Annotated in this window: 50 protein-coding genes (1 of these 50 running past the window's edge); 20 read left to right on the top strand and 30 right to left on the bottom strand. The window is 70.7% G+C overall.

Translation table 11 applies throughout. The features are described 5' to 3' along the window. Together V1633_RS20390 and V1633_RS20385 are read left to right on the top strand one after the other, a co-directional pair. Nucleotides 1-756, top strand: partial view of an FAD:protein FMN transferase gene (locus V1633_RS20390; RefSeq protein ID WP_331215967.1) — the 3' portion only. Its footprint begins 108 nt before the window's first position; the window shows 756 of its 864 coding nt (coding positions 109-864); the start codon falls outside the window, past its left edge; its stop codon occupies nt 754-756. Nucleotides 757-1,279: 523 nt separating this feature from the next. Next, nucleotides 1,280-1,633, top strand: coding sequence for a hypothetical protein (locus V1633_RS20385; RefSeq protein WP_331215966.1), 354 nt, complete (start codon nt 1,280-1,282; stop codon nt 1,631-1,633). A gap of 153 nt (nt 1,634-1,786) precedes the next feature. On the opposite strand, the gene serA is transcribed toward V1633_RS20385, so the two are convergent. From serA to V1633_RS20355, 6 genes are all read right to left on the bottom strand, one after another. Continuing rightward, the gene (gene serA / locus V1633_RS20380; protein ID WP_331215965.1) at nt 1,787-3,388 is read right to left on the bottom strand and encodes a phosphoglycerate dehydrogenase; all 1,602 of its coding nucleotides are present in this window, start codon (nt 3,386-3,388) and stop codon (nt 1,787-1,789) included. Nucleotides 3,389-3,666: 278 nt separating this feature from the next. Next, nucleotides 3,667-4,911, bottom strand: coding sequence for a mannosyl-3-phosphoglycerate synthase (gene mpgS, locus V1633_RS20375; RefSeq protein ID WP_331215964.1), 1,245 nt, complete (start codon nt 4,909-4,911; stop codon nt 3,667-3,669). Between the two features lie 504 nt (nt 4,912-5,415). Next, nucleotides 5,416-6,429, bottom strand: coding sequence for a ketol-acid reductoisomerase (gene ilvC, locus V1633_RS20370; RefSeq protein ID WP_331215963.1), 1,014 nt, complete (start codon nt 6,427-6,429; stop codon nt 5,416-5,418). Nucleotides 6,430-6,510: 81 nt separating this feature from the next. Continuing rightward, the gene (gene ilvN, locus V1633_RS20365; RefSeq protein ID WP_331215962.1) at nt 6,511-7,026 is read right to left on the bottom strand and encodes an acetolactate synthase small subunit; all 516 of its coding nucleotides are present in this window, start codon (nt 7,024-7,026) and stop codon (nt 6,511-6,513) included. A gap of 13 nt (nt 7,027-7,039) precedes the next feature. Continuing rightward, complete coding sequence (locus tag V1633_RS20360; RefSeq protein WP_331215961.1) at nt 7,040-8,980, bottom strand: acetolactate synthase large subunit; 1,941 nt, start codon at nt 8,978-8,980, stop codon at nt 7,040-7,042. 271 nt (nt 8,981-9,251) lie between these two features. Continuing rightward, complete coding sequence (locus V1633_RS20355; RefSeq protein WP_331215960.1) at nt 9,252-11,795, bottom strand: putative bifunctional diguanylate cyclase/phosphodiesterase; 2,544 nt, start codon at nt 11,793-11,795, stop codon at nt 9,252-9,254. Nucleotides 11,796-11,997: 202 nt separating this feature from the next. Between V1633_RS20355 and ilvD the strand changes: the two genes are divergently transcribed. Further along, a complete protein-coding gene (ilvD, locus tag V1633_RS20350; RefSeq protein WP_331215959.1) occupies nt 11,998-13,845 on the top strand; it encodes a dihydroxy-acid dehydratase in 1,848 nt (615 codons plus the stop codon). Nucleotides 13,846-13,918: 73 nt separating this feature from the next. Here ilvD and V1633_RS20345 read toward each other — a convergent pair whose 3' ends face one another. From V1633_RS20345 to V1633_RS20335, 3 genes are all read right to left on the bottom strand, one after another. Continuing rightward, a complete protein-coding gene (locus V1633_RS20345) occupies nt 13,919-14,842 on the bottom strand; it encodes an alpha/beta fold hydrolase (protein WP_331215958.1) in 924 nt (307 codons plus the stop codon). Continuing rightward, nucleotides 14,835-15,305 (bottom strand): hypothetical protein, encoded by a 471-nt coding sequence (locus V1633_RS20340; RefSeq protein ID WP_331215957.1) that lies wholly within the window; start codon nt 15,303-15,305, stop codon nt 14,835-14,837. The genes V1633_RS20345 and V1633_RS20340 overlap by 8 nt, the downstream gene beginning before the upstream one ends. A 111-nt stretch (nt 15,306-15,416) precedes the next feature. After that, on the bottom strand, nt 15,417-16,088 hold the full coding sequence (locus tag V1633_RS20335; protein WP_331215956.1) for a TetR/AcrR family transcriptional regulator: 672 nt from the start codon (nt 16,086-16,088) through the stop codon (nt 15,417-15,419). A 153-nt stretch (nt 16,089-16,241) separates the two neighbouring features. Here V1633_RS20335 and V1633_RS20330 point away from each other — a divergent pair, with 153 nt between their 5' ends. Then, nucleotides 16,242-16,964 (top strand): siderophore-interacting protein, encoded by a 723-nt coding sequence (locus V1633_RS20330; protein ID WP_331215955.1) that lies wholly within the window; start codon nt 16,242-16,244, stop codon nt 16,962-16,964. Nucleotides 16,965-17,105: 141 nt separating this feature from the next. Here V1633_RS20330 and V1633_RS20325 read toward each other — a convergent pair whose 3' ends face one another. The 4 genes from V1633_RS20325 to nudC form a co-directional block, all read right to left on the bottom strand. Then, on the bottom strand, nt 17,106-17,849 hold the full coding sequence (locus V1633_RS20325) for a leucine-rich repeat domain-containing protein (protein ID WP_331215954.1): 744 nt from the start codon (nt 17,847-17,849) through the stop codon (nt 17,106-17,108). A gap of 277 nt (nt 17,850-18,126) precedes the next feature. Next, on the bottom strand, nt 18,127-18,918 hold the full coding sequence (locus tag V1633_RS20320) for a maleylpyruvate isomerase family mycothiol-dependent enzyme (protein WP_331215953.1): 792 nt from the start codon (nt 18,916-18,918) through the stop codon (nt 18,127-18,129). Nucleotides 18,919-19,113: 195 nt separating this feature from the next. Then, entirely contained in the window at nt 19,114-19,710 is a 597-nt protein-coding gene (locus V1633_RS20315) for a YbhB/YbcL family Raf kinase inhibitor-like protein (RefSeq protein ID WP_331215952.1), read from the bottom strand. A 243-nt stretch (nt 19,711-19,953) separates the two neighbouring features. After that, nucleotides 19,954-20,916 (bottom strand): NAD(+) diphosphatase, encoded by a 963-nt coding sequence (gene nudC / locus V1633_RS20310; protein ID WP_331215951.1) that lies wholly within the window; start codon nt 20,914-20,916, stop codon nt 19,954-19,956. A 207-nt stretch (nt 20,917-21,123) separates the two neighbouring features. Between nudC and V1633_RS20305 the strand changes: the two genes are divergently transcribed. After that, nucleotides 21,124-21,672 (top strand): GNAT family N-acetyltransferase, encoded by a 549-nt coding sequence (locus V1633_RS20305; protein WP_331215950.1) that lies wholly within the window; start codon nt 21,124-21,126, stop codon nt 21,670-21,672. A 215-nt stretch (nt 21,673-21,887) separates the two neighbouring features. Then, entirely contained in the window at nt 21,888-22,949 is a 1,062-nt protein-coding gene (locus V1633_RS20300) for a hypothetical protein (protein WP_331215949.1), read from the top strand. Between the two features lie 318 nt (nt 22,950-23,267). Here the strand turns inward: V1633_RS20300 and V1633_RS20295 are convergent, their stop codons facing one another. From V1633_RS20295 to V1633_RS20280, 4 genes are all read right to left on the bottom strand, one after another. Further along, the gene (locus V1633_RS20295; RefSeq protein ID WP_331215948.1) at nt 23,268-23,984 is read right to left on the bottom strand and encodes a carbonic anhydrase; all 717 of its coding nucleotides are present in this window, start codon (nt 23,982-23,984) and stop codon (nt 23,268-23,270) included. Between the two features lie 104 nt (nt 23,985-24,088). After that, nucleotides 24,089-26,578 (bottom strand): SulP family inorganic anion transporter, encoded by a 2,490-nt coding sequence (locus tag V1633_RS20290; protein ID WP_331215947.1) that lies wholly within the window; start codon nt 26,576-26,578, stop codon nt 24,089-24,091. A gap of 416 nt (nt 26,579-26,994) precedes the next feature. Then, the gene (locus tag V1633_RS20285) at nt 26,995-27,738 is read right to left on the bottom strand and encodes a CPBP family intramembrane glutamic endopeptidase (RefSeq protein WP_331215946.1); all 744 of its coding nucleotides are present in this window, start codon (nt 27,736-27,738) and stop codon (nt 26,995-26,997) included. A 558-nt stretch (nt 27,739-28,296) separates the two neighbouring features. Beyond that, nucleotides 28,297-29,568 (bottom strand): saccharopine dehydrogenase family protein, encoded by a 1,272-nt coding sequence (locus V1633_RS20280; RefSeq protein WP_331215945.1) that lies wholly within the window; start codon nt 29,566-29,568, stop codon nt 28,297-28,299. Here V1633_RS20280 and V1633_RS20275 point away from each other — a divergent pair. Then, nucleotides 29,537-30,496, top strand: coding sequence for an AraC family transcriptional regulator (locus V1633_RS20275; protein ID WP_456238640.1), 960 nt, complete (start codon nt 29,537-29,539; stop codon nt 30,494-30,496). The two genes, V1633_RS20280 and V1633_RS20275, sit on opposite strands and share 32 nt — an antisense overlap. 54 nt (nt 30,497-30,550) lie before the next feature. Here V1633_RS20275 and V1633_RS20270 read toward each other — a convergent pair whose 3' ends face one another. Both V1633_RS20270 and V1633_RS20265 read right to left on the bottom strand, forming a co-directional pair. After that, on the bottom strand, nt 30,551-30,898 hold the full coding sequence (locus tag V1633_RS20270) for a hypothetical protein (protein ID WP_331215944.1): 348 nt from the start codon (nt 30,896-30,898) through the stop codon (nt 30,551-30,553). A gap of 38 nt (nt 30,899-30,936) precedes the next feature. Beyond that, entirely contained in the window at nt 30,937-32,151 is a 1,215-nt protein-coding gene (locus V1633_RS20265; RefSeq protein ID WP_331215943.1) for a type 2 periplasmic-binding domain-containing protein, read from the bottom strand. Between the two features lie 478 nt (nt 32,152-32,629). On the opposite strand from V1633_RS20265, the gene V1633_RS20260 reads away from it, so the two are divergent. Together V1633_RS20260 and V1633_RS20255 are read left to right on the top strand one after the other, a co-directional pair. Next, the gene (locus tag V1633_RS20260; RefSeq protein ID WP_331215942.1) at nt 32,630-33,514 is read left to right on the top strand and encodes an alpha/beta hydrolase family esterase; all 885 of its coding nucleotides are present in this window, start codon (nt 32,630-32,632) and stop codon (nt 33,512-33,514) included. Nucleotides 33,515-33,710: 196 nt separating this feature from the next. After that, nucleotides 33,711-35,015, top strand: a complete 1,305-nt coding sequence (locus V1633_RS20255; protein WP_331215941.1) for a low temperature requirement protein A — start codon at nt 33,711-33,713, stop codon at nt 35,013-35,015. Nucleotides 35,016-35,084: 69 nt separating this feature from the next. Here the strand turns inward: V1633_RS20255 and V1633_RS20250 are convergent, their stop codons facing one another. From V1633_RS20250 to V1633_RS20240, 3 genes are read right to left on the bottom strand one after another with little or no spacing between them, the layout of a single operon-like run. After that, on the bottom strand, nt 35,085-37,259 hold the full coding sequence (locus tag V1633_RS20250; protein ID WP_331215940.1) for a hypothetical protein: 2,175 nt from the start codon (nt 37,257-37,259) through the stop codon (nt 35,085-35,087). Further along, on the bottom strand, nt 37,256-37,510 hold the full coding sequence (locus V1633_RS20245) for a hypothetical protein (RefSeq protein ID WP_331215939.1): 255 nt from the start codon (nt 37,508-37,510) through the stop codon (nt 37,256-37,258). The genes V1633_RS20250 and V1633_RS20245 overlap by 4 nt, the downstream gene beginning before the upstream one ends. Next, the gene (locus V1633_RS20240) at nt 37,510-37,845 is read right to left on the bottom strand and encodes a DivIVA domain-containing protein (protein WP_407952066.1); all 336 of its coding nucleotides are present in this window, start codon (nt 37,843-37,845) and stop codon (nt 37,510-37,512) included. The genes V1633_RS20245 and V1633_RS20240 overlap by 1 nt, the downstream gene beginning before the upstream one ends. Before the next feature lie 359 nt (nt 37,846-38,204). Here V1633_RS20240 and V1633_RS20235 point away from each other — a divergent pair, with 359 nt between their 5' ends. The 7 genes from V1633_RS20235 (at nt 38,205) to V1633_RS20205 (ending at nt 40,876) form a co-directional block, all read left to right on the top strand. Beyond that, nucleotides 38,205-38,423, top strand: coding sequence for a winged helix-turn-helix domain-containing protein (locus V1633_RS20235; RefSeq protein ID WP_331215938.1), 219 nt, complete (start codon nt 38,205-38,207; stop codon nt 38,421-38,423). A 155-nt stretch (nt 38,424-38,578) separates the two neighbouring features. Continuing rightward, on the top strand, nt 38,579-38,842 hold the full coding sequence (locus tag V1633_RS20230) for a hypothetical protein (RefSeq protein ID WP_331215937.1): 264 nt from the start codon (nt 38,579-38,581) through the stop codon (nt 38,840-38,842). Nucleotides 38,843-38,855: 13 nt separating this feature from the next. Beyond that, complete coding sequence (locus V1633_RS20225) at nt 38,856-39,116, top strand: hypothetical protein (RefSeq protein ID WP_331215936.1); 261 nt, start codon at nt 38,856-38,858, stop codon at nt 39,114-39,116. Nucleotides 39,117-39,124: 8 nt separating this feature from the next. Further along, complete coding sequence (locus V1633_RS20220; RefSeq protein ID WP_331215935.1) at nt 39,125-39,820, top strand: hypothetical protein; 696 nt, start codon at nt 39,125-39,127, stop codon at nt 39,818-39,820. Beyond that, nucleotides 39,768-40,196: a hypothetical protein gene (locus V1633_RS20215; protein ID WP_331215934.1), complete on the top strand. Its 429-nt coding sequence runs from the start codon at nt 39,768-39,770 to the stop codon at nt 40,194-40,196. The genes V1633_RS20220 and V1633_RS20215 overlap by 53 nt, the downstream gene beginning before the upstream one ends. A gap of 60 nt (nt 40,197-40,256) precedes the next feature. Further along, the gene (locus V1633_RS20210) at nt 40,257-40,523 is read left to right on the top strand and encodes a winged helix-turn-helix domain-containing protein (RefSeq protein ID WP_331215933.1); all 267 of its coding nucleotides are present in this window, start codon (nt 40,257-40,259) and stop codon (nt 40,521-40,523) included. 134 nt (nt 40,524-40,657) lie between these two features. After that, nucleotides 40,658-40,876: a winged helix-turn-helix domain-containing protein gene (locus tag V1633_RS20205; RefSeq protein WP_331215932.1), complete on the top strand. Its 219-nt coding sequence runs from the start codon at nt 40,658-40,660 to the stop codon at nt 40,874-40,876. A gap of 225 nt (nt 40,877-41,101) precedes the next feature. Here V1633_RS20205 and V1633_RS20200 read toward each other — a convergent pair whose 3' ends face one another. Continuing rightward, the gene (locus tag V1633_RS20200; protein WP_331215931.1) at nt 41,102-43,003 is read right to left on the bottom strand and encodes a DUF2075 domain-containing protein; all 1,902 of its coding nucleotides are present in this window, start codon (nt 43,001-43,003) and stop codon (nt 41,102-41,104) included. A 320-nt stretch (nt 43,004-43,323) separates the two neighbouring features. Here V1633_RS20200 and V1633_RS20195 point away from each other — a divergent pair, with 320 nt between their 5' ends. Continuing rightward, nucleotides 43,324-43,821 carry a nuclear transport factor 2 family protein gene (locus tag V1633_RS20195; RefSeq protein WP_331215930.1) on the top strand — a complete coding sequence of 166 codons (498 nt, stop codon included), beginning with the start codon at nt 43,324-43,326 and terminating at the stop codon, nt 43,819-43,821. 61 nt (nt 43,822-43,882) lie between these two features. Here the strand turns inward: V1633_RS20195 and V1633_RS20190 are convergent, their stop codons facing one another. The 4 genes from V1633_RS20190 to V1633_RS20175 all read right to left on the bottom strand — a co-directional run bounded on the left by V1633_RS20190 (nt 43,883) and on the right by V1633_RS20175 (nt 49,629). After that, on the bottom strand, nt 43,883-44,302 hold the full coding sequence (locus V1633_RS20190) for a VOC family protein (protein ID WP_331216202.1): 420 nt from the start codon (nt 44,300-44,302) through the stop codon (nt 43,883-43,885). A gap of 58 nt (nt 44,303-44,360) precedes the next feature. After that, nucleotides 44,361-44,831 (bottom strand): hemerythrin domain-containing protein, encoded by a 471-nt coding sequence (locus V1633_RS20185; protein ID WP_331215929.1) that lies wholly within the window; start codon nt 44,829-44,831, stop codon nt 44,361-44,363. A 192-nt stretch (nt 44,832-45,023) separates the two neighbouring features. Then, entirely contained in the window at nt 45,024-47,018 is a 1,995-nt protein-coding gene (locus V1633_RS20180; RefSeq protein WP_331215928.1) for a cellulase family glycosylhydrolase, read from the bottom strand. Between the two features lie 85 nt (nt 47,019-47,103). Next, complete coding sequence (locus tag V1633_RS20175; protein WP_331216201.1) at nt 47,104-49,629, bottom strand: glycoside hydrolase family 2 protein; 2,526 nt, start codon at nt 49,627-49,629, stop codon at nt 47,104-47,106. A 350-nt stretch (nt 49,630-49,979) separates the two neighbouring features. Between V1633_RS20175 and V1633_RS20170 the strand changes: the two genes are divergently transcribed. Continuing rightward, nucleotides 49,980-50,999, top strand: coding sequence for a LacI family DNA-binding transcriptional regulator (locus V1633_RS20170; RefSeq protein WP_331215927.1), 1,020 nt, complete (start codon nt 49,980-49,982; stop codon nt 50,997-50,999). A gap of 141 nt (nt 51,000-51,140) precedes the next feature. Further along, nucleotides 51,141-52,409, top strand: a complete 1,269-nt coding sequence (locus tag V1633_RS20165; protein WP_331215926.1) for a serine hydroxymethyltransferase — start codon at nt 51,141-51,143, stop codon at nt 52,407-52,409. 42 nt (nt 52,410-52,451) lie between these two features. Here the strand turns inward: V1633_RS20165 and V1633_RS20160 are convergent, their stop codons facing one another. After that, nucleotides 52,452-55,079, bottom strand: a complete 2,628-nt coding sequence (locus V1633_RS20160; protein WP_331215925.1) for a putative bifunctional diguanylate cyclase/phosphodiesterase — start codon at nt 55,077-55,079, stop codon at nt 52,452-52,454. Nucleotides 55,080-55,414: 335 nt separating this feature from the next. Here V1633_RS20160 and V1633_RS20155 point away from each other — a divergent pair, with 335 nt between their 5' ends. Beyond that, nucleotides 55,415-55,819, top strand: a complete 405-nt coding sequence (locus tag V1633_RS20155) for a PH domain-containing protein (protein ID WP_331215924.1) — start codon at nt 55,415-55,417, stop codon at nt 55,817-55,819. Between the two features lie 38 nt (nt 55,820-55,857). Here the strand turns inward: V1633_RS20155 and V1633_RS20150 are convergent, their stop codons facing one another. Continuing rightward, the gene (locus V1633_RS20150; protein WP_331215923.1) at nt 55,858-56,784 is read right to left on the bottom strand and encodes a 2-hydroxyacid dehydrogenase; all 927 of its coding nucleotides are present in this window, start codon (nt 56,782-56,784) and stop codon (nt 55,858-55,860) included. Between the two features lie 62 nt (nt 56,785-56,846). After that, a partial coding sequence (locus V1633_RS20145) for an IS5 family transposase (protein ID WP_331215922.1) occupies nt 56,847-57,671 on the bottom strand: 825 nt, incomplete at its 5' end.

Genomic DNA, 57,671 nt, shown 5'->3' with positions numbered 1-57,671 from the left:
CGGCGCAACGAACGTCCGGGCACGACGCTGACCGACCGGGTGGTGGCTCGACACACCGTGCAGACCTCGATCGGCGAGTACACGATGATCCTGAACGGCGCCGGTGTGATCGGCCGCCGGGAGATCGGCGACGCGCTCCGGGACGCGGTCGCGGAGTTGCGGGCGATCGACCTCACCTACAGTCCGGCCCGGCCCGCCAGCCTGGTCGCCCGGCTCCGCCGGGGTGAGATCTCCGCCGAGGCGTACCCGCCGCTGGCCGACATCGTGGCGCGTTGCGCGGCGATGCGGGCCGCGACCGACGGCTGGTTCGACGCATGGGCGGTGCCCGGCGGCTTCGATCCGGGCGGCCTGCTCTGCGGCTGGGCGGTCGAACGGGCGGCGGCCCGGTTGCGGGCCGGCGGCGTCGGAAACTACGCCGTGGTCAGCGGAGCCGACCTCACGGTACGCGGATACGCGCCGCACGGTGGGCCGTGGCGGATCGCGGTGCACCATCCGACCGACGGCGCCCGCCCACCGGTGATGCTGGAAATGACCTCGGGTGCGGTCGGCACCTCCGGGGTCGCCGGCCGACGTGACCACGTGGTGGACCCGCACACCGGCGAGCCGGCGAACCGGTTGGTCGCGGCGACCGTGACCGGCCCTGACCTGACCGTCGCGGACGGGTACGCCACCGCGCTCTACGCCGCCGGTCGGGCCGGACTCGACTGGTTCCCCACCCGCGACGGCTACCGGGCGCTCTTCGCCGCTCCCCGCTGACCGGACACCAGCACAGCCGGTTCACCGTTGTACACAGTGGCCGGCCAAGGTTCGGTGGCCGGCCGGGGCACGGCCGGCAGGCGCGACCCGACGGCCGGCGGCGAGTCGGTGGCCGGCCCGGCGGTGGCCGGCGGCGAGTCGGTGGCCGGCAGGCGGGACAGGTATAGCCGGCCCGGACGTGGCCGGCAGGCGGAGTGTGCCGGCCGGCGGTGGCGGTGACCAGGTAGGACGGCCGGGGCGCCGATCCTCGGCCGGGGCGCCGACGCGATCGGCCCCCGCGGTCTCGGCAACGATCGCGGGGGCCGATCAGCGACGAGTGCGCGTGGCTCGCGCACACGGGGGTGCTGGCTACCCGGCCGGCGCGACGCCTCATCACCCGAAGACGAGTCCACGCCCAGGAACTCGCCGGGTATCCGCGTCAATACGCTATCCACCGGACGCGAGTCCCCGCAAGAGCCGCCGTCCCGCGTGTCGGCCGGGTATGCGGCAACGACCCGACACCGGGATGGCACGCTGTACCACCGTGACTTTTGATCTGAGCGTTTGGGCCCTCGGGCACGGCGTGTCGGCGGCGGACGTCCGGGCGGCCCACAACCGGTGCCGGCAGGGCGTCCATGTCGCGGGCGCCCCGGAGCCAAGGATCTTGTCGTTCTACCGCGCGGTGACCGCCGGCTATCCGGACCGGCCGGGCACCCGGACGCCGTGGGCGGTGACGCCGCTGCACGTCGCCGCGGACCATGTGGAGATGAACCTCGACGAGTCCTGCCCGGACCAGGTCCTGCTCGACATCGAGCGGCTGGCCGGTGAGCACGGCCTGCTGCTGCTCGACCCGCAGGACGGTTCCGTCTACCCGCCGCCGACCCCGGTCACCGGTTGAGGGGGGGGGGGGGGGGGGGCCCGGGCGGGGGGGGGGGGGCGCCCCCCCCCCGGTGCCGGAGCCCCCCCCCCCCCCCCGTGCACGGGTGGGGGTCGGACGCCGACGGCCGCGGTGCGGCCGTCGGCGTCCGACGATCTCCGGGATTTCCGCCCGTCAGACCTCTTCGCGCAGGTCGGCGGCGCTCGCCGCGACCGCGCCGATCGAACCGGCGGCCGAGCCGAGCAGGTCCGCGCCGACCGCCGAGTCCACGGTGATCGTCATCAGCGCCTCGCCACCGGCCTCCCGACGGGCCACCTGCATCGCGGCGATGTTGACACCCGCCTCACCGAGGATCGAGCCGACGGTGCCGACCACGCCCGGGCGGTCGGCGTAGCGGAAGAAGAGCAGGATGCCCTCGGCACCCAGCTCCAGGTCGAAACCGTCCACCTCGGTCAGCTTGATGGCGTCGCGGTTGCCGCTGTGCACCACGGTGCCGGAGACCCGGACCGTCCGGCCGTCCGGCAGCGCGCCGTGCACCGTCACCAGGTTGCTGTGCTCGGTGGTCTCCGGGTGGGTGGTCAGTTCCACCGTGACGCCACGGTCGGCGGCCAGCAGCGGGGCGTTGACGTACGTCACCTGCTCCTCGACCACCGAGGTGAAGAGCCCCTTGGTCGCGGCGAGCTTGAGCACCGAGACGTCGTTGGCGATGATCTCGCCGCGTACCTCGACGGTCACGCTCGCGGCGATCCCGCCGGCCACCGCGGTGAACACCTTGCCCAGCTTCTCGGCCAGCGGCAGCAGCGGCCGGACGTCCTCGGCGACAACCCCGCCGGCCTGCACGTTCACCGCGTCCGGGACGAACTCGCCCTGCAGCGCGAGCTTCACGCTCTTCGCCACCGCGAGGCCGGCCTTGTCCTGCGCCTCGGCGGTGGAGGCGCCCAGGTGCGGGGTCGCCACCACGTTGTCGAAGGCGAACAGCGGCGAGGCGGTGCACGGCTCCTTGGCGTAGACGTCGATACCCGCGCCGGCGACCCGGCCCTCGGCGATCGCGTCCGCGAGCGCCTGCTCGTCGACCAGGCCGCCGCGCGCGGCGTTGACGATCCGCACCTCGGGCTTGACCAGCGTCAGCTCCTTCTCGCCGATCAGCCCGACGGTCTCCGGGGTCTTCGGCAGGTGGATCGAGATGAAGTCGCTCTCGCGAAGCAGTTCCTCCAGCCCGACCAGCCGGACGCCGAGCTGCGCCGCGCGGGCCGGCTGCACGTAGGGGTCGTACGCGATCAGCCGGGTGCCGAACGCGGCCATCCGCTGTGCGAAGAGCACGCCGATCCGGCCGAGGCCGACCACGCCGACGGTCTTGCCCTGGATCTCCACCCCGGTGTACTTGGACCGCTTCCACTCCCCCGCCTTGAGCGCGGCGCTGGCGCTGGCGGTGTTCCGGGCGACCGCGAGCACCAGCGCGACGGCCTGCTCGGCGGCGGAGACGATGTTGGAGGTCGGCGCGTTGACCACCATCACCCCGCGGGCGGTGGCCGCCGCGACCTCGACGTTGTCCAGCCCCACCCCGGCCCGGGCGACCACCTTGAGTCGGGGCGCGGCGGCGATCGCCTCGGCGTCGATCTGGGTGGCGCTGCGCACGATGACCGCGTCGGCCTCGGCGAGCGCGGAGAGCAGGGCCGGTCGGTCGGTGCCGTCGACGTGACGTACGTCGAAGTCGTGCGCGAGCACGTCCAGGGCGGCGGGAGCGAGCTCTTCAGCGATCAGTACGACAGGAGTCATTGGTCCTCGTATTTGTCGTCCGGGCGAGGTGAACGTGCAGACCGGCGGGGTGGGCGCCGCACTGCGTCCCGAACTCCGCCAAAACGGGTCGTCCCTACGGTACGGACGCACCTACCGCCCGATGGTAGGCGTCCTGCTGCGCACCGTGCTCCGTGGACCCGCGTGAGTGCCCTCACAGCCCGGTGACGTCGATCGGCCGGCCCGGCACCCCGTCGTCGACCCTCGGGCGGCGGGACCGGCCGTGGCGCCCGGCGGGCGGCGCTGCCCGCCGAGGCGACTCAGGCCGAGGGGACGACCTCCGGTTCCGGCAGCGCCGGGCGTGGCAGCGGCCGGGCCCCGAGCGGCGCGACACCGAGCTGGCGGAACGTCTCGGCCTCGGTCTCCAGCACGTCGCGCAGCAGGTCGAAGGCGAGCGAGCCGACCGGCGGGTAGATCCGCTCCCGGGGCGGTTCCTCGCCGGGCGCGAGCACGTTCTGCGAGATCATGAAATCGAGGATCGCCTGCCGGACCGGCGGCAACGACACCGGCGAGTGGTAGAGCACGTTGAGCGCCTGCATCCGCATGCCCTGGACGTGGTCCTCGCCCTTGTTGTCGTGGAAGTGGGGATTGCGGGTCTCGATCTGCAGCACCGGCACCGAACTCGCCATCACCTCCGGATGGGCGATGTCGAGTACCCCGCCGAACTGTTCGAACAGCTCCACGAACTCGAACGGTTCGACCGCGAATCCGCCGGCCAGCCGCATCCGCAGTCCCAGGTCGAGACTGAGCGCGTGCTCGCCGGCGTTGCCGGTCGCGATCACCTCGGTGCCGAAGCCGGAGTACTCGGCCACCAGCCGGTTGAGGAACTCGTTGGTGATCTCGGAGCTGCGGCCGCGCCGGCTGAAGAAGAGCCGCCCGTCGCGCAGCTTCGGTTTGGAGTGCCAGGAGATCCGGACCATCGCGTACGGGTTGGCGGCGAGGTGCAGGCCGGCGGCGTACACCTTGACGTACTCGTGCACGGCACCCGGCACGTAGTTGTCCGCGTCGATGTATCCCAGGTAGGCGCGACCGGTCAGCGCGGCGACCGCCATGCCGATCAGCATCGCCTCGCCCTTGCCGGTCCGGACCAGCCCGTCGTCGTCGATCAGGTCCGGCATGCCGGCCGCCTTGAACGCCGCGGCGACCCCCGGGTCGCGCTGGTGCACGATGATCGCCGGACGCTCGGTCGCCCGACAGTACTGCTCCAGGGTCTGCGCCTCGATCTCGTAGCGGTCGACGGGATGTCGGGCGCTGTTCGAGACGAGCACGATCAGGCAGTCGTGCGGTATCCCCGAGAGCACGCCTTCGATTACTCTGCGTGTCTCGTTCATACAGGGAATGACGATCACCATTTGCCGCTCGATCGCGCGCAGCGCCTCCTGGGAGACGATGCCGTCACCGGCTGTCCCCCTGGCATCTCCCGAGTCCAACTGTATGACGCGCTGAAGTTCGTGGATGCGAACGGCGCCGAAACGCTCGGTACGGTGCGATTGCTCCAGTCGCATGCGGCGACAGTACCCGAGCGGACGCATTTACGGCCCGTAACCGCCGGCCATTTCCTGCGCCGACATCCGTGACGATGATCGGACTTCTGATGGCAATGATCCGGTAACGCGATTGCCAATGCCCCGGTAACAAGATCCCGACCACGCCACCGCGCGGCCCCGCCAGCGCCCCGGGCTCCTCGCGGCCGAAGCGGCAACGCCGACGGGGGCTTTCTCGGCTCACCCAACCCGACCGGCAACACCGACGGCGGCTTTCTCGGCCGGCGCGGCAACACAGACGGCGGCGCTACCCGCTCTTCCGGCCGGGGAGGCAACGCCGACGGCGGCGCTCCCGGCGGGGTGACCGCCGGTGGAACGCCGCCGTCGAATGGCTGGCAACGGCGGGATGACCGCCGTGGAGGGTCGCCGTCGGATGGCTGAGGCCGGCGGGGTGACCGCCGGGAGAGCCGCCGTCGGCCCGGCGCGGACGAGCGGGGTGACCGCCGCGCGACGCCGTCGGTGGACTCAGGCCGTCTCGGTGATCGGCCGGTCGACCCAGCTCATCATGCCGCGCAGCTTCTTGCCGGTCTCCTCGATCGGGTGCGCCGCACCCTCGGCCCGCCACTTGGTGAAGTTGGGCCGGCCGGCGTCGTCCTCCGCGATCCACTCACGGGCGAACTCGCCCGACTGGACCTCTGCGAGGATCTTCCGCATCTCGTCCTTGACCCGGGCGTCGACGACCCGCGGGCCACGCGAGTAGTCGCCGTACTCGGCGGTGTCGGAGACGCTGTAGCGCATCCGGGCGATGCCGCCCTCGTACATCAGGTCGACGATGAGCTTCAGCTCGTGCAGGCACTCGAAGTAGGCGATCTCCGGGGCGTAGCCGGCCTCGGTGAGCACCTCGAAACCGGTCTGCACCAGTGCGGCGGCGCCGCCGCAGAGCACCGCCTGCTCACCGAAGAGGTCGGTCTCGGTCTCCTCCTTGAAGGTGGTCCGGATCGCCCCGGCGCGGGTACCACCGATCGCCTTGGTGTACGCCAGCGCCAGGGGGAACGCCGTACCGGTGGCGTCCTGCTCGACGGCGACCAGACAGGGCACGCCCTTGCCGTCGACGTACTGGCGACGGACCAGGTGACCGGGGCCCTTCGGCGCGACCATCGCCACGTCCACGTCGGCCGGGGGCGTGATGAAGCCGTACCGGATGTTGAGGCCGTGGCCGAAGAAGAGCGCCTTGCCGGCGGTCAGGTTCGGCGCGATCGCCTCGGCGTAGAGCGAGCGCTGCGCGGTGTCCGGCGCCAGCACCATGATCACGTCGGCCTCGGCCGACGCCTCGGCCGGGGTGGCCACCCGCAGCCCCTGCTCCTGGGCCTTGGCCCGGCTCTTTGATCCCTCAGGCAGGCCGATCACCACGTCGACGCCCGAGTCGCGCAGCGACAGCGCGTGGGCGTGGCCCTGGCTGCCGTAGCCGAGCACCGCGACCTTCTTGCTCTGGATGAGCGCCAGGTCGGCGTCGTCGTCGTAGAACACCTCAGCGGTCATGACTTTCCTTTCGTGCGGCGGCCGACCCGGCCGCCGTTGTTGATGTCGGTGCGGAGCTGGTTGTTGTCAGTGGAGGGCCGGTCAGGCGGCCCGCAGCGCCGCGCCGGTGGTGATCGACCGGGAACCCCGCCCGATGGCCACCAGACCCGACTGCACCATTTCCTTGATTCCGAACGGTTCGAGATCACGCAGCAGCGCGTCCAGCTTGTCAGCGGTGCCGGTCGCCTCGATGGTGAGGGTGTCCGGTGCGACGTCGACCACGCGGGCCCGGAACAGGTTCACCGTCTCCAGCACCTGCGCCCGTTGTACCCGGTCCGCCCGGACCTTGACCAGCAGCAACTCCCGGGCGACCGAGACGTCCGGGTCAAGTTCCACGATCTTGAGTACGTTCACCAGCTTGTTGAGCTGCTTGGTGACCTGCTCCAGCGGCGAGGTCTCGGCGTTGACCACGATGGTGATCCGGGAGACCTCCGGGTTCTCGGTCTCCCCGACCGCGAGCGAGTCGATGTTGAACCCGCGGCGGGAGAACAGGCCACTCACCCGGGCCAGCACCCCGGGCTTGTTCTCCACCAGCACGGATAGCGTGTGCTTGCTCATCTCTACGCAGCCCTCACAGCTCGTCGTCGTCGAAGGCCGGGCGGACTCCCCGGGCGAACATGATCTCGTCGTTGCTGGTACCGGCGGCGACCATCGGCCACACCATCGCGTCCTTGCCGACCACGAAGTCGATGACCACCGGCGCGTCGTTGATCTCCATGGCGGCCCGGATCGTCCTGTCCACGTCGGCCTTGCTCTCGCAGCGCAGTCCGACGCAGCCGAGCGCCTCGGCGAGCTTGACGAAGTCCGGGATCCGGTGCTTGTGGGTGCCGAGCTCGGTGTTGGAGTACCGCTCGCCGTAGAAGAGGGTCTGCCACTGCCGGACCATGCCCAGGTTGCCGTTGTTGATCAGGGCGACCTTGATCGGGATCCCCTCCAGGGCACAGGTCGCCAGTTCCTGGTTGGTCATCTGGAAGCAGCCGTCGCCGTCGATCGCCCAGACCGTGGTGTCCGGCTTGCCGACCTTGGCGCCCATCGCCGCCGGCACCGCGTACCCCATGGTGCCGAGGCCACCGGAGTTCAGCCAGGTGTACGGCTTCTCGTAGGAGATGAACTGGGACGCCCACATCTGGTGCTGACCGACCCCGGCGGTGTAGACCGCGTCCGGGCCGACGATCGCGCCGAGCCGCTCGATCACGTACTGCGGGGCGAGGGTGCCGTCGGTCGGCTCGTCGTAGCCGAGCGGGTAGCGGTCCCGCAGGTCGTCGAGCTGGGCCCACCAGTCGCTCCGGTCGACAGCTCCGCCGGGCTGGCCGGCGGTGACCGCCCGGACCGCCTCGATCAGCTCGTCGATGACGTGCCGCGCGTCGCCGACGATCGGCACGTCCGCCGCCCGGTTCTTGCCGATCTCGGCCGGGTCGATGTCGGCGTGCACGATCGCCGCCCCCGGGGCGAACGAGTCCAGCCGGCCGGTGACCCGGTCGTCGAACCGGGCGCCGAGCGCCACGATCAGGTCCGCCTTCTGCAGCGCGTAGACCGCCGCCACCGTGCCGTGCATGCCCGGCATGCCCAGGTGCTGCGGGTGCGAGTCCGGGAAGGCACCCCGGGCCATCAGCGTGGTGAGCACCGGGATCCCGGTCAGCTCGGCGAGTGTGCGCAGCCCCTCGGTCGCGCCGGCCTTGAGCACCCCGCCGCCGACGTACAGCACGGGACGCCGGGCGGTGGTCATCAGCCGGGCCGCCTCCCGGATCTGCTTGCCGTGCGGGTGCAGGGTCGGCCGGTAGCCGGGCAGCTCCAGGGTGGGCGGCCAACTGAAGGTCGTCTGCTCCTGCTGCACGTCCTTGGGGATGTCGACCAGCACCGGGCCGGGCCGGCCGGTGGAGGCCAGGTGGAACGCCTCAGCCAGGATCCGCGGGATCTCGTCGGCGCTCTGGACCAGGAAGTTGTGCTTGGTGATCGGCAGGGTGATGCCCTGGATGTCGGCTTCCTGGAAGGCGTCCGAACCGATCGACGGCCGGGCGACCTGACCGGTGATCGCCACGATCGGCACCGAGTCCATGTACGCGTCGGCGATCGGCGTCACCAGGTTCGTGGCGCCCGGTCCGGAGGTGGCGATGCAGACGCCGACCTTGCCGGTCGCCTGCGCGTAGCCGGTCGCGGCGTGCCCGGCCCCCTGCTCGTGCCGGACCAGGATGTGCCGCACCTTCGAGTCGTAGAGCGGGTCGTAGGCGGGCAGGATCGTGCCGCCGGGGATGCCGAAGGCGACCTCGACCCCGAGCGCCTCCAGCGACTTGACCAGCGAAAGCGCCCCGGAGACCGGTACCGGCGCGACCACCTGCGTACCCGTGGCGGCGGCCCGGACCGGCGCCTCGGCGACCGGCCCGGCCTGGTCGACGACGGGCGCCCCGCCGCTGCGGAGTCGGCGCGGGTGCTGCTCGGCGGCGTCGCCCTCGACCACCGCGGGGCGGTGTCGGCGCGCGCTGTTGGCCAGGGTCTCTGGTGTGGGTCTCGTCATGGCTATTCAGGCCTTCGGCTCGGAGCAGTGGAACTTTCGAGGTCTGGAGGTGGGGCGGGCGGTCGCGTTGCGCGGGCGGAGATGCCGCCGGGGCGGGACCGTCGGCCACCCGGGGCGGCAGGACCGGTACGCCGGGCGGGGGACCCGTCCTGCCAACGAAGAACGTGGCCAATAAAAACGGCCCACGTGCTGATGCACGGGGCCTGCGCACTCTCGGGAGGGAGAGTGCGCTCAGATAAGTACTCGGAAGGACCTGGTCGGCGACATGGGGCTAAGCCTGACGGATCTCACGCGCTGAGTCAACTGATCCCGCATTCTGGACAGAAGGCGAATCGGGCTCGGCTGTCCGGTCGGCGGTCGGCCCGGCCGTCGGGCCGGTGTCGTCGCCCGCCGGACGGGACCCGGATCCCTCCCTCCCGGTCACGGGCCGGGGCAGGTCGGCCGGGCCGGCATCCGGCCGCGACACCTCCTCGGCGGCACCGGTCCGCAGCATCTCCTCGGCACCAGCACCAGCGACCGTTCGCAGCATCTCCTCGGGGCCGGCGGCCGGCCGGGGCAGGTCGTCGGCGGGTGGACGCGGCGCCGGGATCAACCGGGCGCCCGGCGAGGTCGCCGCCTCCAGCATCGCCTCCAGGTGCTCGGCGGGCACCCCCCAGCCGAAGAGCTGCCCCTGGCCCAACCCGCAACCGGACTCCACCACGGCGGCCAGTTCGGTCGGGTTGGTCACCCCCTCGGCGATCACCTGCAGGCCCAGCTGGTGACCGAGCCGGACGACCACGTCGACCATCGGCGCGAAGACCCGACCGCGCCGGTTCACCGCCCGGACCGGATCCGGACCGGCGACCAGACTGTGGTCGATCTTGAGGATGTCGATCGGCAGCCGGCGGAGCTGCCCCAGCGACGAGTAGCCGGCGCCGAAGTCGTCCAGCGCGATCCGTACGCCGGTCGACCGGAGCGCCTTCAGCCGGCGGATCAACTCGTCCAGGTCGGTCGCCACGGCATGCTCGGTGATCTCCAGCACCAGCCGCTGCGGTGGCACCCGGTGCGCCCGCAGTGCCTCGGCGACCTGGTTGACGTACTCCGGGGCGTGCAGTTCGCGGGGCGAGACGTTGACGGAGGCCCACACGTCGTGGCCGTCGGCGAGCCAGCGGGAGAGCTGGTGGCAGGCCTGGTGCAACACCCAGGAACCGAGCTTGGCGATCATCCCGCACTCCTCGGCCAGCGGGATGAACTCGTCCGGGCGGACGTTGCCCAACTCGGGATGGTGCCAGCGCAGCAGCGCCTCCGCGCCGACCGGACGCACCGAGGGGATCGCCACCACCGGCTGGAACGCCAGGCGCAGCTCGTCGCGCTCGATCGCGCCCCGCAGCTCGTGCTCCAGGGTGGTACGCCGGCGCAGCAGCCGGTCGTAGGCCACGTCGTACCGCTCGACCCGGTTCTTGCCCCGCTGCTTGGCGTAGCGCAGCGCCAGGTCGGCGTTGCGGAGCAGGGTCTCCACGTCCGCCGCGTCGGCGTTGTCCGCCACCCCGATGCTGACCGACAGGAACACCTCGCCGGTCGGGTGCCCGTACGGCGAGCCGATCACCCCGAGCAGCCGTTCGGCGACCCGCTCCGCCTCGGCTGGGCGGGCCCGCATCAGCACCGCGAACTCGTCCCCGCCCAGCCGGGCCGCCAGGTCACCGGGCCGGAGGTTGGTCCGCAGCCGCCGGCCGACCTCGGCCAGCACGGCGTCGCCGACGTCGTGGCCCCGCATGTCGTTGACGTTCTTGAAGCCGTCCAGATCCATCCCGAGCAGTACGAACGGCGTGTCGGCCCGCTCGTGCCGCTGTTGCAGGGCGCGCAGCAGGCCACGACGGTTGGCCAGTTCGGTCAGCGGGTCGGTGTGCGCCAGTTCGCGGAAGTGCGCCTCCCGTTCGGCGAGCCGACCGGCGTAGCCGCGTACGTCGTTGAGTGCCAGGTACTGCCGGGCCACCAGGCCGAAGCCCTCGACGATGCCGGCCAGCACCGCGAAGATGCTGAACGTGCCGCCGACCACGAGGTGGTAGACGGCGGAGACGGCCATCGCGACCATCGGCAGGAAGGCGTACGCCGTCCCCCGGCGGATCACGTCGCCGTCCGGACCGCCCGACGGGTCCGGCGCCCGGCTGGTGAACGCCACCACCAGCAGGCCGAACGGCAGCAACGCCGCACCGAAGACCGCGAGGCCCGGCTCGGCCCGGCAGACCCCGGCGGCGATGGCCAGGCCGCATCCGGCCACCAGGGTCACGCCCCCGCCGGCCAGGACCAGGCCGTGCCGGGGCGACCGGGACCGCACCGCGACGATGAAGGTGAGCCCGGCCGCCACCGCGGCGGTCGCGGTGGCCAGGACGAGGGCCAGGCAACCCTTCGGGGTGTACCCGCCGAGCAGCCGGGTCGGCTCGGCGAGCAGCACCCAGCCGACGAACCAGAGCGCGGCGGCGATCACCAACCCGTCCAGGACGAGTCGCAGCGCGGCGGCCGCGTCGTGCGCGGCACCCGGCAGCCGCAGCAGTCCGGCGCAGAGCAGCAGTCCGCCGACCGCCATGCCGACCGCGACCAGCGCGGCCAGGTCCGGTCGCGGGCTGGGCTGGTGGACCGGGTGGTCGACCGGGAAGAGCCCGGCCATTCCGACGACCGCGCTGGCGGCCGCCAGCGCGCCGCCGAGTGCGAGCAGCCACTGGCCCACCCGGCGAGGTCCGGTGTGCCGCCGGGCGGTGATCGCGAGCAGCACGGGACCACAGGCGGAGGCGAGGCCTACCGCCACCGGGAGAACCGGCACACCGAGGGCGCTATGCACGGATTCACTCTGCCGGATCGAGGAGGATCCATGGGGGAGGCGCGAGGTGATCCGCGCCGTGGGGCGAAGAGCACCGATTCGGGCGTCAGTGGGACGATCGGGTCGATCAGCACCGGGCTCCCGCCGCCACCGGCGTCCCGCGTGCTGGACCCCGGTGGGGCGGCGGCCGGCGGACCGGCCCCGGTGGTGCCACACTTGTCGAATGCCTGACCTGCGGTCGAAGACCTCCACGCATGGCCGGACGATGGCCGGCGCCCGGGCCCTGTGGCGGGCCACCGGAATGACGGACGACGACTTCGGCAAGCCGATCGTCGCCATCGCGAACAGCTTCACCCAGTTCGTGCCGGGGCACGTACACCTCAAGGATCTCGGTGGCCTGGTCGCCGACGCGGTGGCGGAGGCCGGCGGGGTCGGCCGGGAGTTCAACACCATCGCCGTCGACGACGGCATCGCGATGGGCCACGGCGGCATGCTCTACTCGCTGCCCAGCCGGGAGCTGATCGCCGACGCGGTGGAGTACATGGTCAACGCGCACTGCGCGGACGCCCTGGTCTGCATCTCCAACTGCGACAAGATCACGCCGGGCATGCTGCTCGCCGCGCTCCGGCTGAACATCCCGACCGTCTTCGTCTCCGGCGGTCCGATGGAGGCCGGCAAGACGGTGGCGATCGAGGGCATCGTGCACGACAAGATCGACCTGATCGACGCGATGATCGCCTCGTCGAACGACGCGGTCACCGACGACCAGCTCGGCGCCATCGAACGGTCCGCCTGCCCGACCTGCGGCTCCTGCTCCGGCATGTTCACGGCGAACTCGATGAACTGTCTGACCGAGGCGATCGGCCTGGCCCTGCCGGGCAACGGGTCGGTGCTGGCCACCCACGCCGCGCGCAAGGCACTCTTCGAGCGGGCCGGCAAGGTGGTCGTCGACATCGCCAACCGCTGGTACGCCGACGACGACAGCTCCGTGCTGCCGCGCTCGATCGCCTCACGGGCCGCCTTCGAGAACGCGGTCGCCCTGGACGTGGCGATGGGCGGCTCCACCAACACCGTGCTGCACCTGCTGGCCGCCGCCCGCGAGGCCGAGCTGGACTTCGGTGTCGCCGACATCGACGAGATCTCCCGCCGGGTGCCCTGCCTGGCCAAGGTCGCCCCGAACTCGCCGAAGTACCACATGGAGGACGTGCACCGGGCCGGCGGCATCCCGGCGATCCTCGGCGAACTCGACCGGGCCGGGCTGCTGCGCCGGGACGTGAACTCGGTGCACTCGGCCGACCTGGACAGCTGGCTGGCCGACTGGGACATCCGGGGCGGCCGGGCGAGCCGGGAGGCGATCGAGCTGTTCCACGCCGCCCCGGGCGGGGTCCGCACCACCGAGCCGTTCTCCACCACCAACCGCTGGTCCACCCTGGACACCGATCCGGCGGAGGGCTGCATCCGGGACCGGGAGCACGCGTACACCGCCGACGGCGGGCTGGCCATCCTGCACGGCAACCTCGCCCCGGAGGGTGCCGTGGTCAAGACCGCCGGGGTGCCCGCCGAGTGCCTCACCTTCCGCGGACCGGCCAAGGTCTTCGAGTCGCAGGAGGCGGCGGTCGACGCCATCCTCGGCAAGCGGGTCGTCGCCGGCGACGTGGTGGTGATCCGCTACGAGGGCCCGAAGGGCGGGCCGGGCATGCAGGAGATGCTCTACCCCACCTCGTTCCTCAAGGGCCGGGGCCTCGGCCGGGAGTGCGCGCTGATCACCGACGGCCGGTTCTCCGGTGGCACCTCCGGGCTCTCCATCGGACACGTCTCCCCCGAGGCGGCCGGCGGCGGACTGATCGCCCTGGTCGCCGACGGCGACGAGATCGTCATCGACATCCAGTCCCGCAGCATGGAGCTGAACGTCCCGGCCGACGTGCTGGAGGCGCGCCGGATCGCCCAGGAGAAGCGGGACCGGCCGTACACCCCGGTGGACCGGGTCCGGCCGGTCTCCGCCGCGCTGCGCGCGTACGCCTCGATGGCGACGTCGGCCAGCGACGGCGCGTACCGCCGCGTCCCCGACTGAGGTGTGAGGAAGGGCCCCTTCCTATCGTTTCCGGTTGTAGAAGGGGCCCTTCCCAACGCCTGGGAAGTCGGCTCTAACGCCTGAGGAAGTCGGTGACGAGTTCGGCGAGTTGCCCGGGGCGCTCGGCCACCATCGCGTGGCTGGCGCCGTCGAGGTGGACGATCCGCAGCCACGGGTTGTCGGCGACCGTGGCCAGCCGGTCCCGCAGGCCGCGCCGGTGTGCCGCGTACAGCTCGGCGAAGGGCTGCTGTTCGGGCAGGTTCTCGGTGGCGAGCACCAGCAGCAGCGGGCTCCGTACGTCGCGGTAGACCGGGATCAGGTCCAGCGTCTCCATCGCGACCCGCAGCTCCTCGGTCAGCCGTGGCCCGGGCCGCAGCCGGTACCCGCCGTCGGCAGGTACGAGGTTGCGCTCGAACGCCTCCACCCAGGGTTCCTCGGCGGAGCCGTACCGCCGGGCCTGGGCACGCTGGCCGGCGAGGGCCGCCTCGACCTGGTCGGCGGTGAGTGGCCGGGCCATCGCGCCGGCCATCGCCGCGAAGACCTGCCGGAGCCGGGCGAGTTCGGCGGCGGCCCGGTCCGGGTCGAGCCCGGCGAGGTCCTCCGGCCGGGCCGGGGGTGGGTTGCCGTCCAGGCTGACCGCGCCGGGGCAGTCCGGGTGTCGGGCCGCCCAGAGCGCCGCGAGCATGCCGCCGAGGGAGAGACCGGCCACGGCGGGTCGGTCCAGGTCCAGCTCGTCGACGACGGTGGCCAGGTCGTCCAGGACCGCGTCCCAGGTCCAGGGGCCGTCGCCGGACCGGCCGTGCCCCCGCAGGTCCAGCGTGACCACTCGGTGCGCGGGGCGCAGCATCCGGGCCAGCTCGGTCACCGTGGCGAGGTTGCCGCCGGCACCGTGCAGGAGCAGCAGCGGGGCACCGGAACCGCCGTGGTCGTGGGCGGTGATCGGCACCGTCCCCGACCTGATCATGATGGTGGCGCTGCCTGTGGGTACGTCAGCCACGGGGAAACCGCCCTTGTTCGAGTAACCGGTCACGTACGGAGGAGGGCCACACCCCGCCGTCGGGGTGGCGGGCCAGTTTGCCGCGGTTGACCAGGTCGTGTACGCCCTGCCGGGTGATCCCGAGCATCGCGCCGGCGACCGCGTACGACACCGAGACGGCGGTGGGGTGCCCGACCCGGCGGGCGACGGTCCGGCCCAGCGGGGTACGCCACCAGTCGAGCGGCGGCTCGAACGGGCCGTCTCCGGGGTAGAGCGTGGAGACGATCCGGAGCACGACGCCGACGGCTTCCCGGTCGTCTCCGTTGACCAGCCGGTGGGCCCAGGCCTCGGCGCGGACCCGGACGACGGTCCGCAGCGCGTCGACGGTGTCGTCGCCGTCGAGCAGGATCTCCAGCGGATCCAGCAGTCGGATGTCGATCGTGCGGAGCAGCTGTTCGACCAGTTCGTCGTGGGTTGGTGGCATGGCGGCTCCCCTCAGGTACTTGACACTCATCGTCAAGTACTTGACGCCGCCCGTCAAGCCCCCGGGGACGCCGAACCGGGTCTGGTCCGCCCCGTCGGCCGGATCACGCCGTCACCCCGCCGGGCGGGTCGGCTTGAGCAGCGCGGTGAGTACGCCGTCGACCCGGGCGAGCACCTGCTCGGCGGCCGCCCCCTCGGCAGCCACCCGCTCGACGGCCGCCCCCTCGGCAGCCACCCGCTCGACGGCCGCCCCCTCGTTGAACAGCCCCTCCAGTACGCCGTGCAGGCCGTGCAGCAGGAACTCGACGGTGAAGGTCGGATCCTCGACCGCCAGCTCCCCGGTCCGTACACCCTCCCGGACCAGTTGCCGCAGGCTCTCCTTGATCGGACCGAGTTCGTCGGGCTCCTCGATGCCGGCCTCGTGGAACAGCAGGGCCACCAACCGTGGATTCGCCACCCAGAACCCGACCATGCCGGTGACGAACCGGCGTACCCGGTCCAGCGCGGCCGTTCCCGGGGCGGCGGCGACGGCGTCGGTGCCGGCGGCGAGGATCCGCTCGTTGCACCGCCGACGCAGCGCGGTGAAAACCTGGGCCTTGGAGCCGAAGTACTCGTACACGGTCCCCTTGCCGAGGCCGGCCTCGGCGGCGATGCCGTCGATGGTGGTCGCGTCGAGCCCGTCCCGGAGCAGAACCCGGGTCGCCGCGTCCAGGATCTGCCCTGGTCGCTCGCCGGGCGCACGGGGCGCACGGGGACGTTTCACGCTCGGTCTGGTGCCACTCATGTCGCCGGAGCCTAATCGCCCCCTTGACAACCGACCAGCGGTCGGTAGGTTCGGAGCCGTTACCGACCGACGGTCGGTCGGTAACTGCCTCCACCGCGACCCGCGACCCGCTACCCGCGACCAGCCGTCACGACGGCCCGGAAGGACCCACCGATGAGAACCGCCGCCGAGCTGCTCTTCCTGTCCGGCACCATCGCGGAGATCGAGCCACTCACCCACCGGATGCGCCGGATCCGGATCACCGGCGAGCGGCTCCGGGGGCTCACCTGGCTGCCCGGCCAGCACGTCCGGGTCAACGTCACCCCGACCCGGGACTGGGTACGCCGTCCCGGCGACGCCCGACGCAGCTACTCGATCTGGCACCTCGACCGCACCGCCGGCAGCCTCGACCTCTGCGTACTCGACCATGGGGCCGGGCCGGGCGCCGAGTGGGGACGTCGGGCCCGCCCGGGGCAGACGATCACGCTGTCCCGGCCGGAGGGACGACTGACCCTGCGGGAGTCGCCGTACCACCTCTTCGTCGGCGACGAGACCGCCGCTGTCGCGTTCGGCGCCATGCTGCGTGCGCTGCCCGCACCCGTTCCGGCGTACGGCGTGCTGGCGACGGATTCGCCCCAGGGGGAACTGCCGCTGCCGGCCGACCGTCCACTGCGCTGGGTGCACCGGGGCGACGCCGACCCGGCCAACCCGGCACCACTGCTCCGGGCGGTACGCGCGCTCGACCTGCCCGACGCCGGGCCCGGCACCGCGTACCTGGCCGGTGAGGCGCGCACCTGCCAGGCTCTCCGGGACCATCTTGTCCGGGAGCGGGGCTGGACCCGCCGACAGGTCGTCGTCAAGCCGTTCTGGGCACCCGGCCGGCGAGGACTCGACTGAGCGGCCGGCCCACGCAACCACCGTGACACCGCCCGCCGGCCGTCACACTGCCGCCCGCCGCGCCCCCAACCGGTACCAGCCGACGGTGAGGGCAACCCGGCAACCGGCGACCGGCGACCGGCCGCGACGGGAGAACAGGAGTCAGAAGGGTGGCGGCTGGCGGAGGTCCGGTCCGCCGGTGTGCGGGTGGTCGACGTGGTTGCCGGCCGGTACCGGCAGTCCCGCGACGCACGCCGCCGAACAGGCGTTCACCAGCAACGGCAGCACGTCCGCACCGACTCCACGGGCGATCCAGACCTGGTGCGGGCCGGACGCGTCGAACGGCCCCCGGCACACGCTGCACTCGTGGACCGCGGTCACCCCCCACACCCCGGGATCGAGTGCTCCACAGTCGACGGTGGCGGCGGACTCCTCCGCCGGGCGCAACCGCGGAAACGGCGCCCGGTACTTGTAGTTGCCGTACAACGCACGGGTGCTGACCGTGCTCCGCCGCAGGTTGCGGCACCGGGTCAGCTCGTACGGGAACCAGTGCAGCCGGTACGAGGTGTACGGGGTGAACTCCTCCAGACTGGTCATCGCCCCGATCTCGGGCGGGATCCGGACCAGGTTGGAGCCGTACAACTGGAGGTGCCGGACCTCGGTGAGCCGGGCGATGGTGGGCGGCAGTTCGACGATCTGCCGGCGTTGCGCCGGCGGCAGATCGGCGAGCGGTCGGAACACCTCGCGGCCGTCGGCGGCCGCCTCGTCGACCAGTTCCAGCAGTCGCCGCCAGCCGGGTGCCGAGGTGTCCTGCCGTTCGGCGTGGAAGCGGACCTCGCGTCCCCGCGCTGGTGCCCTCATCTGGTTGAAGCAGCGACAGCGATCGGTGCCGGACTCTTCGATCATCCCGTGGACCCTACCGACGACCGGCAAGACCCCTCGGAGCCGAGGGCGGCACCGTCGCGGCGGCCCGCACGGCACCGAGCCCCGTCAGAGCCGGCCGATCATCCGCACCGGCCCTACAGCGTTACGGCCAGCCGCCGGCCGCCAGCCCGACACCATCACAACCGGCCGATTGTCCGCACCAGCCGACACCACCACAACCGGCCGCCGTCCGCACCAGCCCCGACACCATCACAGCCGACCGACCGTCCGCACGAGGCCCGGCGGTCGCGGCGTCCGGTCAGTAGCCCGGGAAGACCCGACGCAGGTCGTCGAGGCTGACGGGTCCGGTCACCGTCACCCCGTCCGGGGTGTGCGCCGGCCCGAGGCGACCCGTGGCCAGCCGCAGCCACGCCTCGGCCGGCATCGTCGCCTCCCCGTCCGGCTGGTCCGCCGCCTCGGTCAGCTCGACCCGCTCGCCGAGCCGCAGTCCGAAGGTCTGCTCCGGGTCGTGCACCCGTACCGTCAGCTCGGCTCGCCGGCCGTCGAGCGCGTCCGGCCGGGCGACCCACCCGAGCAGGAAACCGACCTGCTCCAGGAGCAGCGGCACCGCTTCCGGCGCCACCGTCGCGTACGGGTTGAAGCTGACCTCGATGTCCCACTCGTGCAGGGCGAACTCGCTGAGTCGCATCCGCGCCGCGGTCGCCAGGTCGACCGGTTCAGGCAGGAATCCGAGGTCGACCCGGACAGTCTCCCGGGTGGCGGCGTCGAGTGACTCGTACTGCTCGACCAGGCGCCGGTTGGCGTCGAGAAAGCCCTCGGCGTGCCCGGTCGGGTCCATCGCGTCCCAGCGCGCCCACACCGACCGGTTGAAGTCCTGGTCGGGTGCGGGGCCGCCGGTCAACGCGGCGGTCAGGCTGGCCTGGTTGATCTCGGCTCCACTGCCCAGGTGGCTGAGCACCTGCGAGATCTGCCACTCGCTGGCCCCGGAGGGCCGGGTCAGGTCCGTCGGTCCCAGGTCCCGGACCAGCGCGGCGAGTTCGTCGTGCCCCGAGCGGAGCGCGGCGATGACCTGGTCGGCGATCACAGCCATGGCGTTTCCTGTCGTTCGGCGGGCGGAGACCGGTCGTTCGGCCGGCGGGTGGCCACCCCCGTCCGGGGACGGCCACCCGCCATCATGCCCCCACCATCCCGCCAGCCGGGCCCGGGGCCGGCCTGCCTCTCCGGCCGACCCCACACACCGGCGCCGCCCGGGCCGGTCAGCCAGCCGGACAGTGGGCCTGACCAGCTACCCGAACAGGCCGGTCAGGGTCCCGGTGGCCACGGCCAGACCCTCGATCACCTTGCGGGCCTCGTTCCCCTCCGCGTCGGCGGCGAGGCCGCTGCGTGCCTTGAGGGCGTAGACGTGGAACCGGTAGCGGTGCTCGCCGCTCGGCGGGCAGGGCGGCGCCCAGGCCGACCGGCCGGCGGAGTTCTGTCCCTCCAGAACGCCGTCGGGCAGGTCGCCGGCGGGCAGTTCCCGGGTCTGGGCGGGGATGTCGAATACCACCCAGTGCAGGTACGTGAAGCCAGGCGCGTCCGGATCGTCGACCACCACCGCGTACGACTCCACGCCGTCGACCTCGCCCGACCAGGCGAGTGCGGGCCGCTCCCCGGTACCCCGGCAGCTGTACTGGTTCGGAATCCGCTCTCCCTCCTTGAACGCCGGGCTGGTCACCGTCAGACTCGCCCCGGAACCGGCCGCCTGCTCCGGCTCGTCGTCACCGCACGCGGTCAGCGTCGCGGCGAACAGTCCGAGGACGAGGACCGCGGCGGCGCCCCGAGGTCCGGGCCGACGCGTCCCGGACGTCGACCTTCGGGTGTCCACAACAGACAGAGCTGGCATCGTCGTCCCTTTCACCTGGGCACCCCGTGGGAGCGCTGCCAGCCAGCGAAGCACGCTCCCGAACTCCCGGAACAGCCCTGATCGGAGACTCTGCCGGTCCTGCCGGGCCGTACCGGACCAGACAGCCGCAACGAGCCGGACGGACAGCCAAAACCACCATGATCATGGAACCTGTCGGGCCGCGTCCCGGTCACGCCACCATCCTGGTTACGCCACCGATCCGGTCTCCGGGGCGGGCGTGGACTACGACTCCGGCTCCGTCTTCGGCTCCGGCTCCGCGTCGAGCCAGGCTTCCAGCAGCAACCGGTCGATCGAGTCCGGGTTGCCGAGACGTCCGCGCGCCGCGCGTCGGGCCCGCAACTCGGCCCGGCTGAACCAGCGGGTCTCCAGCAGTTCCTCACCGTCGACCTCGGTCACCTCGCTGCTGGCCCGGGCAAAAAAGCCCACCATCAGCCCGGCCGGGAACGGCCACGGTTGGGAGGCGAAGTAGCGCACCGATTCGACCACCACACCGGCCTCCTCGAACGCCTCACGCCGCACGGCGTCCTCCAGACTCTCGCCGACCTCCAGAAACCCGGCCAGCAGGGCGAAGGAGTCCCGGTCCGCCCCCGCGTGCCGGCCGAGCAGGCAACGGGCCGGGCTGCCCGGCGCCTCCACCAACATGATCACCGCCGGACTGATCTGGGGAAACATCTGACGTCGACAACCAGGACACTCCCGGGCCGCACCTCCGTCGGTCGACCGGGTCGGCTGGCCGCAGGTGGCACAGAAACGCTGGTGCCGGTGCCAGTAGCAGAGGCCACGGGCGTACGCCAGCAGTGCGGCCTCGGCCGGCTCCAGCCGCTGGACCAGCTCACGGACGTCTACCGTCCGGTCCGCACCGACCGCCCGGAGCGCCTCGGTTTCCGACAGTCCGCTCAGGTCCACGGCGAAGACGGGTCGGGTGCCGTCGACACCGAGGAAGACCGGCCCTTCGGCGGCGGTGGCCGGCAACCACGGGCCGTCCCTGCCCCCGAGTCGGATCACCGTTCCGGCCGCGACCAGACACCGGTCCCGCCACAGGGGGATGATCTCGGTCTGCCCGCCGGTGAGTGCCGCCTGCAGCCGTTCCGGATCGCGGCGCAGCCGGGCGGCACGATCAAGACCGCCGCCGGCGTACGCGACGAGGGCGGGCGGAGCGCCGTTCACCGCCGGGTGGCCGTTCACCGCCGGGCCTTCCGACCGCGACGGCCGGAGCCGTACGGACGACCGGACGCGCGGAGAAGTGGACGGGGTGGCACGGGTGCGCTGATCACCGGCACCTCCGCATGTTATGCGCCGTACGGGCCTGATCGCCCCGTGCCGCCGGGTCCGCCTCGTCACATCCTCGACGCGGGGTGCACGGATCGTACGGACGGGAGGAATGCTCGACCGGTGAACGTCACCAGACCCGCCACCCTCGACGACGCACCGGCCCTGGCAGAGCTCTTCCAGCTCAACCGCGACTTCCTGGCCCCGTGGGAGCCGATCCGCCCCGACGGGTGGTTCACCGTCGCCGGTCAGCGCGCCGACCTGGCGGCCGCTCTCGACCGACGGGACCAGGGAACCGGACTGGTGCACGTCATCCTCGACGACGCCGGCCGGGTGGTCGGTCGGATCGCCCTCAACAGCATCATCCGGGGGGCCTTGCAGTCCGGCAGCGTGGGCTACTGGGTGAGCGGCAGCCACAACGGCCGCGGGCTGGCCACCGCCGCCGTACGGGAGATCGTCCGGGTCGCCTTCACCGAGCTGGGCCTGCACCGTCTCCAGGCCGAGACGCTGCCCCACAACACCCCGTCGCGACGGGTGCTCGAACGCAACGGATTCGTCCGGATCGGGATGGCGCCGGAATACCTGAACATCGCCGGACGGTGGCAGGACTTCGTCCTCTACCAGCTGGTGAACAGCGCCTGGACCCCGCCCGGGCAGCCGGAGGGCAACTGACGGCGGTTCCGGGCCGCGTCCACCGCAGCGGCTCGGCGAGGTGTTCTCCGCAGACGACGGCCGGTGACTGGGCACGGGCACGCGACGTCGTACCCGTCCGTTAGACATAGACCGGCACGAAAGCGCTGCGGGGAGCGCTGCTTCTTCCCGCGCGGGTTCGTGCGTGCCGGCCGCAGCGTGCGGAACGACCGGCACGACGTCCACGGGAGGCATCGTTGCACCAGACGAAACGGGCAGTCCGGACAGCCGTCCGGCTCGCCCTGACGACCGGCCTGGTCATCACCGGCACCCTGCTCAACCCGTTCAGTCCGGCCGCGCGGGCCGCCGACCCCACGTCGACCGTGCTCCCGGTGGAGCGGGCGGCCGACGTGGTGGCGGTCCGGGACCGGGTGTTCGTCAGCGGCGGGGTCACGTCGACCTCGGTGGTGGTCGCCAGCGCGACCGGTGAGGTCACCGGCGTGCTCGGTGACCTGCCCGGACCCACCGACCTGCTGGTCAGCAACGACCAGAGCACGCTGTACGTGGCACTGCCCAACGCCAACCAGATCGTCGCGTTCGACACCGGCTCGCTGCAGGAGTCGGCGCGTTACTCCACCGGCACGGCGGCCTGCCCGTCGTCGTTGGCGATCTCCGGTCGACGGTTGTACTTCGGGTACGGCTGCGGTCAGTGGGGCGGCAACATCGGACGGGTCGACCTGGGACGGCAGCCGGCGGTGGTCCACACCGGTCTGGCCGCCGAGAACTACTACCAGCATCCGATCCTCGCCACCGCGGTCGGGGCCCCGTCGGTGCTGACCGCGGGTCAGCCGGGGCTCAGCCCGTCGGCGGTCTTCGTCTACGACATCGGTACGAACGGCGCGCTCACCTTCCTGCGCCGCAGCGCCCACAGCGCGACCGGCAGCAATCTCCGGGACGTCGCGCTGAGCCGGGACGGGACGTCGGTCTACCTGGCGCAGGGTGCGCCGTACGGCATCCAGGCGTTCGCCGTGGCCGACCTCAACCAGCAGTCGCAGTTCTTCCCGACGACCCACTACCCGAACGCCGTGGAGGTGTCCCGCGACGGCACCCTCATCGCGGCGGGGTCGGACGCCTCGTCCGAGCCGGACGTGTTCATCCTGCGGCCGGACGGCATCGGGGTCACCTCGTTCGTGCTCGACGAGTCTCTCGTTGCCAGGGCGTTGGCCTGGGCGCCGAACGGTCAGCGGCTGTACGCGGTGACCCAGCACTGGTCGGCCGGCGCGCCGATGCTGCACGTCCTGCCGGTGCCGACGGACTAGGTCAGCCTCGCCCGGGGCGGTCCACGGAGCCGGGCCGCCCCGGGCTCGCCCGCCGCTCGGGCCTCCTCCGCGAGCTCGACAACAGCCGGAGCGCGCGGTGGGGCGCCGCTCACGTCCGCTCGGTCGTGGAGCATGTGATGCATTCCTGACCCCGGCACCGACCCGGCCGGCCCGCCTACGGGCGGACCGGCCGAGGATGCGGAACCGGCCGGAGCGGCGGACCGGCCGGCAGTGTGGAGCCGGCCGGAGCCGCGAAGCGGCCGGCAGTGTGGAGCCGGCCGGAGGCGGACCGGCCGTGGGAACGGCGAGCGGAACGGCCTAGCCTTCGAGCAGGGTGACCCGGCCCTGGTCCAGGTCGTAGCGGGCACCGACGACCGCCATCTCCCCGGAGTGGACCCGCTCCGCGATGATCTCGCTGGCGGCGGTGAGGTGTGCGACCTGGGCAAGGACGTTCGCCCGTACCCCGGCCTCGACGACGTCGCCGGGGCCGCCGATCAGCGGCTCGACCACCGGGCGCAGCGCCTCGACGATCGCGCCGATCGAGCCCGGTGCGTGCCCGCCGCTCTCGATAGTCTCGACGGCGGCCGAGACTGCACCGCACCGCTCGTGGCCGAGGACGACCAGCACCGGCGGAACGAAGTGCTCGACCGCGTACTCGATGCTGCCCATCATGATGGTGTCGACGATGTTGCCGGCGACCCGGTTGTCGAACAGGTCACCGAGACCCTGGTCGAAGAGGACCTCCGGGGAGACCCGGGAGTCGGCGCAACCCACGATGATCGCGTACGGGTCCTGGCCCTCCGCCAGCCTCCGGATGTCCCGGGGTGACTGGCGCGGGTGTCGGCTCCGGCCGTTGACGAAGCGCCGGTTGCCGTCCAGCAGTCGGCGGATGGCCTGGGTCGGTGTGGTCGGCGTCGATTCGGCTGACGGGTTCGCGGCGGCCGGGCCGGCGAGGCCGACCGTGCCGACGGCGGTCATTCCGCCGACGGCCAGCAGGGTCCGCCGGGTGACCGAACTATGTGGAATGTTCTTCACAATCGGCGAACCTAGCGGAGCGCCGCCAACCGCCGTGACAGATGAACGACAGCGGATGAATGTTGAGACCCGAATCACCCTCGGGTCTCATTCACCTCGTCGGGCTATGGCAGCGCCGCCCAGGTCACCCCGATCTCCGGTTCCTGCTCCGACGGTGGACTGAACCGCTGTCGCCGCTCGTCGAGGACTGTCAGCCGGCCGGTCGGGATGTCGAAGAAGAGTCCCTGTACGGACGCCTTCTCGCGGTCCACGCCACGCGCGGCCAGAAACTCGCGCAACGCGGCGACCTGGAGGGCGACGTTGACCATCGCCAACTGGTCGACGTCGGTACGGCCGTCCCCGGCGGCGGCGCGCCCGATCGGGTGGCCGGCCCGCCACGCCTCCAGGGCAGGCCGGCCCCACCGCAACCAACGGCCGAGCGGGCTCTCCTCCGCGCCGAGGCCGAGCCCGCCGAGCAGTCCCTGCATGGCACCGCAACCGGAGTGTCCACATACCAGCAGGGCCCGCACGTCGAGCACCTCGACGGCGTACGAGACGGCGGCGGCGACCGACGAATCCAGTTCCGGGTCCGCCGGGACCAGGTTGCCGATGTTGCGGACCGTGAACAGGTCACCAGGCCCGCTGCTGGTGATCACATTGGGCACGATCCGTGCGTCGGCACAGGTCAGGAAGAGGGTCTGCGGCCGGTGCCGGCCGTCGAGTTCACTGAGGAAGGGCAGCAGGCGCGGGGCCGAGCGCCGGTGGTACTCGCGTACGCCGGCGTGCAGGGGTCGCAGCGCGGCGTGCAGGGAGGCGTGGTGGTCGGCGTCCAGCGTGCCGGCCGGTTCGACATGCCGGGCCTGCCAGCTCGACCAGGGCGAGAACCAGCGGGGTGGCACCAGGGCGTGCACCCGCCGGGCCGGACGGGGCTGGTCGCCGCGCAGGGCCGCGGGGCCGACCTCGTCGAGGCGTACGGTCCCGCCGGTGCCCTCGTGCTGGCGTACCCACCAGTCGAGGTGGTCGAAGGCGGCGTGGTCCAGGAAGTCGGTGGCGAGTTCGAGATCCACCACGCTGCCCGGCGGCACCTTGCCGAGTACGGCGGACAGCCGGGGAATGGCGAGGAAGCTCAGGGTGCCCTCGACGTGCACGAACCAGTGTTCGGGTGCCGGTGGCCGGGTCGGCAGCCGCTCGGCGTGCACCCTGGCCCAGACCACCCGTCGGAGGACCAGGCAGAGCGCGAGAGCGAGCCCGATCAGTACGCCCTCCAGCAGGTTGAAGACCACCACGCCGAGGGCGGTGACGACGTAGACGGCCAGTTCGCGGTGCCGACGTACCCGCTGGATGTCGGAGATCTTGACCAGTTGCAGGCCGACCACGACGAGGAGCCCGGCGAGGGCGGCCATCGGGATCCGCTCGACGAGCACCACGAGCAGGACCGCGAAGAGCAGCACCCAGACGCCGTGCAGTACGGCGGAGGCGCGGGTCCGGGCTCCGGCGTTGACGTTGGTGGAGCTACGCACGATGACGCCGGTGACGGGCAGCCCGCCGCACATCCCGGAGACCGTGTTCGCGAGACCCTGGCCGACGAGTTCCCGGTCCAGGTTGGTCGGCTTTGTCGACCGACCACCAGCCGCGCCGGCCCTGGCGGCACCCGCCCTGGCCACGCTGGTACCGGTTTCGCCGTCCTCGCCAGCACTCGCCTCGGTGGCGCTGGCGCTTACCTCACCGTCGGTGGCGGTACCAGCCTTGGCGGCGTCGGAGCTGGCATTGCCGGCCTTGGCGGTCTCGGCGGCGGCCAGCCGGTCGACGGCGGTTGCCGACAGCAGGCTCTCCACGCTGGCGATCGCGGCCACGGTCAGTACGGCGGCGGCGACCGCCGACCAGTGCCCGTCCGGCAGTGCCGGCAGGTGTACGGCCTCCAGCAGCGACCCCGGCATCTCGACCCGGGCCAGGTCGACGTCGTTCCAGACCACGGCGGCCACCGTGGCGACGGTGATCGCGACGAGCGGGCCGGGTATCCGGCGGACCACCGCCGGCAGCCGGGGCCAGAGCACCAGCAGTCCGATGACCATCAGCCCGATCAGTGTGGCGTGGTCGTGCCGGCCCGCCAGTTGGCCGGGCAGGTCGACAAGGTTCTGCACCGGGGTGGTCCCGGGCTCGCCGCCCAACAGGACGTGCAGTTGCGCGAGGACGATGGTGAGACCGATGCCGGCGAGCATGCCGTGCACGATCGCGGGCGAGAGCGCGAGCGCGGTCCGGGCGATCCGGCTGAGGCCGAATCCGATCTGCACCAGCCCGGCGGCGGCGGTGATGGCACAGGTGGCCGCCCAACCGAACCGGCCGACCAGTTCCGCCACGACCACGGTCAGCCCGGCCGCCGGTCCGGTGACCTGCAGCGTCGAGCCGCCGAACAGGCCGGCCAGCACCCCGCCGACCACGGCGGCGATCAGTCCTGCGGTCACCGGCGCGTCGGACGCGGCGGCGATCCCCAGCGACAGTGGCACCGCGACCAGGAAGACCACCAGGGAGGCGGGCAGGTCGTATCGCAGATCCCTGCGGACCCAGGAGCTGACTCGGGCCGATGCTGTGGCCAGACCGATCGACGTGGGCGACATGCTGCCTCCTCCGGCTCCGCCGCATGTGGTGGCGGCGGAGAGTTGTTGCCGTGCGGTTTCCGCGCCGGATACATCCGGTTACCAGTGATTCGGAAGAAAGAGGGGTGATGATCGCCGTTCGCCGAAATTCTACCGATACACGGCAGGAAATCCCCATAGGGAGGTGTGACTCTTTAGAGCTACTTGTGAGAGGCCCGGTCCGACCGCGCTCGTCGGAGGACGACGTCGCGACGACGACCAGATCGATGCGTCGAACGTGAGCAACGCTCCACCGTGACGGTTCGAATCACCTACGGTGGCGCAGGCAGCCTTTCCCGTGCTGTCCGGCCGGTTCACCATCGCCGGCCGGACGGGCGGTGAGGGGCAGACCGCCTGGTCCGACCCGGTACGCAGGACGAACCTGTCGACGTGGCGGGTCAGGGTAGACCGCTTGCCAACGCTGCGATGGCAAGGCCGTGGGCCAGCACGGCTGAGGTGAGTCCGTGACGTAGGCGCAGGAAGGCGCAGATGAGCCCTTCCCAGGCGGTGAACGCCAGCAGGGGCCAGCCGTGATTGGTGACGGTGGAGGCGAGAAAACTGTGACAGGCCGCGAACAGCAGCCCGGACAACAGCGCGGCGCGGACCGGGCTCGTCATCTGGGCCAGGCGTGTTTGCAGTAGCCCGCGGAAGAGCACCTCTTCGAAGAGGTTGCCCGCGAGACAGAAGAACAAGATCACCGGCACGGCGGACAGCGCGACGGCGCCGCCACGGTCGGCCTGCGGCGAACGGCCGGCGATGGCGATGACGGGACCTGCGGCCACGGCGGCGCCGGCGATGCCGAGGCCGATCGCAGCGAGGTCGGGGCGTTGTCGGGGGACGAGGGTGCGTAGACGCTGGTCGCTGACGAGCACCGTCGCGGTGAGTACGAGGGTGCCGACGCCAAGAGCGGCCAGCAGTGTGGTGTCGGTGGTGAAGCGCAGCCACGGGGCCACACCCTCGACGGTGCCGAGGCGCCACAGCCCTAGGGGGGTCATGGCGTCGCGGATCAGGATGAACCCGAGGATGAGCACGACAATCGGGAGCAGTGGATCACGTTGACGGCGCATCAGGAGCAAGCAGCCGGTGACGAGCGTCAGGCCGGGCGTTATCCGCAGTAGGTAGGTGAACAGTTCGGTCAGCATGCGCGGGTATGTCCTTTCAGCAGGCCGAAGCCGTGTACCGGGGATTTGATGACCGATGAACACCGCCGCACGCCAACCACGACGGGCGGCAGCAACGTCACCCGGCTCGGCTACGACGATCGCGCCCACGCTGACCAACAGGACTGCCAGGAATGCCTTTCACAATGTCCTCCCGGGACAAACACACCGGGCAAGACGCACGCGACGACCTCGACCCGGCACCAACTGCCAGAGTCGAAGGTCTCGCTCACCCCACAGGTGAAGGTCGGATGGCCGGGTCCGCGCAGCGGGCCAGTATGTCGACCATCGCGTTGGGAGCTACTCCCCTTCGCAACCCGGAGAATACCGACCTGACCCGGACCGGAGCGCAAAGGTGATCGACAGCACATGGAAGCAGATCACTGGATGTCGCGGTCCACCGTTCGGGGCTGACCCACCGCGGGCCGGCCATCGACCAACGGCCCCGATCCAAGCGTCTCGGCACCGCCGGGCGCATGAGCACCACGGCCCGAGCTCCTAGCCGTAGCCGGGAAAGGCAGGAACCGTACGCGTCTGTCGTCAGTGACGGGTTGGTGAAGTGCCGGAAACGCTGATGGTCCGACTGATCCCGTACGGGGTGAGGAAGTCTAGGAAGCTTGTCGGATCGTACGCTTGGGCGGGGGCGAGCACGCCTGGTTCGGCGCCGTCCTCGACGAGTCGGCGGGCGGCCTCGACGGCGATCAGTGCGGTGGTGCCGTATGTGTCTGGGCCCTGCACGACCCCACGGGCGGACTGGCCCTCGCGACCGGTGGCGTCGACGAGGTACGTGAACCGTTGGGTACGACGGGCAGCCACCGAGGGCCCTTCGGGCAGACTCTCGATGATCTGGGACGTGAGCGGGGTGCCCAGCCGGGCGCCGAGCGCGGCGTCGACGAGGCCCTCGACGTGCTGGACCCGCACGTGCCGTGGGATGGTGACCACCTCCGACAAGGGGAACTTCACTACGTCGGTCGGCTGTGTGGTGCCGGGGAGAGTGACCGAAGCGTGCCGGGCCGGGATGCCGGTGTGCCAGTCACCGTCGTCGTAGCTGAGCCCGCCCGCCCCGATCGCGTCGATCGATTCGGCGACCGAGCGCAGCGAGCCGCGCGACGGTCCGGCACCGCCCACGATGAAGTGGCTGACGGCGATCTCCTCGATCGGCTGGATGAGCTCGGCGAGCAGACGGGCGATCAGGTCGCTGGGCAGGCAGGCGTCGTTGGTGGCGGGCACGACCGTTACTCCGGCGCGTTCGGCGTCCCGGGCGAAGAGGTCATAGACCGACTTGATGTAGAACTGCTCGCCGGCGGTGTCGACGTAGTGGCAGCCGGCGGAGATGGCGGCCCGGACCACGGCGTGGCCGGAGCGCGTGAATGGGCCGGCGCAGTTGATGACCGCGTCGCAGTCGCGGAAGGCCGGCACGAGGGCGTCGTGATCGTCTGCGTCGGCTACCCGCTGCGCGGCGTCAACAATTCCCACAGCCGTTGCGGCGTCACGTAGGCGTGTGGCGTTGCGGCCGACGAGCACCACGTCCATGTCGCGACCGGTCAATTCCACCAGGACGAGCTTTGCCTGGTAGCCGCTTGCACCGTAAACGGCGATCCTCACGTTGATCTCCTGGTCCGGGCGGTTCAAAGCATCGGGCGAGGTGGTTGACCAGCCCGCCTGCGACTCAACGTACGGCGGCGAGGCGAGACTCCTGAATACGCGAACGTCTCCTGCCCATACGCGCTCGTCTTCACCGCGAATTACGGAGATACGGTCACTGAGATATGTTCGCTGCGTGGATGTGCTCTCCGACGCGGTCACCGCCATGCGTACAGGCCGGCCCCACTCTGCCCGGGTACGCCGGCCCGCCTCGTTCGGACAGCGGTTTCCACCGATTGACGGGGCTGGCTTCCACATAGTTCTGCAGGGGTCGTGCTGGTTGTTCCCACCAGACGGCGCGCCGATCGCCCTCGGGGTGGGGGACGTGGCATTCCTGCCGCGCGGATCAGCCCATGGGCTGGCGGACAGCGTGTCGACCCCGCTCGTCGACGCCTCTCCGTCCCTCGTCGAGGTTCCGCCGACCGACGACGGTGGGACACCAGTCGGCCAGCGCGCGGCGAACGCGCCGGCCGCTGTCACGGTGATGCTCTGCGGCGCGTACCTGCTGGACCGGTCCCGTACACATCCATTGCTCGCCGACCTACCGGAGGTCATCCATCTGCCGGCCCGGGTCGGACGTCGTCCGGAGCTCCGCGCCGCCGTCGACCTGCTCTGCGGCGAACTGGAGCAGCCACGACCGGGAGGCGACGCCATGCTGCCCGCCCTGCTGGAAGTGCTGCTGCTGCACATGCTGCGTGCCTGGTTCGACGAGCGATCCGCCCACGGCGCCGCGAACGGTTGGGCGGCGGTGCTGCTCGACCCGGCAGTCGCGGCGGCACTGCGGGCCATCCACGGCGATCCGGGCCGGCAATGGACCGTCGAGGAGTTGGGCAGGCAGGCCGGATTGTCCCGCGCGGCCTTCGCCCGCCGGTTCGCCGCACTCGTCGGTCAGCCGCCACTGGCCTACCTGACCTGGTGGCGGATGACCCTGGCCGCTCGGCTCCTGCGCGACAGCGATGCGCCGCTGGCCGCAATTGCCAGAAAGGTCGGCTACAGTTCTGAATTCGCCTTCGCCCACGCGTTCAAACGCGAGTACGGGTCCGCCCCCGGCGGGTTTCGGCAACCGTCCGTGACGGCCGGAGCCCGCCGCGACTAGCCGGACGCCTCGTACCGGCACCAACGCCCTGACAGTCAAAACGCGAGGCTCGACCTAGGAATCGCGGTCATCGGCCTCCCGGCCCGCCATCGACCGGGGCTGCCGGGTGTCGTCCGGTCCGGGCGTCCGGAAGGCGCGGTAGGTGAACCACAGCGTGGCGACCGCCGCGACCGCCGAGATGATGTTCGCAATCTTGTCCGCGTCGGACTCGGACAGGTAGTTGATGAGGAGCAGCACCAGGGCCACCAGGACGGCCACCCCGAACCCGACGAGACGCACCAGCCGCCAGTCCACCCGGAGAGGCCACCTGCGCAGCACCTTTCCTGCCACCCACTCCGCGAGGGCGACCACCGCCATCGCCAGCAGCGGCACCTGCCACAGCTCGATCCCGTCGAACTCCATGCCCTACCTCCTTCGGCGCCCGCGCCCACGAACGAGGTTCACTTCTTGTCCGGATCGAGTGCGCCCTTGATCTGTTCGATGAAGTCGACCGTCAGGTCCGCGCCAGGCCGCGAGAGAAACGACAGCATGTGTCTGTGGAAAAGGTCGGCAAATTGCCGGTACTGACTGTGGACGGGTCGGAGCCTCGCCTGCTCCAAGGCGATCCCCACGCTGCCCAGATGGGGAATCGCCTGCTTGAGTGATCCATCGTTGTAGACACTCTCGAGAGCTGGCGCCAGACCGTAGGCGGCGATCACACGTTGTGCCGCCGGGCCGGTGGCGAACTTGATGAAGCTGGTGGCCGCCTCGACATCTCTGGCATTGGCGACCAGCGCCAGACTCTGACCGCCGAGAATACCGTTCGGCAGCCGGTGGAGGTCGACGCGGTCCTTCAGTCCTCGATAGCGGACGGGCCAGTTGCGCATGTAGGCCAAGCTTATGTCGGATTCGAACTTCGCCTGACTCTCGCCCTCTCCCGGTGAACGCACCAGGTCGTTGTTGAGGGCTGCTTGCCGCAGCGGTCCCAGCGCCGCTCGCCACCGGTCCAGATCCTCGGAGATTCTCCCGTCGGCTCCCAGGATGGACGAGTCCATGGACAGCGCATGCTCCAGAACGTTGACGACAAACGACTCCTTGTCGTTCTCCCGCTCCGGCGCGAGCTGACCGACGAACCGGGGCCTGCCCTGCGCGTCCTTCGAGATCACCTGCGGTAGGAGCGGTTTCCCGAGGTCCAGGTCCGCCGTGGCGCGGCTGAAGAGCATGCCGACATCACTGTTGAAGGGAACCGCCCAGTACTCCCTGGATCCGGGGGACACGCGATGAACCTGGTCGATGACCTGGAAATATGTGCGTTCAAGAAGAGGCACGGGCTTGATATGGCCATCCTTCGCGAACTCCCGGATATCGATGATGTCGAGACTGACGACGTCGGCTTCACCATTCTTTTTCTTTTCGATCATGCCGTCGTGCTCAGCTCGGGAACCGCCCTCGATCTGCTCCCAGTCCACAGTCGCGTCAGGGTTGGCCTCGTTCCACATGCCGACGACGGCCGCATGCGCTCCGGTCAGGTCCTCCCCGGTCCAGAGCCGGATCCGACCCTCGACAGATTTCGAGCGCGACCGGCCGCCAGGAAGTAGAAAGGTGGCACCGGCGGACAGGGTCCCGGTGGCCAGAACACCGGCCAGGAAGGAGCGGCGAGAGTACGCCGTTGTCATCGGCCACCATCTCCTCGAGCCCCAGCCGGATCCACAACGAACCCCCGGGGCAGTTCAATAATAGAAGTATTGTCAAGCAGGAATGCGTCTCGACGCCTTCGACGACGGGCGGACGACGGGGCGAAGCGGCCTCACGGCGGGGCCGCCCCGTCCGGCCGGTAGACCGAGCCGGAACCGCTGGAGAGTCCAGGCAAACCGCGCTTCCGGACCCGACGGTTGACGGAGCGGCCGAGCAGCCACCTGCGCCCGAACGCGGAACGGCACTGAACCGGACACCTCCGCGCCACTGCGCAGCGTCCAACTGGTACGGCGAGGCGGAGTTACCAAGAGGCGTATGCCCTGAAGCCGGCTGACTCCGATCCGGAGATCGTCGTTGGCATCCAGGTGGGCGGTACTTGGCGTACACGAAGGGTTGACCCGATGGAGATCGAATCCGAGGATGGGTGCCCGACCACAGGAAGGCGCCGGAATGCGACGGGTGGCAACGTGGTTCGTGTCGTTGGCTCTGCTGTCGGGAGCCGCCGCGTGCGGAGACAGCGAGCCGACCGCCACCGACCCGTCCGCCAGCCCTTCCGCAGCGGCGGTGCCGGGGCCGGGACAGCACCAGTTGACAATGGACCATGGCGGGGTCACCCGCAGGTACCGGGTACACGCACCGCCGAGTTACCGGGCGGACCAGCCGACGCCGCTGGTGATCGCCCTGCACCAGTATCCCGGCAGCGGCCAGGGCCTGAGCCAGGCGATCGGCATGGACGAAGTGGCCGCCCGGGAGAACTTCCTGGTCGCCTACCCGGACGGCGTCAACCGCGGCTTCAACGCGCTGATCTGCTGCGGCACGGCCGATGACGTCGGCTTCCTGTCGGCGCTGACCGAGCACATGGTCACGACCTGGCGGGTCGACCCGGACCGGGTCTTTCTGACCGGCATCTCCAACGGCGGCGACCTGAGCTTCCGGGCCGCGGTGGAGGCCACCGGTCGGTTCGCCGCGATCGGCGTGGCCAGTGGCGGGTTCATCGGCGACCTTGCGGCCGCAGCCGACTACGCGCCCAAGAGTCCGGTCTCGGTGATCACGTTCATCGGCGGACGGGACGGGTACGCCGACGACTTCAAGGACGGGATCCAGGCCTGGCAGAAGCGGCTCAAGTGCGAACCGGTGCGGCCGGCGCCGGCCGCGCCGAGCGCGTCGATCTCACTCAGCCGGACACGTTGTGCCGATGGCAGCGACGTCGAGGTCTACGAGGTGGCGGAGATGGGGCATGCCTGGCCGGGCGCGCGCAGTGGCAGCATCGCGGCGCCCGATGTCGGGATCATGGCTACCGAGCTGGTCTGGGAGTTCTTCGCCGCGCATCCCCGACAGCGCTGACCGCCGCCACCCACGCCGGGGCAGTGGCACAGGGCTGGTGAGCGAAGGCCATCAGGTTCGCGTCGATCGGCGAGCGGCCCGGTGGCCTGGCGTCTCGTGGTTGCCGCGCGGTTCACCGCCGATGTGGCGGATCGTGGGACGTCAGTCGGGCGCCAACACCGCAGGCTGGCTGAGTTCGTAGCTCGGTGGAAGCCGCATGTTCCGGCTCGAGCACGGCGACGAATTCACGATTCGCCGCATTTGCTGGCAGACCGTAGCGGACGATGGGAGGATGCGGGGCTTTCGGGCGTGGCTTACTCGACGGGGGTTCTTTCGATCGAATGCGCCGGTGTTGACCGAGGAAACCCACCGGACGACACTTTTTGAGATCTTCTTCGATCTGGTGTTCGTGTTCGCGCTCACCCGGGTCATCGCGTTCATGGATGAGCGGCTCACGTCCCTCCGGCTGAAACAGGGTCTGCTCGTCCTGGCGCTGCTGTGGGTGTGCTGGAGCAACTACACCTGGTTGGGCAACAGCGCCCGTGCCGACACCGGGCGGATCCGCACCGGAACAACGATCGCGATGGGGGGCGTTCTGGTCGCCGCGCTGGTGGTCCCGAACGCCTGGCCGCCGCGGGGCGGTCCCGTGAACGGGCCACTGATGCTGGTCGGCGCCTACATCGTGCTGCGCGTCGTGCACTTCGTGGTGTTCTTTTCGATCGCCGAAGAAAGCCGCCGATCCGCTCTGCGCATCTACCTCGCTGTATCGGTGGTCGCTTGGGTGCCGTTGATCGTCGGCGCGGTACTCGGCGGCACCGTGCAGATCACGCTCTGGTTGGTCGCAATCCTGATCGACTACGCGGGTGCGTTTCTGTCCTCCGCTTTCGGCAGGTGGACGTTGCGCAGCCCCGGGCACTTCACCGAGCGGCACAGCCTGGTCTTGATCATCGCACTGGGAGAGTCCCTGATCTCGGTGAACGCCGGCATCGGACTGGAGATGGTTCGCGGGACCGTGATACTCGCGGCGCTGCTGGGCCTCGTCGTCACCATCAGCCTGTGGCGGCTGTACTACGAGAATTCGGCGGTGGCGGCCGCAGGAGTGTTGGAGAGGGTCCACGAGGCTCCCCGCGACCGCCTGGCCGTCAACGCGTACAGCCTGGTGCATTTTCCGCTGGTCATCGGGATCATCTATATGGCCCTGGGTATCGAGCAGGTCCTTGACCACCTGGCACACGAGTCGGCCGAGAATGAGCTGAGCTGGATTGACATTGCGGCACTGTTCGGCGGGGCCGCGCTGTATCTCGCTGCCCGGCTGATCTTCCTGAAGGTAGCAGTCGGCTACTCCATCCGATGGCAGATCGTCATGGTCGGCGTGGCCGTCCTCCTGATACCCGTGGCCCGGAGCCTTCCCGCGCTCGCCGCGCTCGGCCTACTCGCCGCCTACCTGGTCGCCATCGTGGCATACGAAGGGCTCAGCCCGCCGGGCCGCAACCCACCGCCCGCATTCCGGCGTGGCACCTGAACCGGCTGCGGCATGGCTCGGATGGCGGTGGCGCTGACCGGCCGGGTGACCGCTCCTACATCCTCACCGTCAGAGGCCGAGGGCGCCGACGGCGGCGGGAAGGGTGGGTGCGGCGGCGAGCTGGCGTATGTGCTCGCGGTCGCGGAGCCACACCTGGCAGGTCGTACCGGTGTAGTGGACCGCGACGGGTTGCCCGGCGTGGTGGCGGGCGAGCCGGCGGAGGAACGGTACGGGGTCGTCGACCTCGATCGGGGTCGGAGTCTGCGGCACCGGGATCGGCTGCTCCGGGTCGGCGGGGACGTTGCCGGCGACGGCGAGGTCGAGGAAGTCGAGGCAGAAGGCGATCGCGGCTTCCGGGCTGGGTCGGGCCGGCGGGTCAGCCGGGGCGGATTCCCTGCTGGGACAGTCGATGGTGACGTCCCAGCTCTCGCCCTGGACGAGTCGGAGGTCCCCAGCGTTCGGCGCGTGGTCGACAACGGTGACGGTGACCCCCAGCCGCAGCCCGAGGACGAGCCGGACCACGTCGGCCAGCGGCGGTACGTCGGGTCGGCGGGCCAGCAGGAACAGCCGGGCGCCGGGCCGACCCCGGGCGGCGTTTGTGACGTACTCGGTGAGCGGGTCGGCGCCGATGTGGTGCAGGGTGACGGTGCCGTACCGCAGGTCCTGGTCGAGCTGACCTCGGCCGTCGAGTTCGACCAGGTCTTCGGGGCGGATGTCGAAGGTGTCGGCCCAGCCGGCGAGCCGGAACTGCCCGGGGAGTTGGTGCAGGGGTTTGCCGCCGGGGTGGGTCGCCACGTGCGGCGCCGACACCTGATCGCCGGAGCGCCACAGCTCCTCCCCCGCCGGCCAGGGTTGACCGGCGTCGCCGAGCCGCCAGGCGCGTACGCCGGTCCGCCAGCCGGGGCCGCCGGCCGACCAGGTCAGGTGGACTACCCGGCCGGCCAGGTCGGTGATCGTGATCGTCACGTTCCGGTGGATCCGCCGGGTGCCGCCGCAGGTGAAGCAGCGCATCAGTGACGGGCTGCGGCCGGAGCCGGAGCAGTGGACACAGTCGGGGTCGGCTCGGTCGGCGACGAGTCGACAGTCGCAGTACTGGAGTCGGCTGTTCGGGTCGCAGTCGGGGCATTCGACGTACTCGATGGGTGGGCCCAGCCACGACGGGGCCGGCGGCTGCCAGCCGCGTCGCAGCAGTGTGGTGTGCCGGCTGACGATCTGGCCGGTGGAGCGTTCGGTGAGACTTTCGAGGGTGCCGGCGTCCCGGAGGCTGGTGTGCCACCAGCCGCCGTCGCGCCAGATCGCCTGGGCGCCGGGGTTCGGGGCGCCGGTGGCGAGGTCGACGCAGTCGGCGAGGATCCGCCGTTCGAGCTGGTCGAGGTCGACGGTCGGCGGGTCGGACGGCGGCGGTCCGGCGGCGGTCAGTTGGTGGGCGGGGACGCTCCGGCCGCGTTCGTCCAGGCCGTAGCAGGCGTCGTGATCGCTGGTGGTGGCGATCGCGGTGGCGAGGTCGGCGGCGAAACTCCGGGGTTCGGCGGGGACCGGCCCGTCCGGCAGTTCGTAGCGGATCGCCCAGGTCAGGCCGGCGCCGTACGGTTGCCGCCGGACCTCCACCACCAGGTCGAGGCAGAGCAGGTCGGCGAGCCGGCACCGTCGGCCGAGTTCGGCGGCCGGGTCCGGCGGCGGCGCGGCGGCGGTACGACCAAGGTAGAGCCGCCACGCGTCGCTGCTCTGCCACGCGATCGCCTGCGCCTCCAGCACCTTCCGGTGCGATGCGGAGTGCTCGGGTCGCCAGCCGGGTGGCAGCAGGATCAGCGGTCCGTCCGTCGAGCCGGGTTCGCGGACGTCGGTCCACGTGCCGGCACCGACGGTGGCGGCCAGCTCGTGCAGCACCGGCGCCAGCGGCAGATACCAGCTCTGGCCGCCGTCGTCGGGCCACGGCTCCGGTCGGACCACCCCGGGTACGACACTTGCCGACGCCACCGCCCCGGTGTCAATGTTGACCATGGTGAGGACAAGCTGGGCGCGGCGCCGCCCGGTCTGCCCGCAGTCGTGACAGGGCCGGCCGACCGTGCCGACCCCGTCACATTCGAGACAGTCGTGGTAGGGCTCCCCCGGCTGCCAGTCGTCGGCGCTGACCAGCAGCCGGTTGCCACCGTAGGTGCAGGAGCACCGCACCAGGGTGAAGGAGAGCCCGTCACACGAGCGGCACAACACCACGTGCGGCCCGGCCGGCACCGTCCCGGTCACCGGACCACCTCCACACTCGCGCACGGCACCTCGTGCTCGGCGCGGAGCACGCAGCGCCGACCGCCGCCGAGCAGCCGGTCACAGAAGAGCCGGGACTGCACGCCCTGGTCGTCCTCGGCGGAGACGGTCGCCTCGGCCGCGTCGACCTGCGGCAATCGGTCGAGGGTCCGGGCCAGCGTCCGCCCGAACTGCCGGGCCGCATCCGGGTCCGGCGCGGTGAAGGCCACGTGTACGACGTACCGCTCGGCCATCAGCGCCCCGCCAGCTCGTGGGCGGTCGGCGCGTGCCGCGACTGCCAACGGCGCAACGCGTCCTTGATCCGGGTGTTCTGTTCGCGCAGGCTCGCCACCTCGGTGTACGCCCGCGCCAGGTCCCCGGCCACCTGGTCGAGGAAGACCGTCACCTCGCCCGGGTCGACTCCCCGGCGCCCGAACCGGACCGGGGTGAACCGCCGCGTTCGGACCTGCGACGGCCACAGCGGGCGGTACCCCGCCGACCGGTACGACGTCGACCGAGGCTCCGGCCCGAGCAGCCGCTGTAACGGCTCCCGATCCCGCCCGAACACCCGGCGGAGCAGAGTGGGCACAACCTCACCAACCCTTCGACAACGTGCAGGACGTGGACGGGTGGCCCCGGCCCGACCGAGGGGCGTGCTCCGGACCAGGGCCACCCCGCCCCACCACCGCAGCCCGTCACCGGCCGTACGACAGCAGGGCGTGACCAGGGGCCGGGACGGCCAACGCGTACGAGCCGACCATCCCGACCGGGAGGTGCGAGCTCTCCGGGTTTGGAGACCGAGGAGTGCCACGCGCTGCTCAACCTAGGACTACTTCTACGCTTAAGTCAAGAAACACTTAAGCGCTGAAGCCAACCTTGCCAGTACAGACAACTTGCAGTCACAAGTGAGGGCGTGATCTCATGGTCGGTGGAGACCGAGGAGTACACATGCCTGCACCGAAATGGGAGCGTCTTGCGGACCACATCCGCCAACAGATCAAGTCGGGTGATCTGAAGCCCGGCGACAAACTGCCCTCGACTGCACAGCTCAAGGCAGAGCACAACGTCTCTGACTCCGTCATCCGCTACGCGATGCATGCCCTGCGCACCGAAGGACTCGTTGAGAGCACTCAGGGTCTCGGGGTCTTCGTAGCCGAGCCCAAGTAGCTCGCCCCAATCACGTGCCCGCGAAGGGCAATCGAGGATGCGACCTTCCTCTATCCTGCCTTCGCAGATGGTAACCACTTGACCACCAAGGCGTGGAGCTGGCGCCGTCTGCGTTGGACCGCACCCGGCGGTGGCCGATGATCGGGGAGGATGGCATGGCCAGCATCCAGGAAGCGAAGGCGGCACTCATGCAGTCCGCCGAGCGCGGTGACGGCACACTCAACCAGATTCGTTCCGCCACCGAGCAGACCGAACAGGTGCTGACCCGTCTCCGCGCCGTCGCCGCTGGCACCGGTCATCCGAAGATCGGGAAGGCGATCCAGCGTGCCGAGCACAGCAAGCGGCACCTCACCGAAGCCGGCACCCTCATCCAAGGCGGCGCCACCGCCGCCCGCGAATACGTGAGCGTCCTCGGTTAGCCGGGGTGGCTCCGTGAACGTCAACGAGGTCAAGAGCACGATCCGCGAAGGCAACCGAGCTGCCAAGGAGGCCGCGAACACCCTCTACCAGGCCGGCACGGAAGCAGCCACCGCAGGGCATCTCGCCCGCGTCACGATCCACGACAGCCAGGACGAGGATGCGCAGGCCGGGCTGAAAATTCTCGAAGGCTTCGACCGTGAGGTCGATCTAGCGATGCGCCGCATCGACGCCGCTGTCGAGCACGCGAACGCCTACCTTGCGACTCTCGGATGAACGCACCCATGCAGGAGGTGGTGGCTCAACTCCTCCATGTACGCGAACGGCTCGCCGCCGCAGCGGTCACCTCGATGAGAGCCAAGGCTGATGCCGACCAGGCCCACCAGCGGTACGCCGAGGCAGCCCAGGGCACCGAGCATCCACAGATACGAGAAGCCCTCACCGACATGCGGACTGCCAGCGAGAAAGCGGCCAAGACAGCCCGCCTGCTGACGGAGGCGCGCGCCCGCCTTACCACCTACCTGAACAGGATCGCCCCCGGATCCGCATCCGAGTCGGACGTCTCTGATGCCGAGACGCCATCGGGCGAGCAGTTGCTGGGTGAAGCCGAGCGCCGTGGAGACAGCGCCTCCAGCATCGGCGCGTTCCTGAGCAGGACGAGCCGCAATATAGAGAACATTCAGGAAACCGGCAAGACCGCAACGGAGGTAGCACAAAACACGATCAAGGTGATCAAGGATGTCGTCAAACCTCCAGGCGCACAGACAGCAAGCGCGGCGACGAGACCACCCAGTCAACCGCCGCTAATCCAAAGGATCGACGTACCCGAAGCGGTAGGAAATTTCCTCGTCCTGGGGTTGATCGCGGGTGTCACTATCCATAAGTCGAGCCAACTGGCGCGCAAAAGCATAGAAAGGTTCCGCTCACGTGGAAGCAAGGAAAGAGACCAGCCAACTAATCCGGGCGATAGCGGAAAGTGATTGGGACCAGGCCGATCGCCTGCTGGAACGACTGGATCAGATCGGATGGGGCACCGGCTCGCAGGTCATCAGCGCCGCTTTCGCTCTCGCCGTTGACCGGCGGTTTCGCGGCAAGGATCTGCAGGACATCGCGCGGTTCGTCGCAGACACTCGCGCCCGGTACCAGGACGGCTCCGAACTTCCCGCCCTCGCTATGGAGGGCATAATCCGTGCAGTGCTCGGCGAGGCCCACCTTGTAGACGACATCGCCCCCGACGTCGCCTTCTCCGCACAGATCGCAATTCTTGGCACACTGCTGCATGACGAGAACATGACCGAACCACAACTTGACCAGTTTATCGAGCGGGCCGAGAGAACAGCGGCGGAGTATACATAAAGAACAACGAACATCGGGATCTCGCCGTTCGCAATCCATAGGTTACCAAGCGAGGAGCGCGTGCCCACGCAGCCAGACTACGTCCGCATTTCAAACGCATACGCGTCCGCGATCGTCGACGGCAAGTTGAAACCTGGAGACCAGCTGCCGTCGATCGCTGAGATGACGCAGCGCTACAGCGTCGGCGCAACGACGGTCAAGATGGTGCTCGTACGCCTCGAGGCCCAACGGCTCGTACGACGACAGCAAGGCAAGGGCACCTTCGTGGAGCCCCGCGAGAAGTGGCTGCTCCCCGGGGATGACGACGAGCCGGTCATCGAGATCTAGCGTTCATCTACCTGGCAACTACTACGGCTTCCGGATGGCAACCCCACGCGAAGTCGTGGGCGTCCACCCAAACCGCCCCGTACGCGTGCATCCGGCGCCATCGAACCGACTACAGGGCAGCAGGGAGCCTCACCATGCCGATCGAGCCCATCTACATCCGGATCGTCGCCGATATCAAGGCGAGAATCGCCTCCGGGGAGCTGAAACCCGGCGACAAGTTGCCCTCCGTGTCCCAGCTACGCAACCAGTACAACGCAAGCAACACGGCCGTCCGTAACGCCATGCTGGTGCTACGGGAAGCCGGGCTGGTCCATGGGCACCAAGGCAAGGGCGTATACGTGCGTACGTCGTAGGAGTAACAACTGGTACGGCCAGCCAGCCGTCGCAGAGACTACAGACCGCGCTTTCGACGTCACGCAACGGAGGGCACTGACTGCGACGACCTCTGAAAACGCGGGCGGTTCTGGTCACGCCCGCAGTTCCATGCGGCTCAAGGCCCGGTCCACAGTTTACTTCGACTGATCATCACCGGCAGCCGGAGTCGCCGACGCTCGAACCGGTCCGGTCGGGCAGCTACCCTACCCACTCCGCCGTCTCCGCCGATCACGGTAGACGCCGGGTGCAATCGGCTCGTACACCGTCTCCAGACCGCGCCGGACCTGCACCAACCTCGCCAGGTAGTCGCGGGTTTCTGGATCGGTCGAAAAGAGCATTGTGCCGCGCATGCCGCGCGTCATCAGCACCTTGTACGTGTTGCGGATCAACTGATCCGCCTCGGCGTCGCTGACCGTCTTCCGACTCTTGAACGAGGGGTCCTTGGACTCGCTGCGCCGGGTGACCAGCCTACCGTCGCGGGCTACGAGATCCGGGCCGATGATGACGCCCGACCACTCGTACTCGAAACCCTGCGCGGTGTATACGCAGCCGACCTGACCGAAGCCGTCCGGATCGGTCGCCCAGAGCGCGCTCGGGGGCGCATCACCGACCCTGCGCTCGCTGTCGACATTCCATGGACGTGCCCAGGCGCCGACCTGAACATCCGGGACAAGGGTGTCATCGGAGCGGGGTTTGCTCCACGGCCAGCAGTAACCGGCCGAGATCCTGGCCGTCTCCCCCGCCGCCTGCTTCTGCGCCAAGAAGGCTTCCATCTGCTCCGGCGAATCGGCCAGCCGCAGGTCGAAACGGCCGTCCCCCTCCCACGGGAACGGCTCGTCGCCGTCGAGCCCGAGCAGGTGCAACACCCAGCGCTCATACGACTCGCTGCCGCCACACCGGAACTGGTCGTGCAGCGATACGACGTCGACCTCCACGCCGAGCCGATGCGCGTGCCCGGAGATGACGTCGATGCTGCCCAGCTCGCCCGGCTTCACCACCTGATGCTCGTCGAGTAGGAAGACGGGCACCCGCGCCGCCGCGATCAGCTCGTCGATCTGCGGTCGCACGGTGTCCCGCTTCGCCTTTGGCGTGAAGCGGTTGACCGACGTCTCCCGAATCCGGTGCGCCTCGTCGCAGATCAGCACGTCGATGCCGTTGCGCTCGGCCGCCATGAAGCTGTTGAAGTACCGAAACATGTCCTTCAGCCGCGTAGAGCCCTTGCCCGCGTAGCGCCGCAGCGTCTGGGTGAAGGAGCGTGAACCGGTAGCATGCAGGACCGGCCGCTGCTGCCGAGCGAGTTCACCGAGGACGGACAGGGCGATGACGCTCTTGCCGCTTCCCGGTCCGCCGGCCACGACGACGACGCGCTTGCTGTCCGCCGACCGGGCGCGCTCCACGGCATGTAATACCAACTCGTACGCCAAATGCTGCTCGTCCAGCAGAGTGAAGTGCGACCGTTCCTTCAGCTCCTTTGCCGCGTGCGAGAGCAGGTGGCGGCTGGGCCGGACGGAACTGGTCAGGAAACGGTCCGCCGACACCGCGCCCGACACCGGCGCCAGCTGCGACCGCAGGTACTCCAGAAACTGTCCTCGCCGCTGTTTGGTAAAAATCCGGCTCTGCTCGGTCGGACGCCGAGCGAACAGGTCATTGACGTCGCGGTCGACTGCGTTGTGCAGGTACGCCGCACCACGGATGGCGTCCCGGCGCTCGTGGAGAACACCCAGAAAGTCGGTGAGGTAGGTGCAGTAGTCGGCGACCTGCACTCCGGGATGTAGGCGCGGACCACGGGCATGCTCGACTGCCACGAGTGTGTCCGAGTCCTCGTAGGACTCAGCGTACGACCACTGCTTCAGCTCAACCACGACATACGAGTCGACGCCGGTCTTCGGATGGACGCCAGCGAGCACAACGTCCGCGCGCTTGCTCGTCAGCGGCAGCTGGTATTCCACCAGCACCTCGACCTGGTCCAGGCCCGCGTCGGCGAGATCCTGCGCAAGTACGGCCAGACTCTGCGACCACGACCGCCGCTCAGCCGGGCTGACCCCGTGTCCGTTCATCCAGAGCTGTTCGGCGATCCGTTCGGCAAGGGTGTCCTGGCTGGCCATGCGCAGTAGACCAGCCGCAGACGTACGGAACGCCGACATCGAGAGTTGCCCCCGGGCAGCACGAAAGCTCGTGCGGATGGGGGGCATATCCGAATACCGAAAGCCCGTCGGTCACCGCTTGGTCGCCACGACTGTAGCGGAGAGATCGACTGGGTGCTACGGAACGATCGGCGGATTGGTTGGCACCGCCTGCCATCGCCACGCAACAGACTGTCCCGGGGCGGGTGCCGGTTGCCCGTACCTTGCCGCCACTGCCGATAACCGGCGGTTATCGAGGTCGGTCTTGGACCGGTCGTGCCGCTCGCGCACACGATCGACACATGCGGAACCGTCTCGTCAGCACCGCCACCACCATCGCGATCCTCGCGCTCGTCGCCGCGTGCGGCAGCGACGATGCCGACCCACCGGTAGGTACACCCGCCGCGCCGACCGCATCCGCCGGCCCCGCCCCGGTCGACAGCACCGGGACAGGGCAACCGGCCGACGGCCGGGCCGCCACCGAGAACGTCGCCCGCCGGTTCGCCGACACGGCAAACTCCGGTGACGAGGCCGGGGTCGCCGCCCTCTTCGCCCCGGACGCCCGCTTCGACAGCGTGGGCCGGATCTACCCGAGCCGCGACGAGATCATGTCCCGCTTCCTGGTGCCCGAGGTCCTCCGGGTCGACGGCCGGTACGAGCCGGGCGAGGAGCGGTGGGACGGAACCCGGCTGACCGTGACGTACCGCTTCACCACAGGTTCCGGCGGCGAGGAGCGGTTCACCTACGCCTACCTGGTCCGGGACGGCCTCATCCAGGACGTGATCGGTCGTTATCTCTGAGCCGCTCGCGCGTCCCAGTTGAACGGGCGGGTTGCCGGGAGCCCGTACCCGAATGTCGTCGTCAGAGGCCCTGCCCGACCTCCACCAGGTAGCCGTCAGGGTCGCGCAGATAGCAGCGGATCTCCGTACCGTGGTCCTTCGGCTCGGTGATGAAGTCCGCGCCCCTGGCTTTCCACTCCGTATAGAGCTTCCGGATGTCCCGGACCCGGACGTTCATCGCGCAGCTCAGGATGTTGGGATCCGGGGGCGCCTTGGCCTGCACCATCGGCTTGTCGTCCGTCGGACCACCCTCGTTGTTGATGATGATGTAGCTGTTGAAGAAACGCATGATCAGCGGATTGCTCTCGTGGACGCACGTCGCCCCGAAAACCCGCTCGTAGTACTCCCGGGAACGGTCCACATCCCGGACGATGAGCAGCGTCGCGAGGAACATGCCGTCTTCGGGCTCGAAATAGTCGGGAGCCGGATTAGCCAAGGTCATAACCACCCCCGTGACGGTTCAACGCGGCGGTGTCCCCGTCCGGAGATCGGCCTAAACCTCACAGCGGTCCCAGCACGGCTGCAGGGTCCGCGTCCAGCGCCAGGGTCTCCAGCACCGTCAGGAGCTGGCGTTCCTCGTACCTGAAGTGGGACTCCATGATCGCCGCCACGCCGTCCAGGTGCCGATCCAGCTCGGCTGGCGAGGCGGCCCGATCCACGGCGGCCTGGAGGCCGGCCAGCAGATGGTCGATCATCGAGTGGTCCTGCCGCAGGCGGCGCAGTGTCTCCCGCAGCTCGGGATGCTGCTCGGCGATCGCCGGGAACAGGTCCCGGTCCTCGCCCTCGTGGTGTGCGGTCAGTGCGGTGCAGAACCCGTGGCAGAACAGCAACAGATCCCTGGTCGCCGGCTCTGCCGGCGCGCCGTCGGCAACGGCCTGCCGGGTGACACGCAACGCCTCGCGAAGTCTTTCGTGTACGCGGCGCAACTCTCGACTCCAGGCCACCAGCCTGGTCTTCTCGCCCTCACGCATACGTGGCGGGCGAAGGGACGACAAGCATCGTCGTATCCTCTTCGGTCCGGCGCCTCCATGCCTGACACGGTCTGCCACCGGCACGCGACGCTGGGACCGAAGCTACCACGGCGCTTCCTTGGACCAAATCCGCGCCGGGACGGATCCGCCGAGGCCGGCCGGGGGCGGATGTCCGCCCCCGGCCGACTCGGGTCACTCGGCGCGCAGGTGGTCCACGTCGTGGGTACCGGGACTGACCCAGAGCAGGATCCCCCGTACGTCAGCCAGTGCCGCCGCGTCACACGACATCTCGGTGAGCAGGTCCACCACCACCGTCGTCTCGGTGTTCTCCGGCACCCAGCCGAACGTCGACTGGCACCAGGCCCAGCCCTCGCCGGTCTGCACCGCGATCGCGCTGGAGGTGCCGCCCGCTCCGGCCCGCAGGTCGTAGCGGAGCGTCGCCTTCGCCGACAGGTCCACCGGCTCCGGCAGGGTCACCCCGAACCAGCCGCCGCCGGTCGCGGCGACCCGCAGCCCGGCCGCGCCCTGGGTGGCGTACTCGGTGGTCTGGATGAGCGTGCCGGCGTCGGTCTGCCAGTTGCCGGGCGCCCAGCCCTCCAACCCGCTCTCCCAGGAGGCGATCAGGATCGGGTCACCGGCGGCCGGCTTCACCGTCACCACCAGGTCGGCCACGTTGGACGCACGGCCGGCCTGGTCACGGATGGTGTAGGAGGCTCTGGCCTGACCCTGGAAGCCTTCGGCCGGGGTGAAGGTGACCGTTCCGGTCGCCCGGTCCAGGGCGAAACCGCCGCCGGGAACGGCCGCGCTCACCTGCTGCCCGGCCACGTTCGGGTCGAGGTCGACGCTGGCCGGCCGTACCGTCGTCCGGTAGGCGATGTCGTTGCCCGCCGGGGTCAGGGTGACCGGCGTACCGGTCTCGGTGACCGCGCTGTCGTGGTCGGCGACCGGCGGCCGGGACCGCTGCCCGTGCCGGATCTCCTCGCTTGCGTTGCTGATCGTGGTGCAGACCGGGCTCGGGCAGTAGACGGTGAAGCCGTCGTAGTCCGGATAGGGCGTGCCGTCGTCCTGCACACCGGAGAGGATCCAGTAGAGGAAGCCGCTGCCGCCGGTGGTGGTGAAGGCGTCCGTCCACCGCTGGAAGACCGGGTTGCGGGTCGCCTTGTCGTGCCAGCCGAACTCGCCGAGCATCACCGGTTTGCCGAGCCGTTTGGCGTCCCGGTTGTGCCGCTGGATCCACTCGACGCCCCAGGCCGCGTCCTTGCCCCAGTGGTCCGGATAGAGGTGGTACGACACCACGTCGACCGCCGGCAGCCGGGTCAGGGCGAGCGAGTCGACGCCCTCGCCGCAGTTGGTGGTCCAGTCCGAGCTGGCCGGGTCGTCACAGTAGAAGCCCTCGTCGCCGACGCTGGCCAGGTGGTTGGGGTCGATCGACTTGATGTGCCGGGTCATCTCGTCGGCCCAGCCGGTCAGCGTCTCCGGCGTGCAGTCCGGTGACGTCGGATAGACCCCGGAGCCCTTGCACCGGGGCTCGTTGCCGAGTTCCCAGGTCATCACCGTCGGGTCGTCCCGGTACTTCAGACCGGTCAGGGTGTTGGTCCGGTTGAGCACGTGCGAGATCCAGTCCTTGTACCAGCCCCGGATCACCGGGTCGGTGTAGAACTCGTCGTGGTACCGCCCACCACGCCAGCGGACGTACTGGTCCATGCCGCCGAAGTCGCGCCAGTTGTTGGTCAGCGGGATGACCAGCTTGATCCCGGCCTGCCGGGCGGCGTAGAGCACGTAGTCCAGCCGCTCCAGACCGTCCGGGCCGTCCCGGTAGGCCGGCTTCTCGCCGTCCCAGTACTGGAAGTAGACGCCGTCGGCCGGGCCGGCGACCGAGTCGGAGCCGTCCGGGGTGCCGATGTCCAGGAAACCCCAGTGCCGCAGCACGGTGAAGCCGGCGTTCCGCGCGTCGGCGAAGACGTCGTCGACCATCGCCCGGGACTTGTACATCAGGTAGTAGTTGTTGGTCCCGGCGAACCGGAACCGCTTGCCGTCCAGGTACAACTGGTCGCCCTTGCGGACAACAAATCCGGTGGCGGGGGCGGCGGCAGCGGAGTCGGGCGTCGGTGCGGCCAGGGACGGGGCCGGCTGGGCGGTGAGCAACAGCCCGGCGACGGCCAGCAGCAGGGTGACACGGCGTTTCATCGGATGGCGATCCTTCCGCAGATCAGCGGTGCGAAACCATGTCCTCTCCTCCGGTGCCCGCCGCCACCACGACCGCCGGCGCGCGCTACTCGCGCGCCACCAGGTCGTTGACGCAGCGCAGCACCGGCCGGGCGGTCAACGCGGCCGGATCCAGCCGCCGCTGTGACCGCACGGTGAACGTGGTCGACTCCCCCGGCAGCAACGTGACCAGCGCCTCGTCGACCACCGCCGCCGGATCGAGCCGGTCCGGGGCGAGCACCAGGTCGCGCAGCACCGTCCGGGCGGTGACCCGGACCCGTACCCCGTCGGGGGTCTGTTCGACCGTGGTGTCGTACTCGGCCTGTGGGTAGGCCAGTTCGCGGTCCTCCGCGAAGAACCAGAAGGCACGTTGTCCGGCACCGCCGGGATCGGCGAGCAGCAGTTCGGCGCGCGGCTCGTCGGACCGGGCGACGTCCGCCGGCAGCGGCCAGCTCGCCGAGGAGTACGCCGGCACGTCCAGCTCGATCGACGTCTTCGCCTTCGGTTCACCGGCCAGGGTCAGCCGGGTCACCTCGACCCGGCCCGTCCACGGTGTGCCACCGTCGTTGACCGCGACCAGGGCCAGCCCACCGTCCCGGGGCTGTACGGTGAGCAGCTGGTCGGCGTACGCGTGGCGCAGCGCGTACCAGAGGGGTTTGCGCCGGCCGTCACCGTCGACCGCCGCCCAGGAGGTGACCGGCCAGCAGTCGTTGAGCTGCCACACCACACTGCCCATGCAGACCGGCCGCAGCGACCGCAGGTGCTCGACCCCGACGGTGATCGCCCGGGCCTGGTTGACCTGGGTCAGGTAGTGCCAGTCGTCGAAGTCGCGCGGCTCCGGCAGATGTGCGGCGAGTCCCCGGGCCAGCTTCAGGTCGCCGTCGCCGGCCTTCTGCCGGTGTGCCATCGCCGGCGAGTCCGCGGCCAGCTCGCCGTCGCCGATCGCCCGCCGCAGCGTCGCGTACGACGCCGGCCCCTGGTAGCCGAACTCGGCGACGAACCGGGGCCGGTGGTCGCGGTAGTGGAGGTAGTCGAGCTGGTTCCACACGTCCCAGATGTGCATGGTGCCGTGTGCGGGATCGTTCGGGTGCCGGTCGTGGCTGCCGGACCACGGGCTGCCCGGCCAGTACGGCCGGGTCGGGTCCAGCTCGGCGACGATGCCGGGCAGCAGCTCGAAGTAGTAGCCGGCGCCCCAGCTCCGGCCGGCGAGCGGCCCCTGCCAGTCCCAGTCGTGCCAGCCCCAGATGTTCTCGTTGTTGCCGAACCAGGCCACCAGGCTCGGATGGCTGGCCAGCCGGACCACCTGTTCGGCCGCCTCGGCCCGTACCTCGGAGGCGAACGGCTCCTCCTCGGGGTAGGCGGCGCAGGCGAAGAGGAAGTCCTGGGCGACCAGCAGCCCGAGTTCGTCGGCGAGGTCGTAGAAGTCCTCCGACTCGTACCGGCCGCCGCCCCAGACCCGCAGGAAGTTGACGTTGGCCTCGCGGGCCTGGTCGAGCCGTTCCGCGTACCGGGCCCGGGTGACCCGGGTCGGGAAGCAGTCGTCGGGGATCCAGTTCACCCCTCGGGCGAAGATCGGCCGATCGTTGACCACCAGGGTGAACGGGGTGCCGTGGGCGTCCGGGGTGGTGTCCAGGCGCACCGAGCGGAAGCCGATCAGCCGCTGCCAGGAGTCCACCTCCGCCCCGCCGGCGTGCAGGGTCACCTCCAGCGGATAGCGCGGCTGGGCGCCGTACCCCCGGGGCCACCACAGGTCCGGGTCGGCGACGGTGAGGGTCAGGTCGATGTCGCGCTGGCCGGGCGGGAGCACCGCCTCGACGGTCTCCCCGGCGACCGTGGCCCGGACGGTGACCGGCGCCCCGTCGACGGCGCCGTCCACCACGTCCTCCGCCGCACCGTCGGTACGGTCAGCCGGGAGGTCGGCGGTGGCGCGGTCGATCTCGACGTGTACCTCGACCCGGCCCTGCCGGTCCGCGACCGTCACCAGTGGACGGACCTCGGCCAGCCGGGCGACCCGCCAGGTCCGCAGCCCGATCTCCTGCCAGATGCCGGCGGTGACCAGCGACGGGCCCCAGTCCCAGCCGAAGTTGCAGGCCATCTTGCGGATGAAGTTGAACGGGTCCGGGTACGCGTTCGGCCGCTCCCCGAGCCGCTCCTGCCACTGCTCGGCGTAGCGGAAGGCGGAGTCGAAACGGATCCGCAACACGTTGTCGGCACCGACCCGCAACAGCGGCCGTACGTCGAACCGGTAGCCGCGGTGCATGTTGGCGGTCCGGGCGACCTCCACGTCGTTGAGGGTGATGGTCGCCACGGTGTCCAGGCCGGCGCAGACCAGCTCGACCCGGGCGTCGTCGTCCGGGTCGCCGGCCCACCCGAAGGTGGTCTCGTAGCACCAGTCGGTCCGGCCGATCCAGGCCAGTTTCCGCTCGTTGTCGTCGAGGTAGGGATCCGGGATCAGGCCGGCGGCGAGCAGGTCGGTGTGTACACAACCCGGCACGGTGGCCGGTATCCGGGCCTCGGCGACCGCTTCCGGGATCTCCGGATCGGGTACCGCGCTCAGAAACCAACCGTCGTGCAGGCTCTGCCAGGACGTCACAAGCACCTCAACTCACTCGGACGGATCGGGCGCACACCCCGGGCCCCGTCCCCAGACATCGAGAGATGTCGACTGAACCGGATAAGTAACGCCACCGTACGGGCGGCCCCGCACCCTGTCAACGGGCGCACAAATGGCCGGAAATGCCAGCCGAGCCCCGCCCAACCAGGCAGGTGACCCGATTCACGCCGCTCGTCCGGAACGACAGTTCGGCGGCGACCCGGAGTGGGGCGGACGGCGGGGGTCCCGGGCAGATTGGCCCCTCGCTATGCTTAACCGGAAAAGCTCGTCCGTGGCCACATCCCGCACCGGCCCCCTGGTGACCGGGCCGAGCCGACAAGGAGCGCCCGGTGAAGCGGCCGACCATCGCCGACGTGGCCCGCCGGGCCGGAGTGTCCAAGGGCGCCGTCTCGTACGCGTTGAACGGACAGCCCGGTGTCTCCGACGCCACCCGGCAACGCATTCTCGCCATCGCCCGGGAAATCGGCTTCAACCCCAACAGCGCCGCCCGGGCGCTCTCCGGCGCCACCGCCAACGCGGTCGGGCTCGCGCTCTGCCGACCCGCCCGCATCCTCGGCATCGAGCCGTTCTTCATGGAACTGATCAGCGGGGTCGAGGCGGAACTCTCCGCCCGGTCGTACGCGCTGACCCTGCAGGTGGTGGAGAGCCCCGATGCCGAGATCGCCGTCTACCGGCGCTGGTGGGGCGAGCGGCGGGTGGACGGCGTCCTGGTCTGCGACCTGCGGACCGACGACCGCCGGGTCCCGGTGCTGGAGGAACTCCACCTGCCGGCGGTGGTGATCGGCGGGCCCGGCCACGGCGGCGGGCTGGCCCACGTCTGGTCCGACGACGCGGCGGCGCTGACCGAGGCCATCGAATACCTGGTCGCCCTCGGGCACCGCCGGATCGCCCGGGTCGGCGGCCTCCCCGGCCTGCTGCACACCGAGATCCGCACCGAGGCGTTCCGCACCGTCTGCGGGCGGCTCGGCCTCGACCGTACGGCCACCGTCTCCTCGGACTACAGCGGCGAGGAGGGGGCGCGGGCCACCCGACGGCTGCTCAGCTCCGCCGACCGGCCGACCGCGGTGGTGTACGACAACGACGTGATGGCGATCGCCGGCCTCGCCGTCGCCCAGGAGATGGGGCTGGCCGTACCGGCCGACGTCTCCATCGTCGCCTGGGACGACTCGCCGCTGTGCCGGCTGGTGCACCCGGCGCTGACCGCGCTCAGCCGGGACATCCCGGCGTACGGGGCACACGCCGCCAATCGGCTGCTCGCCGCGGTCGCCGGCAATCCGCTCGGCGACTTCCAGGACGAGACGGCGCACCTGATCCCCCGCGGCAGCACCGCCCCGCCCCACCTTCCCTGAACCGGGCGGCCGGCGATCCGGCATCCCCGGCCGGCGGCACGCGGGCGTCGCGTACGGCCGGTGACCGGGTTACCGATAGCATCGGCGACGCGGGCCTGACCAGCGAGGTCCGCAGGCCTGACCAGCCAGGAGGACGACGCCGTGCACGTACCACCGATTCCCCACCTGACCGCCGCCGACCCGGAGTTGGCGACGCTGATCGAGGGCGAGGCGAAGCGGCAGCACGACAAGCTGCGGATGATCGCGTCCGAGAACTACGTCTCCACGGCGGTGCTGGAGGCCAGCGGCACGGTGCTGACCAACAAGTACTCGGAGGGCTACCCCGGCCGCCGCTACTACGAGGGCCAGCAGTTCGTCGACCCGATCGAGACGCTCGCCATCAGCCGGGCGAAGGACCTCTTCGGCGTCGACCACGCCAACGTGCAGCCGTACTCCGGCTCGCCGGCGAACCTCGCCGTCTACCTGGCGTTCCTCTCCCCCGGCGACACGGTGATGGGGATGGCGCTGCCGATGGGCGGGCACCTCACCCACGGCTGGTCGGTCTCGGCCACCGGCAAGTGGTTCAACCCGGTCCGGTACCAGGTCTCGAAGGAGACCGGCCGGATCGACCTCAACGAGGTACGCGACCTGGCCCGCCGGGAGCGCCCGAAGGTGATCTTCTGTGGCGGCACCGCCGTGCCCCGCACCATCGACTTCGCCGGTTTCGCCGAGATCGCCCGTGAGGTCGGCGCGATCCTGGTGGCGGACATCGCGCACATCGCCGGCCTGGTGGCCGGCGGCGCCCACCCGTCACCGGTCGGGCACGCCGACGTGATCACCACCACCACGCACAAGACCCTGCGCGGCCCGCGCGGCGCGATGATCCTGACCACCGCCGAGTACGCGTCCGCGATCGACAAGGCGGTCTTCCCCGGCCTGCAGGGCGGTCCGCACAACCACACCACGGCCGGCATCGCGGTCGCGTTGCGGGAGGCGTCCACCGAGGAGTTCCGGCGGTACGCCCACCAGATCGTCGCCAACGCCCGCGTCCTCGCCGAGGAGTTGGTCGAGCGGGGCTTCACCCTCTCCTCCGGCGGCACCGACAACCACCTGATCCTCGCCGACCTGACCAGCAAGGGCATCGCCGGCAAGCCGGCGGCGCAGGCACTGGACCGGGCCGGCATCGAACTGAACTACAACACGGTCCCGTACGACCCGCGCAAGCCGTTCGACCCGTCCGGGATCCGGCTCGGCACCGCCGCGCTCACCACCCGGGGTCTGACCGAGGAGCAGATGCCGCAGGTCGCGACCTGGATGGACGAGGCGGTCACCGCGGCGGTCAAGGACGACGGCGCCGCCCTGGACCGGATCGCCGGTGAGGTCGGCGACCTGCTCGAGGCGTACCCGATGCCGGGTTACACCACCGCCTGAAACCTGAGCCGACGACGACGGGTGGGGGCTGGAGCGGCAGCGTCAGCGGGAGGCGCTGGGGAACTCCTCCAGGAACGCCTCCACCCGCTCGGCCGGCGCCGGCCGGGACAACGCGTACCCCTGGCCGAGCCGGCACCCGGCGGCCCGTGCCTGGGTGACGTGGGCCTCCGACTCCAGACCCTCCGCGATGATCTCCAGGCCGAACCGCCGGCCCAGGGTCACCACCACGTCGATGAACGGCTTGCTCTCCCCGTCCCGACTGCCGCGGTCGATCACCAGCGTCCGGTCGACCTTGAGGAAGTCGACCGGCAGCCGACGCAACTGGGCCAGTGACGCCGGCCCGGTGCCGAAGTCGTCCAACGCGGTACGCACGCCGACCGCCCGCAGCCCGGCGAGCTGGGTCACCACCGCCGGGATCTCGGCACTGCCCCGCGGCTCGGCGATCTCCAGCACCAGCCGCTCCGGCGCCACCTGGTGCTCGGCCAACGCCGCCGTCACCCAGTCCACGAAGTCCGGCGAGGCCAGTTCCCGCGCCGACACGTTGATCGCCATCCAGAGCGGGCGGGACCGCTGCGACCAGGCGGCGAGTTGCCGGCAGGCGGTGTCCAGCACCCACCGTCCCAGCTCCTCGACGAGCATCAGGTCCTCGGCCACGGTGAGCAGTTCGGCCGGCAGCACCGTGCCGAGGACCGGACTGCGCCACCGCAGCAGCGCCTCGGTGCCCACCGGCTGGTGGTCGTCGAGGTCGAGGACCGGCTGGTAGACCAGGTCCAGCTCGCCCCGCTGCACCGCCCCGGGCAGTTCCCGCTCCAGGTCCAGCCGCCGGGTGAACTGCTCCTCCAACTGGTCGTCGTACCACTCGACCCGGTTGCGGCCGAGCTGCCGGGCCCGCAGCCGGGCCAGGTCCGCCCGGCGCAGCACGTCGTCGACACTGTCGCCGCCGGCCAGGTCGGCGAGCCCGATGCTGGTCCCGAGATACACCAGGGCGCCGGGCATCTGGTACGGCTCGGTCAACGCGGTCAGCAGCCGGGTCCCCATCGCGTACGCCAGCACGGGGCGGTCGACGGTCAGCACGGCGAACTCGTCGCCGCCGAGCCGGGCCACCACGTCGTCGGTACCGACCCCGGTCTTGAGCCGACGCCCGACCTCGGCCAGTACGGCGTCGCCGAACTGCCGGCCGTGCGCGTCGTTGATCCCCGCCATCCCGTGCAGGTCGACCACCAGCAGCGCGCCGGTGTGGCCCGGCACCGCCCGCTGGGTCACGATGGTGCGGGTCAGCTCCCGGCGGTTGGCCAGCCCGGTCAACTGGTCGGTGAAGGCGAGTTCGTGCAGCGTACGTTCCAGCCGTTGCCGCTCGCTGACGTCCCGTACGTGCACCACCAGCGCCGCCACCTCGGGCACGCCGCGCTGGTCGCTGATCGTCGACTCGGTGTCCCGCCAGACGCCGTGCCCGTCCCGCAGTCGTGCGGTGACCAGTTGCGGACGACCGGGCACCTCCCGGCCGGCGATGACCGCGGTGAGCACCCCGGTGACGTCCGGCGAGTCGTCCGGGTGCATCAGGTCGGGGAAGAGCCGACCCACCACCTCGGCGTCGGCGAGCCCGAAGAGCCGGGCCGCGGCCGGGGACTGCCAGCGGATCAGCAGGTCCTCGCCGACGATCAGGGTCAGGTCGTTGGCGCCGGAGACCAGCGAGCGGAAGTGCGCCTCCTGGCTGACCAGCCGCCGGGCGTAGCGCCGGATGTCGAGCATGACGAGCACCTCGCGGACCACCATGGTCGGGATGATCGCCAACCCGAGCAGGATCGAGGTGCTGTCGAAGTGGCCGACGGTGACGAGGTGGTAGAGGGCCGACAGGGTGGCCAGGATCGCCGGGATCGTCAGCAGCGGGTACGCGGTGAGCGTGGTCTGCGGCTCGGTCGGCGTGGTGGCCGGCTGGGCGACCGGGTTCGCCCGGCGGGCACCGGCGGCGATCAGTGCCGGGCCGGCCACCAGCGGGATCGCGACCAGCGGAATCGCCTCGGGCGGGGCGTTGTAGTCGGTGAGTACGGCGAGCAGCGCGTGACCGAAGACCGCCGCGCCGGCACCGAGTCCGCAGAACGCGGCGGAGCGGCGGTGCTCGTACGCGCGCAGTGTGGTGATGGTGATGATCGGTAGTCCGACGATGGCGAGCAGGGCGGCGACCATCGCGAGTGGTGGCAGCCCGCCGGCCGGCGGGATCACCCAGGCGGAGAAGGCCAGGCTGATGCCGAGGCTGAGCCCGTCGAAGCCGCGACGCATCCGTACCGGCACGCTGCTCGCGGCGCCGGGCAGCATCAGCATGCCGAACAGGTAGAGGCCGAGGGCCAGCGCCAGCCCGGAGAGTGCCACCGCGTCCCGGGCCTCGGCCGGCGTCAGCAGCAGGACGAGCGAATTGACCCCGCTGGCGAGTACGCCGAAGCCGAGGAAGCCGGCACCCCGGCACGGGCCGAAGCCGCGCTGCGTGCGGTGCAGTCGGACGGCGATCCGTACCAGCCGGCTGGCGGCCAGCGCGGCGACCGCGCCGACGGCGCCGGCCACCGCCACGTACGGTGGGAGGGCGCCGAAGTGGGCGATCACCAGCACGCCCACCGCGAGCAGCGGGGCACCGGTCTCGGTGATCCAGATGGCGAGCCGGCGGGCTCGACCGTTCACGCGTTGCGCCACGAACATGGCGGCTGCCTTCGCAGAGGGGGCACGGGGCGTGGTGCGGGGTAGCGGGTCCGACCGGGTGAGCCGGCCAAACAATTCCTATCAACCTCCAACGATCGGTCGGAGGCATGGTTACGGGCTGGTAGGGGTCTCTCCCACCGGTCGTGTCTCTGATCTTTCCGCACCGGGGACGGGTGGGAAACCACCGACCGGGTCCGGAGCGTCGACCGTCGACCGACCCGGCGGACGCCCCTCGGCCCGTCCCCGCACCGTGCAGGCCCACGCGGGCCGGTGGAGGCGCACGTCGGGCCGGCGGGCCGGGGTGCGAAAATCGCGGGGTGAGTAGGACCAGCAGTCTCCGGTTCCGGCACAACCAGGCGATCTGGGTGGCCGCCGTCATCGCGTTCCTCGGCGCCATACCGCTCGCGTCGACCCGCTGGTACCTCACCCCGCTGCTGCTCGTCCCACTCGCCGTCGGCCTCTGGGCCTGGCGGGCCGGCACCGACGCCGACCCGACCGGGGTACGGATCCGGGCGCTGCTCGGGCAACGCGCCATTCCCTGGGCCGACATCGTCGAGCTGGGGTCCGACCCGCGCGGTCAGGCCGTGGTGCGGCTCAGCGACGGGCGTACCACCGCGTTGCCGGCGGTCCGCGCCACCGACCTGCCGGATCTTGTCGCCGCGAGCGGCCAACAGCTCCGACCGTCCGGCGGGTCGGACGACACGGAGTCGTCGGCCCGGTAGCCGGTCCACCCCTCGGCCCGACAGCGGGCGCCCCCGGCTCAGTAGCCGTCCACCACCTCGTTGACCAGTGGCTCGTCCGCGACGAGCCGGCGCAGCTGTTGGCCGGCGAGCCGGTACGCCCGGGGCAGCAGCCCGCGCACCGAACCGGCGACGTGCGGGGTGAGCAGCACGTTGGGCAGTTCCCAGAGCGGGTGCCCGGACGGCAGCGGCTCCGGGTCGGTGACGTCCAGCGCCGCCGCGATCCGCCCGCTGGTCAGCTCCGCGACCAGCGCCCCGGTCTCCACCACCGGTCCCCGGGCGGCGTTGACCAGCAGGGCGCCGTCCCGCATCGCGGCGAGGAACGCGGCGTCGACCAGGCCACGGGTCTGCTCGGTGAGCGGCAGCAGCAGCACCACGACATCGGCGGACGGCAACAGCGTCGGCAGGTCGGCGACGCCGTACACCCCCTCGGCGGGACGGGCCGTCCGGGCGACCATGGTCAGCTCGACCTCGAACGGCGTCAGCCGGGCGGCGGCGGCCGCCCCGATCGATCCGGCACCGACGACCAGAATCCGCTTACCGGCCAGTTCGTCGGTCGGCACGGTCCGGGCGTACGCCCATTCCTGCCGGTCCTGGGCCCGGATGTAGGTCGGGAAGGCGCGTACGTGGGCCAGGGTCGCCGCGACCACCCACTCCGCCGTCGACGAGTCGTGCACGCCGCGCGCGTCGCAGAGGGTGACCGCGGTGGGCAGCCGGCCGGCCCAGATGTCGGCACCGGCGGAGAGCAGTTGCACCACCCGCAGGTCCGGCATCTTCGCGGCGAGCGGCACCGCCGCCGCCTGGGCGAGGAACGGCGGCACCCAGAACCGGACCCCGGCCGGATCCGAGGGAAGCTGGTCGGGTGCCGGGGCGATCTCCACGGTGACGCCGTCGGGAATCTCGCCGAGCAGTTCCCGGCCCTCCGGGTGCGGAATCCATGCCTTCACGCACGCCGACGATAGTCGCCGGCCCGCCGACCCGGCGCCGGGGTGTAAGGAAGGGCCCCTTCCTATCGCATCTTGTATAGAGCCTGTTTCTGAACCTGGTGTTGGGGTTTGTGGTAGGTCATGTGGGCTTGTCGTCGGCTCATCTGGATGATGGCGGCCCAGTAGACGATGGCTTCGTGGTGGTCGGGTAGGCGTTCGTAGTCGCGGGCGCAGCGGCGTCGGCGGCTGATCCAGGCGAACGTCCGCTCGACCACCCATCGTCGGGGCACGACCTGGAAGCCCTTGCCTTTGCTGGGTTCGGTGGCGATCTCGATGGTGATGCCGAGGTTGTCTCGTGTCCGGGTGACGAGGTCGCCTCGGTAGGCCTTGTCGGCCCAGAGGTGGCGGACACCCACTGCGGCGGCGGTGTGCAGCAGGGGTGACGCCCCGTCGCGGTCGTGGGTGTCGGCGGCGGTGACGTGGACGGCGATGAGTAGGCCGAGGGTGTCGACGAGGATGTGTCGTTTCCGTCCGTTGACCCGTTTGTGGGGGTCGAAGCCGCTGGTCGTCTTCGGCACGGTGGCCTCGGCGGTCTCGGACACGGACTGGGCGTCGATACAACCCGCGGTGGGGTCGGGTTGGCGGCCATGAGCCACCCGTAGGGCGGCGCGCAGACGGCCCGTCAGTTCGATCACCGTCAGGTTGTCACTCCATCGGGCGTGGAAGCCGTAGACCGTGGCCCAGGGTGGGAAGTCCACCGGCAGGGCCCGCCACTTCACCCCGTTGTCGACGAGGTAGAAGATCGCGTCGATGATCGCCCGGCGGTGGTGACGTTCCGGCCGGCCGCCGCTGGGCCGTCGACACGCGGGCTCGGGTAGCAGCCCGGCGAGGATCTCCCACTGGGCGTC

Source organism: Plantactinospora sonchi (genome assembly GCF_036422035.1).
Lineage (GTDB): Bacteria > Actinomycetota > Actinomycetes > Mycobacteriales > Micromonosporaceae > Plantactinospora > Plantactinospora sonchi.
This window is presented reverse-complemented; position numbering and strand designations above follow the sequence as displayed.

Coding starts and splice junctions, on each gene's coding strand:
- serA (WP_331215965.1), bottom strand. CDS start 3,388: ATGACTCCTGTCGTACTGATCGCTGAAGAGCTCGCTCCCGCCGCCCTG.
- mpgS (WP_331215964.1), bottom strand. CDS start 4,911: ATGCGACTGGAGCAATCGCACCGTACCGAGCGTTTCGGCGCCGTTCGC.
- ilvC (WP_331215963.1), bottom strand. CDS start 6,429: ATGACCGCTGAGGTGTTCTACGACGACGACGCCGACCTGGCGCTCATC.
- ilvN (WP_331215962.1), bottom strand. CDS start 7,026: ATGAGCAAGCACACGCTATCCGTGCTGGTGGAGAACAAGCCCGGGGTG.
- V1633_RS20360 (WP_331215961.1), bottom strand. CDS start 8,980: ATGACGAGACCCACACCAGAGACCCTGGCCAACAGCGCGCGCCGACAC.
- ilvD (WP_331215959.1), top strand. CDS start 11,998: ATGCCTGACCTGCGGTCGAAGACCTCCACGCATGGCCGGACGATGGCC.
- V1633_RS20340 (WP_331215957.1), bottom strand. CDS start 15,305: ATGCCACCAACCCACGACGAACTGGTCGAACAGCTGCTCCGCACGATC.
- V1633_RS20335 (WP_331215956.1), bottom strand. CDS start 16,088: ATGAGTGGCACCAGACCGAGCGTGAAACGTCCCCGTGCGCCCCGTGCG.
- V1633_RS20330 (WP_331215955.1), top strand. CDS start 16,242: ATGAGAACCGCCGCCGAGCTGCTCTTCCTGTCCGGCACCATCGCGGAG.
- V1633_RS20325 (WP_331215954.1), bottom strand. CDS start 17,849: ATGATCGAAGAGTCCGGCACCGATCGCTGTCGCTGCTTCAACCAGATG.
- V1633_RS20320 (WP_331215953.1), bottom strand. CDS start 18,918: ATGGCTGTGATCGCCGACCAGGTCATCGCCGCGCTCCGCTCGGGGCAC.
- V1633_RS20315 (WP_331215952.1), bottom strand. CDS start 19,710: ATGCCAGCTCTGTCTGTTGTGGACACCCGAAGGTCGACGTCCGGGACG.
- V1633_RS20290 (WP_331215947.1), bottom strand. CDS start 26,578: ATGTCGCCCACGTCGATCGGTCTGGCCACAGCATCGGCCCGAGTCAGC.
- V1633_RS20285 (WP_331215946.1), bottom strand. CDS start 27,738: ATGCTGACCGAACTGTTCACCTACCTACTGCGGATAACGCCCGGCCTG.
- V1633_RS20280 (WP_331215945.1), bottom strand. CDS start 29,568: ATGGCGGTGACCGCGTCGGAGAGCACATCCACGCAGCGAACATATCTC.
- V1633_RS20270 (WP_331215944.1), bottom strand. CDS start 30,898: ATGGAGTTCGACGGGATCGAGCTGTGGCAGGTGCCGCTGCTGGCGATG.
- V1633_RS20265 (WP_331215943.1), bottom strand. CDS start 32,151: ATGACAACGGCGTACTCTCGCCGCTCCTTCCTGGCCGGTGTTCTGGCC.
- V1633_RS20255 (WP_331215941.1), top strand. CDS start 33,711: ATGTTCCGGCTCGAGCACGGCGACGAATTCACGATTCGCCGCATTTGC.
- V1633_RS20245 (WP_331215939.1), bottom strand. CDS start 37,510: ATGGCCGAGCGGTACGTCGTACACGTGGCCTTCACCGCGCCGGACCCG.
- V1633_RS20235 (WP_331215938.1), top strand. CDS start 38,205: ATGCCTGCACCGAAATGGGAGCGTCTTGCGGACCACATCCGCCAACAG.
- V1633_RS20230 (WP_331215937.1), top strand. CDS start 38,579: ATGGCCAGCATCCAGGAAGCGAAGGCGGCACTCATGCAGTCCGCCGAG.
- V1633_RS20220 (WP_331215935.1), top strand. CDS start 39,125: ATGCAGGAGGTGGTGGCTCAACTCCTCCATGTACGCGAACGGCTCGCC.
- V1633_RS20205 (WP_331215932.1), top strand. CDS start 40,658: ATGCCGATCGAGCCCATCTACATCCGGATCGTCGCCGATATCAAGGCG.
- V1633_RS20200 (WP_331215931.1), bottom strand. CDS start 43,003: ATGGCCAGCCAGGACACCCTTGCCGAACGGATCGCCGAACAGCTCTGG.
- V1633_RS20195 (WP_331215930.1), top strand. CDS start 43,324: ATGCGGAACCGTCTCGTCAGCACCGCCACCACCATCGCGATCCTCGCG.
- V1633_RS20190 (WP_331216202.1), bottom strand. CDS start 44,302: ATGACCTTGGCTAATCCGGCTCCCGACTATTTCGAGCCCGAAGACGGC.
- V1633_RS20185 (WP_331215929.1), bottom strand. CDS start 44,831: ATGCGTGAGGGCGAGAAGACCAGGCTGGTGGCCTGGAGTCGAGAGTTG.
- V1633_RS20180 (WP_331215928.1), bottom strand. CDS start 47,018: ATGAAACGCCGTGTCACCCTGCTGCTGGCCGTCGCCGGGCTGTTGCTC.